General features: G+C 63.5%; 43 protein-coding genes and 1 tRNA gene (1 of these 44 only partly in view). 31 read left to right on the top strand and 13 right to left on the bottom strand.

Annotated elements, in window-relative coordinates; all coding sequences use genetic code 11:
- Positions 1-184 precede the first annotated feature (184 nt).
- The gene (locus tag C6W88_RS21440; protein ID WP_146164682.1) at positions 185-658 is read left to right on the top strand and encodes a hypothetical protein; all 474 of its coding nucleotides are present in this window, start codon (positions 185-187) and stop codon (positions 656-658) included.
- 458 nt (positions 659-1,116) lie between these two features.
- Here the strand turns inward: C6W88_RS21440 and nfuA are convergent, their stop codons facing one another.
- Complete coding sequence (gene nfuA, locus C6W88_RS17685) at positions 1,117-1,707, bottom strand: Fe-S biogenesis protein NfuA (protein ID WP_045992189.1); 591 nt, start codon at positions 1,705-1,707, stop codon at positions 1,117-1,119.
- A 320-nt stretch (positions 1,708-2,027) separates the two neighbouring features.
- Here nfuA and metH point away from each other — a divergent pair, with 320 nt between their 5' ends.
- The 5 genes from metH (at position 2,028) to C6W88_RS17655 (ending at position 10,866) form a co-directional block, all read left to right on the top strand.
- Positions 2,028-5,729 (top strand): methionine synthase, encoded by a 3,702-nt coding sequence (gene metH, locus C6W88_RS17675; protein ID WP_108133418.1) that lies wholly within the window; start codon positions 2,028-2,030, stop codon positions 5,727-5,729.
- A complete protein-coding gene (locus tag C6W88_RS17670) occupies positions 5,729-7,144 on the top strand; it encodes an MATE family efflux transporter (RefSeq protein WP_181248657.1) in 1,416 nt (471 codons plus the stop codon). The genes metH and C6W88_RS17670 overlap by 1 nt, the downstream gene beginning before the upstream one ends.
- 140 nt (positions 7,145-7,284) lie before the next feature.
- The gene (locus tag C6W88_RS17665; RefSeq protein WP_045992193.1) at positions 7,285-8,937 is read left to right on the top strand and encodes a nitrite/sulfite reductase; all 1,653 of its coding nucleotides are present in this window, start codon (positions 7,285-7,287) and stop codon (positions 8,935-8,937) included.
- The gene (locus C6W88_RS17660; protein ID WP_108133417.1) at positions 8,930-9,472 is read left to right on the top strand and encodes a DUF934 domain-containing protein; all 543 of its coding nucleotides are present in this window, start codon (positions 8,930-8,932) and stop codon (positions 9,470-9,472) included. Before C6W88_RS17665 ends, C6W88_RS17660 begins: the two co-directional genes overlap by 8 nt.
- 404 nt (positions 9,473-9,876) lie before the next feature.
- Positions 9,877-10,866, top strand: a complete 990-nt coding sequence (locus tag C6W88_RS17655; protein WP_108133416.1) for an AraC family transcriptional regulator — start codon at positions 9,877-9,879, stop codon at positions 10,864-10,866.
- Positions 10,867-10,923: 57 nt separating this feature from the next.
- On the opposite strand, the gene C6W88_RS17650 is transcribed toward C6W88_RS17655, so the two are convergent.
- Together C6W88_RS17650 and smrA are read right to left on the bottom strand one after the other, a co-directional pair.
- On the bottom strand, positions 10,924-11,370 hold the full coding sequence (locus C6W88_RS17650; protein WP_146164681.1) for a hypothetical protein: 447 nt from the start codon (positions 11,368-11,370) through the stop codon (positions 10,924-10,926).
- A gap of 245 nt (positions 11,371-11,615) precedes the next feature.
- Positions 11,616-12,233, bottom strand: a complete 618-nt coding sequence (smrA, locus tag C6W88_RS17645) for a DNA endonuclease SmrA (protein ID WP_108133414.1) — start codon at positions 12,231-12,233, stop codon at positions 11,616-11,618.
- A gap of 169 nt (positions 12,234-12,402) precedes the next feature.
- On the opposite strand from smrA, the gene C6W88_RS17640 reads away from it, so the two are divergent.
- The 5 genes from C6W88_RS17640 to C6W88_RS17620 all read left to right on the top strand — a co-directional run bounded on the left by C6W88_RS17640 (position 12,403) and on the right by C6W88_RS17620 (position 14,979).
- Positions 12,403-12,834 (top strand): gamma-glutamylcyclotransferase family protein, encoded by a 432-nt coding sequence (locus tag C6W88_RS17640; RefSeq protein ID WP_108133413.1) that lies wholly within the window; start codon positions 12,403-12,405, stop codon positions 12,832-12,834.
- Positions 12,835-12,915: 81 nt separating this feature from the next.
- Complete coding sequence (locus tag C6W88_RS17635; protein WP_108133412.1) at positions 12,916-13,266, top strand: arsenate reductase family protein; 351 nt, start codon at positions 12,916-12,918, stop codon at positions 13,264-13,266.
- A 71-nt stretch (positions 13,267-13,337) separates the two neighbouring features.
- The gene (gene wrbA, locus C6W88_RS17630) at positions 13,338-13,958 is read left to right on the top strand and encodes an NAD(P)H:quinone oxidoreductase (RefSeq protein WP_108133411.1); all 621 of its coding nucleotides are present in this window, start codon (positions 13,338-13,340) and stop codon (positions 13,956-13,958) included.
- Positions 13,955-14,359, top strand: a complete 405-nt coding sequence (locus C6W88_RS17625) for a DUF2069 domain-containing protein (RefSeq protein WP_045992201.1) — start codon at positions 13,955-13,957, stop codon at positions 14,357-14,359. Before wrbA ends, C6W88_RS17625 begins: the two co-directional genes overlap by 4 nt.
- A gap of 131 nt (positions 14,360-14,490) precedes the next feature.
- Positions 14,491-14,979, top strand: coding sequence for a c-type cytochrome (locus C6W88_RS17620; RefSeq protein ID WP_045992202.1), 489 nt, complete (start codon positions 14,491-14,493; stop codon positions 14,977-14,979).
- Positions 14,980-14,991: 12 nt separating this feature from the next.
- Here C6W88_RS17620 and C6W88_RS17615 read toward each other — a convergent pair whose 3' ends face one another.
- On the bottom strand, positions 14,992-15,819 hold the full coding sequence (locus C6W88_RS17615; RefSeq protein ID WP_108133410.1) for a cytochrome b/b6 domain-containing protein: 828 nt from the start codon (positions 15,817-15,819) through the stop codon (positions 14,992-14,994).
- Positions 15,820-16,083: 264 nt separating this feature from the next.
- Here C6W88_RS17615 and pdxH point away from each other — a divergent pair, with 264 nt between their 5' ends.
- The gene (gene pdxH, locus C6W88_RS17610) at positions 16,084-16,725 is read left to right on the top strand and encodes a pyridoxamine 5'-phosphate oxidase (protein WP_108133409.1); all 642 of its coding nucleotides are present in this window, start codon (positions 16,084-16,086) and stop codon (positions 16,723-16,725) included.
- 78 nt (positions 16,726-16,803) lie between these two features.
- Here the strand turns inward: pdxH and C6W88_RS17605 are convergent, their stop codons facing one another.
- Positions 16,804-19,551, bottom strand: coding sequence for a bifunctional acetate--CoA ligase family protein/GNAT family N-acetyltransferase (locus C6W88_RS17605; RefSeq protein ID WP_108133408.1), 2,748 nt, complete (start codon positions 19,549-19,551; stop codon positions 16,804-16,806).
- Between the two features lie 227 nt (positions 19,552-19,778).
- Between C6W88_RS17605 and C6W88_RS17600 the strand changes: the two genes are divergently transcribed.
- Both C6W88_RS17600 and C6W88_RS17595 read left to right on the top strand, forming a co-directional pair.
- Positions 19,779-20,714, top strand: a complete 936-nt coding sequence (locus C6W88_RS17600; protein WP_108133407.1) for a histone deacetylase family protein — start codon at positions 19,779-19,781, stop codon at positions 20,712-20,714.
- A 295-nt stretch (positions 20,715-21,009) separates the two neighbouring features.
- Positions 21,010-21,642 carry a helix-turn-helix domain-containing protein gene (locus C6W88_RS17595; RefSeq protein ID WP_108133406.1) on the top strand — a complete coding sequence of 211 codons (633 nt, stop codon included), beginning with the start codon at positions 21,010-21,012 and terminating at the stop codon, positions 21,640-21,642.
- 174 nt (positions 21,643-21,816) lie between these two features.
- On the opposite strand, the gene C6W88_RS17590 is transcribed toward C6W88_RS17595, so the two are convergent.
- Positions 21,817-22,674, bottom strand: coding sequence for a formate dehydrogenase accessory sulfurtransferase FdhD (locus tag C6W88_RS17590; protein WP_108133405.1), 858 nt, complete (start codon positions 22,672-22,674; stop codon positions 21,817-21,819).
- Positions 22,675-22,910: 236 nt separating this feature from the next.
- Between C6W88_RS17590 and C6W88_RS17585 the strand changes: the two genes are divergently transcribed.
- From C6W88_RS17585 to C6W88_RS17535, 11 genes are all read left to right on the top strand, one after another.
- Positions 22,911-23,342 carry a DUF3305 domain-containing protein gene (locus C6W88_RS17585; protein ID WP_108133404.1) on the top strand — a complete coding sequence of 144 codons (432 nt, stop codon included), beginning with the start codon at positions 22,911-22,913 and terminating at the stop codon, positions 23,340-23,342.
- 67 nt (positions 23,343-23,409) lie between these two features.
- Positions 23,410-24,216 (top strand): DUF3306 domain-containing protein, encoded by an 807-nt coding sequence (locus C6W88_RS17580; protein ID WP_181248658.1) that lies wholly within the window; start codon positions 23,410-23,412, stop codon positions 24,214-24,216.
- Between the two features lie 119 nt (positions 24,217-24,335).
- Positions 24,336-26,150, top strand: a complete 1,815-nt coding sequence (locus C6W88_RS17575) for a 4Fe-4S binding protein (protein WP_108133402.1) — start codon at positions 24,336-24,338, stop codon at positions 26,148-26,150.
- Positions 26,147-26,806 carry a TorD/DmsD family molecular chaperone gene (locus C6W88_RS17570; RefSeq protein WP_045992211.1) on the top strand — a complete coding sequence of 220 codons (660 nt, stop codon included), beginning with the start codon at positions 26,147-26,149 and terminating at the stop codon, positions 26,804-26,806. The genes C6W88_RS17575 and C6W88_RS17570 overlap by 4 nt, the downstream gene beginning before the upstream one ends.
- 2 nt (positions 26,807-26,808) lie before the next feature.
- Entirely contained in the window at positions 26,809-27,021 is a 213-nt protein-coding gene (locus tag C6W88_RS17565) for a twin-arginine translocation pathway signal (protein ID WP_045992212.1), read from the top strand.
- Positions 27,022-27,039: 18 nt separating this feature from the next.
- Positions 27,040-29,895, top strand: coding sequence for a formate dehydrogenase subunit alpha (locus C6W88_RS17560; RefSeq protein WP_108133401.1), 2,856 nt, complete (start codon positions 27,040-27,042; stop codon positions 29,893-29,895).
- Positions 29,896-29,929: 34 nt separating this feature from the next.
- Positions 29,930-30,553, top strand: coding sequence for a formate dehydrogenase FDH3 subunit beta (fdh3B, locus tag C6W88_RS17555; RefSeq protein WP_045992214.1), 624 nt, complete (start codon positions 29,930-29,932; stop codon positions 30,551-30,553).
- A gap of 9 nt (positions 30,554-30,562) precedes the next feature.
- Entirely contained in the window at positions 30,563-31,606 is a 1,044-nt protein-coding gene (locus tag C6W88_RS17550; RefSeq protein ID WP_108133400.1) for a formate dehydrogenase subunit gamma, read from the top strand.
- 149 nt (positions 31,607-31,755) lie between these two features.
- On the top strand, positions 31,756-32,085 hold the full coding sequence (locus C6W88_RS17545; RefSeq protein WP_108133399.1) for a DUF1244 domain-containing protein: 330 nt from the start codon (positions 31,756-31,758) through the stop codon (positions 32,083-32,085).
- A gap of 20 nt (positions 32,086-32,105) precedes the next feature.
- Entirely contained in the window at positions 32,106-32,618 is a 513-nt protein-coding gene (gene moaB / locus C6W88_RS17540) for a molybdenum cofactor biosynthesis protein B (protein ID WP_108133422.1), read from the top strand.
- Positions 32,608-33,831, top strand: coding sequence for a molybdopterin molybdotransferase MoeA (locus C6W88_RS17535; RefSeq protein WP_108133398.1), 1,224 nt, complete (start codon positions 32,608-32,610; stop codon positions 33,829-33,831). The genes moaB and C6W88_RS17535 overlap by 11 nt, the downstream gene beginning before the upstream one ends.
- A 68-nt stretch (positions 33,832-33,899) precedes the next feature.
- Here the strand turns inward: C6W88_RS17535 and C6W88_RS17530 are convergent, their stop codons facing one another.
- The 6 genes from C6W88_RS17530 to C6W88_RS17505 all read right to left on the bottom strand — a co-directional run bounded on the left by C6W88_RS17530 (position 33,900) and on the right by C6W88_RS17505 (position 36,899).
- Positions 33,900-34,475, bottom strand: coding sequence for an acyl carrier protein phosphodiesterase (locus C6W88_RS17530; RefSeq protein ID WP_108133397.1), 576 nt, complete (start codon positions 34,473-34,475; stop codon positions 33,900-33,902).
- Positions 34,476-34,485: 10 nt separating this feature from the next.
- The gene (locus tag C6W88_RS17525; RefSeq protein ID WP_045991752.1) at positions 34,486-34,839 is read right to left on the bottom strand and encodes a TusE/DsrC/DsvC family sulfur relay protein; all 354 of its coding nucleotides are present in this window, start codon (positions 34,837-34,839) and stop codon (positions 34,486-34,488) included.
- Positions 34,840-34,848: 9 nt separating this feature from the next.
- Positions 34,849-35,139: a sulfurtransferase complex subunit TusB gene (gene tusB, locus C6W88_RS17520; RefSeq protein WP_108133396.1), complete on the bottom strand. Its 291-nt coding sequence runs from the start codon at positions 35,137-35,139 to the stop codon at positions 34,849-34,851.
- Positions 35,140-35,251: 112 nt separating this feature from the next.
- Complete coding sequence (locus C6W88_RS17515) at positions 35,252-35,632, bottom strand: DsrE family protein (protein WP_108133395.1); 381 nt, start codon at positions 35,630-35,632, stop codon at positions 35,252-35,254.
- A gap of 81 nt (positions 35,633-35,713) precedes the next feature.
- Positions 35,714-36,106 (bottom strand): sulfurtransferase complex subunit TusD, encoded by a 393-nt coding sequence (gene tusD / locus C6W88_RS17510; protein ID WP_045991750.1) that lies wholly within the window; start codon positions 36,104-36,106, stop codon positions 35,714-35,716.
- Between the two features lie 121 nt (positions 36,107-36,227).
- Positions 36,228-36,899, bottom strand: a complete 672-nt coding sequence (locus C6W88_RS17505; RefSeq protein WP_045991749.1) for a Bax inhibitor-1/YccA family protein — start codon at positions 36,897-36,899, stop codon at positions 36,228-36,230.
- Between the two features lie 319 nt (positions 36,900-37,218).
- On the opposite strand from C6W88_RS17505, the gene C6W88_RS17500 reads away from it, so the two are divergent.
- The 4 genes from C6W88_RS17500 (at position 37,219) to C6W88_RS21435 (ending at position 41,986) form a co-directional block, all read left to right on the top strand.
- A tRNA-Ser gene (locus C6W88_RS17500) sits at positions 37,219-37,308 on the top strand.
- A 404-nt stretch (positions 37,309-37,712) separates the two neighbouring features.
- Complete coding sequence (locus C6W88_RS17495) at positions 37,713-39,077, top strand: MFS transporter (RefSeq protein WP_108133394.1); 1,365 nt, start codon at positions 37,713-37,715, stop codon at positions 39,075-39,077.
- Between the two features lie 427 nt (positions 39,078-39,504).
- Positions 39,505-41,718, top strand: coding sequence for an arylsulfatase (locus C6W88_RS17490; protein WP_197037141.1), 2,214 nt, complete (start codon positions 39,505-39,507; stop codon positions 41,716-41,718).
- Positions 41,719-41,788: 70 nt separating this feature from the next.
- Positions 41,789-41,986 (top strand): hypothetical protein, encoded by a 198-nt coding sequence (locus tag C6W88_RS21435; protein WP_124804775.1) that lies wholly within the window; start codon positions 41,789-41,791, stop codon positions 41,984-41,986.
- A 221-nt stretch (positions 41,987-42,207) separates the two neighbouring features.
- Here C6W88_RS21435 and C6W88_RS17485 read toward each other — a convergent pair whose 3' ends face one another.
- Positions 42,208-43,005: a M48 family metallopeptidase gene (locus C6W88_RS17485; RefSeq protein WP_045993710.1), complete on the bottom strand. Its 798-nt coding sequence runs from the start codon at positions 43,003-43,005 to the stop codon at positions 42,208-42,210.
- Between the two features lie 215 nt (positions 43,006-43,220).
- On the opposite strand from C6W88_RS17485, the gene gdhA reads away from it, so the two are divergent.
- Entirely contained in the window at positions 43,221-44,573 is a 1,353-nt protein-coding gene (gene gdhA / locus C6W88_RS17480; protein ID WP_045993711.1) for an NADP-specific glutamate dehydrogenase, read from the top strand.
- 231 nt (positions 44,574-44,804) lie between these two features.
- Positions 44,805-45,110, top strand: partial view of a hypothetical protein gene (locus C6W88_RS17475; protein WP_124804776.1) — the 5' portion only. It continues 471 nt past the right edge of the window; only the first 306 of its 777 coding nucleotides appear in the window; it begins with the start codon at positions 44,805-44,807; its stop codon lies off the right edge, out of view.

The following is a 45,110-nucleotide window of genomic DNA, read 5'->3' as shown; positions in this document are numbered from 1 at the left end:
CGGCCAGACCCTGGCCTGGCTGCGCTATGGCTCCGGCCATGTCCACGCCATGACCCTGGACCAGCGCCAGCTGATGGCCTTCGAGCGCGACGACCTGCATCGCGAAGTGCGCCGTCACCAGGGCAGCTCGGCATGGTGCGGTTGATGCATTCAGGCACACAGTACCTACCACAAAAGGAATCCTATGAATAATAACGATGAATTTCATCAGACAGTGTCCGTAATTATTGACTTACCTAGGGTGTACTCCCCTGGTGAGTCAAACAGAATCCTTAAGACCGCCGGAGCAAACTTAAATTATGACACTTATAGTTTTTATCGGAAAGAGAAAGCCCCTGCGTGGCAATCTGAAACAATCATACAGCTAAAGCTTTTTCTTTCCGGAAAACTTGTGGACGCACAAGATCCGATCGACAAAATTGAACTTGAATACCCACTGGCAACATTAGACTCTAAATATATAGGACAACTTGGTGCTCTAGTCGATGAAATCTCTAGCATATTTGGTGGTGCTTCAACTTTGTGTGGGAATAAAGTTTCTGGAAAAGATGTAATAGCACATTGCGACAAATTATCTTCAGAGCTAATGGAGTCATGGGGAGAAGAACCTGGAAGCAAACATCTTAGAATAATGATTGAATCCATGTATTCAGGGTAAGTGGCTTTCTCAAACTCTTGGATGCAGAAAACATCCGGCTCTTCGATGCTGGATGTGGAGTTCGCCATATAAAGTTTCGGGAGGTCACGCCCCTACCAACCAGCACTATCGACTCTTCACAACGACAAGCGGCAAGGGCGAGCCGACCGAACGCCGTGCCCCCATGGTCCAGCTCTTATTATTTATATTCGAGCTACCACTACGACCGCCTGCTGCGGCTCTCGGCGCTAACCAACCAGAACAGCGACCGCCGGCAGTTCCGCTATGACTTCCGTGGATGGCTGATCGCAGACACCGGCTCGACAGGGGGGGGTGCCTGTCGCTCCCCAACCAGTCTCGCGCGCCCCTACCCCTAATGGTTTACCCAAACACCACAACGCCGCTCCATGGAGCGGCGTTGTTGATTCACCTTTGATCCTGAGGGCGGAACCTCAGTGCGCCAGTCGGCCGGTTGAACGTCAACGGTAGTAGGCGTTGGTGGTGTCGGTGTGGTCGGTGACGTCGCGGATGCCGGCGAGTTCCGGGATGCGCTCCATCAGCGTCTTCTCGACGCCTTCCTTGAGGGTCAGGTCCACCGCGGCGCAGCCCTGACAGCCGCCGCCGAAGGCCAGCACCGCCACCTGGTCGTCGGTCAGCTGCATCAGCTTGATCTCGCCACCGTGGGCCGCCAGGCCCGGGTTGATCTCGCTGTAGAGGATGTAGTTGATGCGATCCTCGAGCGGGCTGTCGGCGTTGACCTTGGGCATCTTGGCGTTGGGCGCCTTGATGGTCAGCTGGCCGCCCATGCGGTCGGCGTTGAAGTCGACCACCGCCTCTTCCAGGAACGGAATGCTGTTGGCGTCGAGATAGACGGCGATCTTGGAAAGCTCCAGGCGCTCGTCGCTGGGCTCTTCCTCGCCCGGCCGGCAGTACGCCAGGCAGGTCTCGGCGTAGGGCGTGCCCGGCTGGGTGATGAAGATCCGCACCGCGATACCTTCGACGTTCTGCTTCTCGAGCAGCTCCGCCAGGTAGTCCTGTGCGCTGTCGGTGATCTGGATATTCTCGCTCATGGGTCTCTCGCTAGTTCGCCCCGCCTGACAGCGGGCGCTGTGGCCCCGCGGGTTTGGTCAGGACCATGGTAAGCGACACCTGCGTCAGACTCAATCCCGAGTATTTTACTCGGATTTTGGTTTCCGCCTTCGCAGGTACGCTGCCCCTGCCGCCAGGCCCGGTGCTTTGGTACCATATGGCCCCTTCGACCGACTCCCGAGACATCGCCGTGTATTCCGGCATGCACATGGGGGTCCTGCCGCGTGGACACAAGCGCTGGCCCATAAAAATTTTATCGTTCGTCGACCTGACAAGCGTCTAGCTGGAGACACACCCGCCCATGGCCGTAGCAGCACCGACCCCTCAGACAGCCCGCCTCATCGATAGCCTGAAAGACCGCATTCTGATGCTGGATGGCGGCATGGGCACGATGTTGCAGAATGCGGCCTTGAGCGAGGAAGACTTCCGCGGCGAGCGCTTCAAGGACTGGCCGTCGGATCTCAAGGGCAACAACGATCTGCTGGCCCTGACCTGCCCGGACCTGGTGGCGCGCATCCATCGCGACTATCTGCTGGCCGGTGCCGACATCCTCGAGACCAATACCTTCAACTCCACCCGCCTGTCACAGTCGGACTACGGCATGGAGGAGCTGGTCCCGGAGCTCAATCGCGAAGCCGCTCGGCTGGCCCGCCAGGTATGCGACGACGTCGGCGAAGAGACCGGGGTGCCCCGCTACGTGGCCGGGGTGCTTGGCCCTACCTCGCGCACCGCCTCGCTGTCGCCGGACGTCAATGACCCGGCCAAGCGCAACGTGACCTTCGATGCCCTGCGTGACAACTACCGCGAGGCAGCCCTGGCACTGATCGAAGGCGGCTCCGATCTGATCATGATCGAGACCATCTTCGACACCCTGAACGCCAAGGCGGCGATCTACGCCCTCGAAGAGATCTTCGACGAGACCGGCGAGCGCCTGCCGGTAATGATCTCGGGCACCATTACCGACGCCTCCGGGCGCACCCTGTCGGGCCAGACCACCGAGGCCTTCTGGAATTCGGTGCGCCACGCCCAGCCGCTGACCGTGGGCCTCAACTGTGCCCTCGGCGCAGAGGAGCTGCGCCCCTACGTCGAGGAGCTGTCGACCAAGGCCGACACCTTCGTCTCGGCTCACCCCAACGCGGGCCTGCCCAACGAGTTCGGCGAGTACGACCAGACCCCCGAGGAGATGGCCGAGATCGTCGCCGAATTCGCGCGCAGTGGCCTGGTCAACATCATCGGTGGCTGCTGTGGCTCCACACCCGAGCATATCGCCGCCATCCACCGCGCGATCAAGGATCTGCCCCCGCGCCAGATTCCGGACCGCAGCAGAGCCTGCCGTCTGTCCGGCCTTGAGCCGTTCAACATCGAGCACGATTCGCTGTTCGTCAACGTCGGTGAGCGTACCAACGTCACAGGCTCTGCTCGCTTCAAGCGACTGATCAAGGAAGAGGACTACACCACCGCCCTGGAGGTGGCGCTCGAGCAGGTCGAGAACGGCGCCCAGGTGATCGACATCAACATGGACGAGGGGATGCTCGAGTCCCAGGAAGCCATGGTGCGCTTTCTCAATCTGATCGCCGGTGAGCCGGACATCGCTCGGGTGCCGATCATGGTCGACTCCTCCAAGTGGGAGATCATCGAGGCCGGCCTCAAGTGCATCCAGGGCAAGGCGGTGGTCAACTCGATCTCGCTCAAGGAAGGCGAAGAGGCCTTCCGCCACCAGGCCACCGAGTGCCGCCGTCATGGCGCTGCCGTGGTGGTGATGGCGTTCGACGAGTCCGGCCAGGCGGACACCTTCGCGCGCAAGACCGAAATCTGCCAGCGCGCCTACCGGGTGCTGGTGGACGATATCGGCTTCCCCGCCGAAGACATCATCTTCGACCCCAACATCTTTGCCATCGCCACCGGCATCGACGAGCACAACAACTACGCGGTGGACTTCATCGAGGCCACCCGCTGGATTCGCGAACACCTGCCCCACGCCATGGTGTCGGGTGGCGTCTCCAACGTGTCCTTCTCGTTTCGCGGCAACAATCCAGTGCGCGAGGCGATCCACTCGGTATTTCTCTACCACGCGATTCGCGCAGGGCTCACCATGGGCATCGTCAACGCCGGCCAGCTGGCGGTCTATGACGACCTGCCGGAAGAGCTGCGCGAAGCCGTCGAGGATGTGGTGCTCAATCGCCGTGATGACAGCACCGAGCGGCTGCTCGATATCGCCGACAAGTACAAGGGCGACGGCTCCGGCGGTGAGAAGAAGGAGGACCTCGAGTGGCGTAGCTGGGAGGTCGAGAAGCGCATCGAGCATGCTCTGGTCAAGGGCATCACCGCCTACATCGAGGATGACACCGAACTGGCCCGCCAGCGCGCGACCCGCCCCATCGAGGTGATCGAGGGGCCGCTGATGGATGGCATGAACGTGGTCGGCGACCTGTTCGGTGCCGGCAAGATGTTCCTGCCCCAGGTGGTCAAGTCGGCGCGGGTGATGAAGCAGGCGGTGGCCTACCTGATCCCCTACATCGAGGCGGAAAAGAGCGAAGACACCCAGGCCAAGGGCAAGATCGTCATGGCCACGGTCAAGGGAGACGTCCACGACATCGGCAAGAACATCGTCGGCGTGGTGCTCCAGTGCAACAACTACGAGGTGATCGACCTCGGCGTGATGGTGCCCGCCGACAAGATCCTCAAGACCGCCCGGGAAGAGAACGCCGACATCATCGGCCTGTCGGGACTGATCACCCCCTCGCTTGACGAGATGGTCCACGTGGCCAAGGAGATGCAGCGCCAGGGCTTCGAGCTGCCGCTGCTGATCGGCGGCGCCACCACCTCCAAGGCGCACACCGCGGTCAAGATCGAACCCCAGTACGAGCAGCCGGTGATCTATGTGACCGACGCCTCACGTGCCGTGGGCGTGGCCGGCAAGCTGCTGTCACCGGGGCTGAAAGAGGCCTACGTCAACGAGATCCGGGAAGAGTACGTCAAGGTCCGCGAGCGCAACGCCAAGCGCCGCCCCAAGGCCGCTGACCTGTCCTACGCCGATGCCCGGGCGCGCAAGCCGGCGCTGGACTGGCAGGGCTATACCCCGCCGGCGCCGACCTTTACCGGTCTCAAGGTGTTCGAGGACTACGACCTCAACGAACTGGTCGATCGTATCGACTGGACGCCCTTCTTCATGAGCTGGGAGCTGGTCGGCAAGTATCCGAAGATCCTCGACGACAAGGTGGTCGGCGAAGCCGCACGCCAACTGTTCGACGAGGCCCAGGTGATGCTGCGCAAGTTGATCGACGAACGCCTGATCCAGGCGCGCGGGGTCATCGGCCTGTGGCCCGCCAACAGCGTCGATGATGACGTCATCGAAGTCTATTCAGACGAGACCCGCGGCGAGGTGATCGAGCGTCTGCACCATATTCGCCAGCAGACCACCAAGAACCGAGAGGGAGTCTGCTACAGCCTGGCCGACTTCATTGCCCCGAAGGACAGCGGCAAGCCGGACTGGATCGGTGGCTTCGCGGTCACCGCCGGTCACGGCGTCGAGGAGCTGTCTGCGGCCTACAAGGCCAAGGGCGACGACTACAACGCCATCATGGTGCAGGCGCTGGCCGATCGCCTGGCCGAGGCCTTCGCCGAACTGATCCATGAGCGGGTGCGCAAGGAGTTCTGGGCCTACGTACCCGAGGAACAGCTCGACAACGAGGCGTTGATTGCCGAGAAGTACCAGGGCATCCGCCCTGCCCCCGGCTACCCCGCCTGCCCTGACCACACCGAGAAGGCGACGCTGTTCCGCATGCTCGACGCCGAGGCCAGCACCGGACTCGAACTGACCGAGAGCTTTGCCATGTGGCCGGCGGCGGCGGTGTCCGGCTGGTACTTCTCCCACCCGCAGTCGAAGTACTTTGCCACCGGCAAGATTACCCGGGATCAGGTCGAGGCCCTGGCCAGTCGCAAGGGCATGGAGCTGGACGTCATGGAACGCTGGCTGTCGCCGGTACTGTCCTACGACGCCTGATGCGTTCCCTGCAACAACAGGCCCTGCTGCCCGACCTGACGCGCTGGCGTCTGATCCTGCGCCTGGCGCTGCCGATCATGGCCGGCATGTTGAGCCAGAGCCTGATGAACCTGGTCGATGCCGCCCTGGTGGGCCGGCTCGGCGAGACCGAGCTGGCCGCCGCCGGCATCGGCGGCTACGCCATGTTCATGGTCACCGCCTGCCTGTTCGGGCTGTCGTCGGGGGTTCAGGCCCAGGTAGCGCGGCGCCATGGCGAACGCCATCAGACGCCCGTTGCCTCGGCGGCCGCCGACCTTGGCGTTGAGCTGCGCCACGATCCACGCGGGGAGCCGCTGGCGGCGGGACTTACCCTGGCCGTCATGATCGGCCTGCCGTTGATGGTTCTGTGTCTGTGGCAGGCCGGTCCGATCATGGCCTGGCTCAACGACGATCCGCGGGTGACGTCGATGGCGGTGGACTACTTTCGCTGGCGTCTGATCGCGCTGCTGCCGGTGGCGATGATCTTCTGCTACCGAGGCTACTGGAACGGCATCCAGCAGACCGGCCTGTACCTGCGGATCATGCTGGTAATGCATCTGGTCAACCTGCTGGCCAGCATCGGCCTGATCTTCGGCTACTGGGGCCTGCCCGCCATGGGCGTCAGCGGTGCCGGGCTCGGCAGCAGCCTGTCGCTGTTTGCCGGTGTCGCCATCTGGGCCTGGTTGAGCCATACGCCTGGCCATCGCGGCCCTCGTCACAGGCCGTGTCATTCGCCTTGGCGACTCGGCGGCAGCACCATGGCCACCACCCTGAAGCTGGCCACGCCGCACTCCTTTCAGCAGCTCTGGTTCGCCGCCGGCTACGCCGTGCTGTTCTGGATCCTCGGTCAGGTCGACACCGCCAGCGTGGCGGTGGGCCATGTGCTGGTCAACTTATCGCTGTTGCTGATTCTGCCCGGCGTGGGCCTGGGCATGGCGGCGATGAGCCTGGTCGGCGAGGCGCTGGGGCGCGAGTCGCCGGAAAGGGCCCACCGCTGGGGCTGGGAGGTGGTGCACATGGCCTGGTTGCTGCTCGCTGCCCTGTCCCTGCCCATGGCGTTGATGCCGGAAGCCGTGCTGGGCCTGTTTCTACATGACCCCGAACTGATCGCCCTGGGCGTCGATCCGCTGCGCCTGACCGCGCTGATGATCGTGCTCGACGCCGCCGCCCTGGTGTTCACCCAGGCATTGCTCGGCGCCGGCGCCAACCGTACGGTGATGCAGCTGACCTTGACCGGTCAGTGGCTGGTCTTCCTGCCGCTGGCCTGGTGGTTCGGCGTGCATGAAGGCTTCGGCCTGGCCGGCATCTGGTGGTGTCAGCTAGGCTACCGCGCGCTCAACTCACTGTGCTTTGCGGTGATCTGGCAACGCCGCCGCTGGCAGAGTCTGAAGGTGTAGCGCCCCGCACGACGCCTATCAACACCTTTTAATTACCTTTTGCACCCAAACTATGACTATTTATTCTTTTATAGCATAATGGCGTGCAGGTAGAGTAACCCGCAACGTCCCGTCATTCCCTGGCTGCAGGAAAGCGCTGAATGTATCGCTACGACAACCATGATCAGACCCTGGTCGACGAACGCGTCGCACAGTTCCGCGACCAGATGCGTCGCTACCTCGAAGGCAAGATCAGCGAGGAAGAATTCCTCCCGATCCGGGTGCAGAACGGTCTGTACGTACAGCGTTACGCGCCCATGCTTCGCATCGCCATCCCCTATGGCATGCTGGCCTCCTACCAGCTGCGCAAGCTCGGTGAGCTGGCCGCCCGCTATGACCGCGGCTACGGCCACTTCACCACCCGTACCAATCTTCAGCTGAACTGGCCGAAGCTCGAGGACGTGCCCGAAATGCTGGCACAGCTCGCCAGCGTGCAGATGCACTCGATCCAGACCAGCGGCAACGATATCCGCAACACCACCACCGACCAGTTCGCCGGCATCGCCGCCGATGAAGAAGTGGATCCGCGTCCCTGGTGTGAGCTGATTCGTCAGTGGTCGACCTTCCACCCGGAGTTCTACTACCTGCCGCGCAAGTTCAAGATCGCCGTGACCGGCGCCGCCGAGGATCGTGCCGCCATTCAGGTCCACGACATCGGTCTGCGTCTGTGGCGCAACGACGCCGGCGACGTCCGCGTGAAGGTGCTGGTCGGTGGTGGTCTCGGCCGTACTCCGATGATCGGCGAGACCATCTGCGAGGACCTGCCCTGGCAGCATCTGCTGACTTACCTCGAGGCAGTGCTGCGGGTCTACAACCAGTTCGGTCGCCGCGACAACAAGTTCAAGGCGCGCATCAAGATCCTGACCAAGGCACTCGGCATCGACGAGATGCGTCGGCGCGTCGAGGAAGAATGGGCCCACCTCAAGGACGGCGCCCAGACCCTCAATCAGCAGGCCATCGACGACATGGCGGCGCACTTCGTCGATCCGCCCCGTCGCAAGGTGGATGACGCCGCCATCGAGGCCTTCGAGGCGTTGCGTCGTGACAACCGGGCCTTCGCCCGCTTCGTCACCAACAACGTCACCGACCACAAGGTACCGGGCTACAAGGCCGTTACCCTGTCGCTCAAGCGCAGCGGTCATTCACCGGGTGACGTTACCTCCGAACAGATGGCTCAGATCGCCGACCTGGCCGACGAGTACAGCTTCGGCGAGCTGCGGGTGACCCACGAACAGAATCTGGTGCTGTCCGACGTGGCCGTCGACCGTATCGAGGAACTGTGGCACAAGCTCGAGGAGCTGCGCCTGGCCAACCCCACCGTGGGCACCCTGGCGGACCTGATCTGCTGCCCTGGCGGCGACTACTGCGCCCTGGCCAACGCCAAGTCCATTCCGGTGGCCCAGGCGATCCAGGAGCGCTTCGACAGCCTCGACTTCCTCTACGACCTTGGCCCGCTGGATCTCAACATTTCCGGCTGCATGAACGCCTGCGGTCATCACCACGTCGGCCACATCGGCATTCTCGGCGTGGACAAGAAAGGCGAGGAGTATTACCAGATCTCCCTCGGCGGCAGTCAGGGCAACGAATCCTCGCTGGGCAAGATCCTCGGCCCCTCCTTCTTCCGCGAAGATGTGCCGGAGGTCATCGACAAGGTGCTGCAGGTGTATGTTGGCGCCCGCGAAGCCGACGAAACCTTCATCGACACCTATCGCCGCATCGGTCTGAAACCCTTCAAGGAGCACGTTTATGCCTGAGCAGACGCCGCAACGCCCGCTTATCAAGGAACGCCGCCTGGTGGAAGACGCCTGGGTGCTCCAGTCTGACGTCGATGACGAGGGTGCAAACCCCGTCAAGCCCATGACTATCGTCCGCCTGGACGTCTGGCTGGCCGCCGAGCGTCGCGACGACCTGGCGCCCTGGCTGCCCAGCGACACCCAGCTCGATGAGGACACCGTCGCCGCACTCAGAGACGCGCCGCTGATCGCCATCGACTTTCCCAAATTTACCGACGGCCGCGGCTATTCGCTGGCCCGGGTACTCAGGGAGCGTCACGGTTTCAAGGGCGAGATCCGTGCCGTGGGCGACGTGCTGATCGACCAGTTGTCCTATATGGCGCGCTGTGGCTTCGACGCCTTTTCGCTGCGCGAAGACCAGGTCGTGGAAGACGCCCTGGCTTCGCTCACGGTGTTCTCGCGCCACTACCAGGTGTCCGTCGACAACCCGGAGCCGATGTTCCTGCGCCGTCAGCGCGAGGCGCGTGAACGCCAGCGGGAAACTGCCGTCGCCTGACCCTATCCGGGTTGGACAGCTTGCCTGGTTCGACCGACCTCCTGCCAGGCAAGCAGGAAGCATCACCATCAACAATGCCGCGATCTCCGGCGCCATCGCCCCAGTGGTGACAGGCTGGCGCCAGCAGGAATCGCGGCATTGTCGTGTCTGGTGGAAGGGGCACCAGCAGATGGGATATCGATGTGCCGCGCTTTATACCCGTTCATGCCCATCCATGCTTATTCATGCACAATATGTAAGCCATAGATCCTGAAAGACGAGCCAATCTCATCTTTTTCTCAGGCATTGGAGGTAGCTCGCCACTGGCCGCCGAACCAGTTGGCGTAGTGATCTATGCTGAACAAGCGCTGCTCGAACGCGCAACAGATGATGATCACGCACCCCAGACCTTGTTCAGGCTCCTTATGTCCAGCGAAGCGCCATCCCCCCTGGCGGCCTTTCAGCGTCACTCGACGATGGTGGTTGCACCAGAGTTACGCTTTGACTACTGGCGCAGTCTGCATCCCTCCATAGCGCTCGACCTTCCCCAGGGCCGCCATGCCGGCGACTATCGTGCCAACCTGATCAACGCTTCAAGCACCGAGGGCACGGTCCTTGGCTGGTGCACCAACGATGACACCAGCGCCCACTTCGCCCAGGACAACACCGACTTTGTGCTGGTCAGCCTGACGCTCGCGGGGGAAGCACGCCTACAGCAAGCCGACGGCCAGCGACATCGTGTCACCAGCCAGAGTGGTCTGGTGGTGCTGGATAGCTGCCAGCCACTTTCCAGCCTCGCCATGCAGCACTCGATGCTGTACCTGATGATTCCCCGACCCCAGGTCAAGGCCAGGGCGCCTGATGCGCTGACGCGGGCCGAGTCGAGCCCCTTCAGCCTTCCCGACAACGCCATGACCCGGTTGCTCACGACCCATCTGCTTGGCGTCATCAAGGAGCAAGAGGCCCTCGCCGGCGAGGACTTGGCCTGCGCACTGGATACCGCTCGCGACATGAGCCTGGTAGCGCTGGCGCAGTTGAAAGGGCCGCTGTCGCTCGAGTGGGAGGCGACCCAGCGCCAAAGCCTGCTGAAGGCCGCCTGCCGCTATATCGAACTGCATGCCAGTGAACCGGGCCTGGACGTCGCTCGCATCGCTCACGCTCTTGGCTGCTCCCGTGCCGGGCTCTACCGCGCCTTTGCGGCCCATCCAGAGAGCGTGGCCGAGACCCTCAGGCGAACCCGGCTGGAACAGGCAAGGGCCAGGCTCAAGACCCGCCATCCGCCCAGCATCGATCAGCTGTCGTACCACTGTGGCTACCTGAACGCCGCCAGCTTCACCCGTGCCTTCAAGCGTCAATACGGTGCCAGCCCCCAGGACTGGCACCGAGAGTGGTGCGAGCGTCAGTTGCTGCTCTGATGTCTGGCGACATCAACGTCCTTGTCTGTCGTCTCCGCCCCCGATGCCAGAGGTCGACTAGCCAAGCTCTTCGAGCAGATGGGCCCGGGCATCCTCCAGAGGCTCGATGACGTGAAGCGTATAGAAAGACAGCAGCAAGGCCCGCTCTTGCTCGTCAAGCGGTCGAGAGCTCCCCTGGTCGCCCAGCGCCAGTCGCTGCTGACACCTTGTCGCCGTTTCACTCGCCTGCTCGACAAGTGCCATGGCGCGATTACGCAGATGATCCAGCTTTTGCTGGTCATGGTCGGTGAATACCGGGCCGAAGTCCTGAATCCGCCGGTTCGCCCGGTCTAGCCGGCGCAGCAATGGCATCAGCTCATCACAGTGCCAGTAGCGGTGCCCCAAGGTAGGTATCGAGTGATGCTTGAACCACTGCCAGTGATCGTGAAGTTCCGCGATGATCATGTAGCCCCCTGCCAACTGAATGACGTCATAAGGCCACTGCACCGACAGTGGATGACTCATCAAGTCGCTCCCCACCTTGCCGTGACCCTGCCAGCGCATTGCTTGCCACTATCGCGCTATAGGAACCCTAGTCGCGGCAGCCAGTGCAGACTGTTCCAACTTGATGCCGATTGTCTCGATGGCGTCCTTGGCGAGGCCACGCAAGCGACCCGGCGCCATCTGCAGGATGGCGCCGGGTGGAAAGGAAGTAACAAGAGGATCGATGCAGGAAAGCGGCCGGGAAGCCGCAACAGGCTTCGCCAGGTCTATCCGCGACGCTTCTGCTGGCGTTCACGGTTCGCCGCGCGGGCACGCTCGCTCTTTCTGAGCATCACCCAGGTGGCGCCGAGTCCACCGTCAGCCTCCTGAGCAGACACGAACGCCTGGACCTCGTCGAGGGCGGGTAGCCACTTGGCCAGACAGGAGCGCAGCACATTGGCGGCGCCATCGATCTCGCGGCTGCGTCCATGGACGATCAACACCGAGCGCAGATCCGCCGCGTAGGCGTCGCGGATGAACTGGGGCAGACTCCCCCGGCATTCATGCAACGGGCGCCGCAGCAGGTGAAGACTGGCCTGCACCGGATACCCGCCCTGCCGCAGGCGCTCGACCACCCCGGTCTGAATGCCATCGCGGCGGTATTCCAGCGGATCGAAGGGAGGCACCAGGTCGACGAAGTCGTCACTGAGACCATCAAGCCCGTCGTCTCCACTCAGGGCATGACGACGCCTGGCCAGCTGTGATTCGGTTGGCGCGCCTCGGCGACGGCCGGCATCGGCACGATTGTTGGCCTGACGCAGTGGTTGGACGTCCCCCATCATGGCCTTGAAGTCCACATCATCATGGGCACCATCAAAAGACTCGGCGCGGAGAAATTCGCTCATGGGGCACCTCCTCGTCTTGGCGGGAATCTTTATCCTAGCAAGGCCGGGACCGCCGCCGATAGAGGGGAACCTCGGTTCGACAAGCCGGCCGCCTGGTGAGAGGCTAGTCAAGCGAGACACGCCGCCTTTCGATTTCCTGCACACACCGCTCATTTGTCATTGGTCCCCCATGAACACCCTGACGCTCTGGCTTGCCCGCCTGCTCTGTCTTGTTGGCGCACTGATCATCGGCCTTTACGGCTGGTTCTGGTACACCTACCAGAGCCCTTATGGCTATACGTCTCCGGCCGCCATGGAGCAGTCCACTGACGGCCCCCACCGAGTCTTTGTCTACGGCACCCTGCGCTCCCCCTGGGTGCGCTGGCTGGTGACCGGACAAAGACTCGAGTCGACGCCCGCACTGCTCCCGGGGTATCGCCGAGAGGGGCTCGACCTGGAGGTCGATCGTGATGACCAGGTGGCCGGACAGCTACTGGCGGTGGATAGCGAGACCCTGGCCGAACTGGACCGCTACGAGCGTCTGGGCGTGCGCTATGAACGCGTCAGGCTAACCCTCGCTCGCGGCGATGAGGTCTGGGCCTATCGCCTTCTCGAGCAATGACCTGCCTTGGCGGCGCGTCGTTGTGGCCGGTCGCGCCGGCGATCTACAATAGCTGCCGATTCCCACTCGACCGGAGCTGTCATGGCCGCACTCACGCTATTGCATAATCCTCGCTGTTCGAAGTCCCGCGAAGCCCTTGCCCTGCTGGAGCAGGCCGGCGCCGAGGTCCAGGTCCGCCGCTACCTCGACGATCCCCTGGACGGTGAGGAATTGCGTGGCCTGATCGCCCGGCTGGACGGCAAGCTCAGCGACCTGGTGCGCGCCAACGAGACCGAATGGAAGAGTCTGGGCGCCGACCGTGAAGATGAATCCCAGGTGGTGGCTGCCATCCTGGCCCATCCTCGAATCCTCCAGCGCCCGATTCTCGACAACGGCGAGCGAGCGGTAATCGGCCGCCCGCCCGAGGCCATCACGTCACTGCTGGAGAGTTGAGGCCAGCCAGCCTCTTCGCCCGTTGCCTCGGGCTTTCGTCAACCCATAGGCTCTTGCCATAAGGAAAGTGCATGTCGGATCTGCCCTACGTTCTGGTCCTTTACTACTCCGGCCAGGGCGCCACCCGGGCGCTGGCCGAGCGCATCGCCGCCGGTGTCGAGTCTGTCGCCGGCGTCGATGCTCGCCTGCGTACCGTGGCTCCGGTGTCACCGACCTGTGAAGCGGTGGACCCGGAAATTCCCGCCGAAGGCGCTATCTACGCTGACCTCGACGATCTTCGCAACGCCAGTGGCCTGGCGCTCGGCAGCCCCACACGCTTCGGCAACATGGCGGCTCCTCTCAAGCACTTTCTCGACGGCACCAGCGAGCTGTGGCTGTCAGGAGCGCTGATCGACAAGCCCGCCACCGCCTTCACCTCCACCTCGAGCCTGCACGGCGGCCAGGAGACGACGCTGGTAACGATGCTGATGCCGCTGCTCCACCATGGCATGGTCTACGCCGGGCTGCCCTACAGCGAGACGGCCCTGACCCGCACCCAGGGCGGAGGCACCCCCTACGGCGTCAGCCACCTGGCTGGCGTTCGCAGCGATCGCCCGCTGGACGAACACGAGCGTGAGCTGGCCTTCGCCCAGGGCGCGCGCCTGGCGCGGCTGACGCTCGCTCTGGCTGACGCCCGCAAGGGGGCCTCATGAGAGCCTGGCTTGAGGGGGTAGAACAGCGGCGCGGGCTTGACCGCCTGACCCGACAGTCGCGCCAGCTGGTGCTGGTCGGCTTTGGCCTGCTGCTGGCAATGATGGTGTACCGCGGTATCGCGGTGGAAGCCGACGGCAATCGTTTCGGTCCGATGATCGCCTTCGTGCTGCCTCTTGTGCTGTTTCTGCCATCCATCCTGACCCGCCGTCCACGGGGCCATGCCTGGCTGGCCTTCGTCAGTCTGCTCTACTTCGCCCAGGGGGTGATGATCGCCACCCTGCCGGGACTCGGTCTGCGTGGCGTCGCTGAGGCACTGGTGGCGCTGGTGCTGTTTACCGGCTGCATGGGCTACGCACGCTTTCGCTCTCGTCAGATGCGACAGCACCAGGGCAATTCATAGCTCTTGTTCAGGCCGACCGTCATGCCCTTCTGGCGGCAGCCGCTCTCCTTGCTATCTTGAGGATGTCGTTGCATTCGCGACGCCATCCTCGACAACGCCCGGCCCATGTCGCCAGGCAAGGAGTAAGGACAATGACCGTGACCCCGTTGCATGCCCTCGTGACCGGACTTGGACTAACGTTGGCCAGCGCCTGTGCACTCGCCGAGGAACTCCCCGATGCCAGCGTCGAGATCGAAGACGCCATCGAATACCGTCAGGATGCGCTGGGCGTGATGGCCTGGCAGATCGGCCCGCTGGGCGCGATGGCCCAGGGCAAGCGCGACTTCGACGCCGAACTGTTTCTCGAGAAGGCGCGTCGCCTCGCCGCCGTGGCACCGCTACCCTGGGAAGGTTTCGTCAAGGGCTCACTGCAGGGAGACGACCATGGCGTCGAGACCGATGCCCTGGCGGACATCGCCGATGACTACGAAGACTTCGACCAGCGCTACCACACCCTGATCGAGGAAACCGCAAAACTCGCCGAGATGGCCGACGGTGGTGACCAGGATGCGCTGTTCAAGCAGGTGGCCACCGTCGGCAATACCTGCAAGGGGTGTCACGACAACTTCCGCGCCGAGTGACCCTCCGCCGCTTCACAAGCGCCCCCACAGCCACATCACACACCCCGTACTGAACAGGGCCAGCAGCGCCGCTCGTACCATCAGGGCCGAGCGGCCAGGCTCTACCCCTTTGCCGCTGCTTCCACGTTGCCCCTGCTGCTGATCTGACGTCCGATCTAGCTCTTGATCTGACTGTTGCTCTGGTTGTTGGTGGGTCTCTGTGTCCGTCTCGGCCCAGTGCGCACCCCGCGGCAGCGTCTTGCGGCCGCTGAACATGGCGCCTACCAGTCGCTCGCCGAGGCAGCGATGGGCTAGCAGAGCCCCCAGGTGAAGCACGATCAGCGCCAGCAGCACATTCGCGTTGAGGTGATGAATCCACAGAGCCGTGTCGCTGACTGCTGCTGGCACCAGGGTATGCAGCGGCGCCTCGAAGAAGATGTCATCGGTGACAAAGAGCCCCGTCAGCGCCTGAATCGTCAGGCTCGTCAGCATCGCCAGCACCGCCCAGCCCCCCAGCGGATTGTGACCGGCAAAGATATCGGCACGTCGCTTCATCAGGTCTCTGGCATAGGACAGCGTTACCGAAGGAGAGCGCAGCCAGGAGCCGATGCGTGCGTGGTGATCGCCGACCAGCGCCCACCCCCAGCGAAACAGCAAAAGCCCAAGCGCTATCAGCCCAGCCCTGGCGTGCACGTTCTGCGGAAAGTCGAACAGGTCGGTCTCCACCTTCATGGTCAGAAATGAGAGTACAACGCAGGCCACCAGCCCCCAGTGGAATAGCCGGATGGCCAGGCTCCAGACACGCCGGCTACGCCCTGACGGCCTGTGCTCGGCGGCTGACGTTGACTCGACAGATGGCATGGTCGCTCCCCTTCGCTGATAAAGGCACAACGCCTGGCGCCAGTGACGATATACTCAAGATAGCCACTCCCTGTGGTGGCGCCTTGCCAAAGCGGTACTTGCTAAAGCTGTAGCAGCTGACATTCATCATGACTCGCGACGATGAAGGTGGTGTTCCCGGCGACGCGGGGCGACATCTCGGACACAAGGTGCGATGATTTATCAATTGGACGACGGTACCCCTAGTGGCCGTCCTTTTTTTGTCTGATTCCACCGGAGATACCGATGACCCGTGATATTGCGGACATTCGACGTGACTATGAAGGCGGCAGCCTGGACGAAGGCCAGGTACCCAAGGATCCCTTCACCATGTTCGATGAGTGGTTCGCCCTGGCCCTGGATACCGATCCCCAGGATGCCAATGCCATGACCCTGTCGACCGTGGACAGCCAGGGCCTGCCCCACGCGCGGGTGGTGCTGCTCAAGGGGTTCGATCAAAACGGGATGGTCTTCTACACCAACTATCACAGCCACAAGGGTAGCGAACTGGCCAACGTCCCCCATGCGGCCCTGACCTTCTGGTGGCCCAAGCTGGCGCGCCAGGTGCGCATCGAAGGACGCACCGAGCAGGTCGCAGAGCAGGAGTCGGACGAGTATTTTGCAAGCCGTCCCCGCGGCAGCCAGCTCGGGGCCTGGATCGCCACCCAGAGCGTGGTCATCCCCGATCGCGACTGGATCGAGCAGCGCCAGCGGCGCTTCGAGAAGGCCTACGAAGGCCAGGATATCCCGCGCCCGGTGCACTGGGGCGGCTACCGCGTCGTCCCCGAAATGATCGAGTTCTGGCAAGGACAGCCCAGTCGCCTGCATGACCGGGTTCGCTACGGCCGCCGCGATGGCCACTGGGAAGTGGTGCGGCTGGCACCCTGAACGAATCATCCGACCGGCTCCCGCCTTGCAAGCACAGGCGGGAGGCCAGGCCGGCGGTCCTGGAATCGAACCGACCTGCTACTCCATCGGCCGTTCCAAGCGGTGGCGCTGCCAATCGTTGCCCGGCTCGTTGAGGCGCAGCACTGCGTCCACCACCTGCTCCTCCATGTTGAAGCTTTGTCGGAACCCGAGGTGCTTCATCAGTGCGCGCATGGGGTGATTGTCGATCATGATCTTGCCGACCATCTCCAGGGTGCCGACCCCCTTGCAGTAGCGGATCATCTTTTCCATCAGACGACTGCCGATACCGAGCCCCTGAAGGTCATCGCGGATGATGATCGAAAACTCGGTTCGGATATTGTCGGGATCGTTCCAGACCCGAACCACCCCCAGCATCTCCTTGCTGCCGTCTTCGCAAAGGCGCTCGGCGATAAACGCCATCTGTCGGTCGTAGTTGATATGGGCCAGGCGCGACAGATCGCCCTGGCTTAAATCGGTCTTGTTGTGGAAGTAGCGAAAGCGGATGCTCTCCTCGGACAACTGCCCGTGGAAGTCGGTAATCAGCGGGGCATCTTCAGCCCGAATGGGCCTGAACTCGACGTCCCAGCCGTTTCTGAGCTTGACCCACTCCCTCAGTTCTTCGGGATAGGGCATGATCGCGAAGCGCGCCGGAGAACCGAGGTCCATGGCGAAGTCCACCGCCACCATGCCGTCGCGATTGAGCAGCAGCGGGTTGATCTCGAGACCACGCAGCCGAGGCAGGTCGGTAGCCATCTGCGACAGGGTGACCAGTAGTTGGCACAGCCTTTGTTCATCGCGCTGTGGATCACTCGAGTGCTCACGAATCAGCCGCGCGGCGTGGGTACGAGACACCATGTCCGCGGCCAGCGTCATGTTCAAGGGCGGCAGGGAGACCTGTCGATCCGCCAGAATATTGACCTTGTAGCCGCCGATGCCGAATAGAATCAGTGGTCCGAAGACCGGGTCCCGGGAGATGCCTGCGCACAGCTGCATCGAATGCTTGCCCCGTTGCATGGGCTGGAGACAGAACTCTCGCACGCGAAAGCCGGGAAATTTCTCGGAGACCTTCTCGCTGAGGCGATCCACCGCCTCGGCCACGTCGCCGGGTCTGGCCAGATCCTGGACCAGCCCCGCCGACAGCTTGTGAGGATGTCGCCGGTAACGAAATGGCCGACTGTTGCCGTCGTGCACGATCTTGATCGCGAAGGGGCCCGTCAGCTCCCGGGCGGCCTCCTCGGCGGCCTGGGCACCGTCGGGATAGCGACTCTCCGCCACTGGCAGGCCGTAGGCCTTGAGCACCTGGGCGGTCTCGCTATGGGTCAGGCTCTCGCGACCATCGGCGAGCACCTCGTCGATCAGCCGGTGGCAGCGCTCTCGCACCTCGGACGAGGTCGAAAACGGCAGGCTCGGGGGCGTCTGCTGCAATAACGACTGGACCCGCTGATAGTCGACCATGTGCATGAAGGCCTTCACCGCCTTCTCCGGCGACAGATAGGTGGGTACACCCGCTTCGTGACACAGGTGACGAGCGCCGATCGCCTGTTCGAAGCCCATCCAGCTGGTCAACAAGTTACGCCGAAAGCGCTTGCGTTCACGGATCAGCGCCTCGGCGGTCGCCTTGGAAGGCGCCAGACGCGTCGGAGCATGGACCACCAGTACGGCGTCCACATTGGGGTCGGCGGCGACGATCTCCAACGCCGCCACGAAGCGTTCCGGGGTGGCGTAGCCCCCGAGATCCACCGGGTTTTCGCCGGGCTTGCTGATATCGAGGTCTCGCTCACGCAGCGATGTCTGGGTAGCCTCCTCGAATTCGGCCAGACGACCTCCGGCGTTGATCAACTTGTCGATGGCCAGCATGGCCGGCCCCAGCCCGTTGGATACGATCGCCAGACGGTCACCCTTGAGTGGGCGCATCCGTGACAGTGTCTCCAGGGCGTCATACAGCTCGTCGGAATCGTTGACCCTTACCACGCCCGCACGCGCGAAGGCCGCATCGAAGACCCGATCACGATGGGTGACGCCTGGCGTCGGTGGCAGGCCGCTGAGGTCGGCTTGGCTGGTCCTGCCACTCTTGATCGCCAGTACCAGCCGATTGCGCGACGCATCACGCACGGCGGTCATGAAGTGCTGGGCGTCGTGGACCCGTTCAAGGTGCAACAGGATCGCCTGGGTGGGCGAATTCTGGTTGATGTAGTCGATCAGGTCGGGAAGCATGACATCGACGCTTTCCCCCAACGTCAGCAGGTGAGAAAAGCCGATCCCGCGCCCGGCCGCCCAGTCGATCATGGCGTTGGCCAGCATGCCCGACTGCCCCAGATACGCCACCTTGCCCCTGGGCACCGTATGACTGGAGTAGGACGCATTGAGCCGTCGTCCCGGCACGATCAAGCCCATGCACTCCGGCCCCAGTATTCGAATGCCGGAGGACCGGGCCGCATCGAGCATGCGCTGGCGGATCGACGACTTGCCGCCTTCGTCCTGTTCCAGCTGACTGCCACCGGACAGCACCAGGGCCGCTCGCACCCCGCGTTCACCCAGCCGGCTCAACAGTTTCGGCAGGGTCGAGACCGGCGAACACAGGATCGCCAGGTCCACCACCTCGGGAAGTTGAGAGGTGCGAGCGACACACTCGACCCCGTGGACGCTGGCGTACCCCTTGGGGTTGACCGCCCACAGCTTGCCGCCGTAGCCGCCGTCAAGCAGATTGCGAATGACCTGCCCACCCGTGGACTCTGGCTTCTCGGAGGCACCCACCACGGCGATCGAGGCGGGATCGAAAAAGCGACGAAGAAACTGGGTGCTCACAGGTGGTCTCCTCAGGCGACGGGTAGCCGACACCCTGGCGGCGAATTGTGCGCACTTGCGCACTTGAACGTTTGGAAATAGTGCCGGAGTGTGGCGCCACCCCACAACCACGTCCAGCGCTAGCTTGACCAGGAACAAGGCATCCTTGGCATCACGCTTCGACCATTTGCCACTGTCTCGGGGTTCGTATTACTCCTAAGGTGGCGCCAGACCAGTCGGAGATATCGATGATCACAGCCTTTCTCAGTCACCCGTACTGCCAGCGTCATGACATGGGGCCGGATCATCCCGAGAGTCCCTTGAGACTCGATGCCATCAGGGCGCAACTGATGCGCTCTGGCGTGCTGCAACACGCGATGCAGGCAGACGCTCGGGAGGCCACTGAAGAGCAGTTGCAGCGCGTGCATCCCGAGGCGCACCTCGCTCGGCTGGAGCAGACTTCGCCCCAGGAGGGGCACGCCTCGATCGACGCCGATACCCTGATGAACAGCGACAGCCTGCAGGCCGCACGTCTGGCCGCCGGCGCCGTGGTCAAGGGGGTCGATCAGGTGTTCCGCGGTCAGGCCGACAATGTCTTCTGTGCGGTCAGGCCTCCCGGTCACCACGCCGAGGCCCAGGAGGCCATGGGCTTCTGCTTCTACAACAATGTTGCCGTCGGCGCGGCACACGCCCGCGCCGTCCACGGAGCGCGGCGCATCGCCATCCTCGACTTCGATGTCCACCAGTGCAACGGCACCATCGACATCTTCAAGAATGACCCTGAGGTGATGGTCTGCACCAGCTTCCAGTATCCCTTCTACCCCTGGCGCTATCTGGATACCCCTTACCCCAACGTGGTCCACACGCCGCTGCCCGCCGGCACCGAAAGCGCTGGTTTTCGCGCGGCCATCGAGCGTGACTGGTGGCCCGCTCTTGAAGACTTCCGCCCGGAACTGATACTGGTCTCGGCGGGCTTCGACGCCCACCGCGACGACCCCATGGCAGAGTTGTGTCTCGCCGACGAGGACTACCACTGGATCACCCAGGGTATCCTCGATATTGCCCGGCGACATGCCGAGGGCCGCGTCGTCTCGGTGCTGGAAGGGGGCTATGACCTGGCGGCGCTGGGACGTTCGGTGGAAGCCCATCTGCGGGCCCTGCTGGGGTTGGCCTACCAGCCCTGACGACGGCGACTGGAGCCGTCATGGCGAATCGTCTTTCACCTGGTGGCTTGGCTTACCCCTTGCGCTTGCTTTGCCCCTGCCATCGGCCTGTGTTTCCCGATGCCGGGAAACATGTCCGGGAGATATCGACGCGCCGAACTGCCTCATGGTGGACTCGGCTGCCAGGCCTCCAATAGCAGGCCGGGGCAGATAGCTCAGATAGAAAACCCGGGTCGAAGGCCCGCTGAGACACAGGCAGGGAGTGGCGACGCTGTGGTAGCCTAGAGGAAACCTGGTTTCCTATTGTGAACACGACATGGCGCAACACACCGATCAGGAGGCGGCACTCAAGATCGCCTCCGGCCGCAAGGCCTTCGTCGAACCCCTTCGTCTGGGGGAGCGACTCAAGGAGATTCGTCTGGCCAACCAGTGGACCCTGGAGGACGTCAGCCAGAAGACCGGTCTCGCGCGCTCGACCCTGTCGAAGATCGAGAACGATCAGATCTCGCCGACCTTTACCGCCGTGCAGAAGCTGATCGGCGGCCTCGACATCGACCTGCCCCAACTGCTGTCACCGCCCAGGCAGCAGACCCGCACCATGGGCAGGCGAGACATGACGCGCCGCGGCGAAGGCCAGCGCCACCCTACCCCAACCTACGAACACGAGCTGCTCAGCTGTGAGCTGGCGCAAAAGCGCATGATCCCGTTCAAGACCATCGTGCGCGCCAGACACTTCGAGGAATTTTCCGAGTGGGTGCGCCATGATGGCGAGGAATTCCTGATGGTGCTGGACGGCGAGATTCTGCTGTACTCGGAATTCTACGAGCCGCTGCGCCTGATTGCGGGCGACAGCATCTACTTCGACAGCGACATGGGTCACGCGCTGGTTTCGGTGAGTGAAGAGGACGCCACCGTACTGTCGGTCTGTACCCGTCGCGAGAACACCTGAGCGAAAACGTCTGGAAAGCCTCCGATCACGCCTGGGGCTTGTCTGAAAAGTGCCTGCGCTCGGTAATACGGCGTAAAAAATCGGATCAAAATGCTCATTTACACCCCGTAAACTGCGCTTTCTCACCGATTTTTGCCTTGTCTAACCTTCGCTCGTCGACTTTTCGAACAGCGCCTAGTCTTTCGTCTGCCGGCGCTTGATATCTCCGGGACGCCGGGTCGGCTGTGCGTCGAAGTCGAAGCGCTCGCGCCCATGGACAATCTGGAGCCTGCGCCCCTTGGCCCGAGCGATCAGCAGCACGCCGAAGCGCCGGGCCAGCTCCACGCCCTTCTGGGTAACGCCTGAGCGCGACACCAGCACCGAGATACCCATCTGGGCCACCTTGAGCACCATCTCAGACGTCAGCCGTCCGGTGGTATAGAAGATGTCCGCCTGGCCGAGTGGCAGGTCGTCGAGCCACTCTCGGCCAGCCAGGGTGTCCACCGCATTATGCCGGCCCACGTCTTCGACAAAGTCGAGCACCTCGGTCTGACGACATAACGCACAGCCATGGACCGCCCCCGCGCTGCGGTAGGTCTCGTTGTAGTCTCCCAGGTTGTCGAGCAGCCGATAGATCACCGACTGACTCACCCTGGCCTGGGACAGCCGGGTCTGTGGCACCGCATCGAGCAGGCGGCCGAATACCGTGCCCTGACCGCAGCCGGTGGTAACGGTGCGCTGGCCTAGCCGTTGCTCCAGATCCTCCGGCGAATGGCGAGTGACCACCGCCGCAGCCTCGACTTCCCAGTCGACCATCACCGCCTCGAGGTCTTCGCGCTGCGTAATCAACCCCTGATTGCGCAAATAGCCCACCACCAACGCCTCCGGGTCCGCTCCCAGCGACATCAGGGTGACGATCTCCCGCCGGTTGAGGTAGACCGTCAGCGAGCGCTCCGCGGCGATAGCCTGACGGTGCGATTCGCCGAACTCATCGACGACGTCGATCTCGATGGTGGGCGGCAACAGGGCGTGACTACGTTGTATGGTCGACATCTCGATCCCCGATAAACGTTCCCGATAAACATTCCCGACAAACCTTTCCGATAGACCTTCCCATCGGACAATAAGCGCTGAGGTGGCCGGATAACGTCGAATTGACGGCGTGATGCGGAAACTGCTTTGCTAATACTGCTTGCTGACACGAGTCGGCCGATAAAAGCAGTCGGAACCACGGATCAGGTTCGACGGCATGACTGACCGCATCCTGCCATTGCCAAGGACATTACGCCATGACGAGGCTAGCCAATCGCCGGCCACTCAGTGTGACGATCACGCCACAGGACAAGGTGATCAAGGGCTTTCGCCAGCGTAGCTGGGCAGTCGAGCGTCTGGAGCCTGGCGATCAGGGGCCCAGCGTCGTGACGCTGGTGCTCAGCCTGACCGAGCGGGCGGCTTATCGGTTCAACCTTCAGGCCGCTGCCCCACGTCTGTTTATCCGCGCCGGACACAGCGACGGAGAGCCCCATATCGATGCCGTCACCGCCAGCCAGGACGTCGCGGCCAATTGGATGGACGGAGAACACCGCGTGCTCGCCACAGAGATGCCACTGGCGATCCAGGCCTGGATAGAGGCCTATCTGGTGGCCCATGGCGAGGCGCCGATCGAGGGGCGCAAGAAAAAGCGCAAGGGTGCCGGACGTGCCCGGGAGAACACCCCATGAGTCGCCTGTCACAGTGGTCCCGCAAGAAAAGACGCAAGGGCGCTGGTCCAGCTTGGGAGAACACCCCATGAGTCGCCTGTCACAGTGGTCCCGCAGAAAGCTCAAGGACCCGTCGGTTGTCGACGGCACACCCCCTGACGCCACCGCCGCCAGTGATGCTGCTGTCGACACGCAGCGAGCCCCCGCCGCCCCAATTGCCAGCAGCGATGCCGAACCGTGCCACTCCGAGGTCGATACCGCTGCCGCGCCCGAGCACGATGCGCACGACGGCGCACCACCCGCGGACGCGACCTCTGATGCGGACGTCGAGCTACCGCCTCCCGAGTCGCTGGCGCCCGGCAGCGATATTCGGGCATACCTCGCCTCGGGCGTGGACCGGGCGCTCAAGAAACGCGCCCTGCGCCAGCTGTTTCGCGGTGAACGCTACAACCTGCGCGACGGGCTGGATGACTATGATGATGACTTTCGCGCCAAGCTGACCCCCTTGCCCAGCGAGACCGCCCAGCGCCTGCGCCGGTGGTGGGATAACGTCGATGACGAGGATGCCGCGGAAGATAGCGTCGCCGACTCAGCCGGCGAAACGCCAGACGCTCTTTCAGACACCCCGCCAGACGCCCTGCCAGACACCCCGCCAGGGCACAGCGATCAGGAAGACGGCGCTAGCGACGAGGACGTCGCCGATACCACCACGACGCCATCACCGTCACAGTCGCAAGCCAACGCCACAACGTCGGAGGCCATGACACAAGCTGGCGAACGAGGTGTCAGCCACACCTCCGCATCCGCCAAGGCAGGCCGTGCAGCGCCAGCCGCTGGCCGGGCGCTGGCTGCCAGCGAGGAAGATCCCGAGGGGCCTGGTCCCACCTCGTCATAGCGGTGCTTACCGCCTTCGACCAAGGAGTGTTGGCGCATTTGATGTACAGCGCTCACACTTGGGGATGACACATAAGAAAAAAATCATAACGAACACAAAGTTTTCGACCGTGAGTCAGCATGAACCAGAAAATCGCAACCGTGCCGGTGGACACCGAGGTCAACCGGCAGGCCCGTGAGCGAGCCCTAGGCGCCGTCTCCTGGCCGCTCAATCTCGTCGCAGCAACGGTGGGTTACCAAAGCCATGGCCATCTACTGGCGATTGGCGACAGCGCGTCCCTGCTGGAAGTGCTGGAGCGTGCACGAGGGCTTGAACAAGGGCTTGAACAAGGGCTTGCCAGTATCACGCTGGTGGTGACCGATGTGCCGGATGATGCTCTGTTGCAGCGTGCCGAGGCTGCCGATGTGCAGCTCCAGCCGCTACTCGCCTCCCAACTCGGACGGCTGCACCTGGAAGGCTACCTTGGCCACTTCAGCGCCTGGCTCGACGGCCATGAGGGCCCCATCGAGCTTGCCCGGGCGCTGCTGGGCCGAGAACACCATGACCTGGTGCTGGATCTGACACCGACACCGCGCCTGCCCCTGGAACTCCCGCCTCCCGGCTATTTTCATGCCCCGGTCGCCGGTGAAGCGCGCACGACGCTGATCGACGGCCTCGGCGACTATATCGGTGAATTCGAAAAGCCCCGCTACTTCGAGGTCCACGCCGATCGCTGCGCCCACTCCACTCGTGGCTTCGGTGGCTGTACCCGCTGTCTGGAAGTGTGTCCCGCCGACGCCATCAAGAGCGTCCCCGGACGCATCGATGCCCGCATCGAGATCGATCCCTACCTGTGTCAGGGGGTCGGTAGCTGTACCAGCGCCTGCCCCACCGGGGCCATCGAATTCCGCCAACCGCATAGCCTGCGTCAGCAGGACACCCTGCTCGCCTGGCTCGACCACTACCACGCCGCCGGCGGCCAGTCGGCGGTGCTGCGCTTCGTTCAGGCCGATCACGCCCAGCACCTGCAACCCGACGCGGCCGGCCACGTCATCGATGTGGCGCTGGAAGATCTGGGTTCTGCCGGCGTCGACCATTGGCTGTCGGCCATTGCCGCCGGCGCCTGCGAAGTGCGCATCCAGGCCTACTCCGACATGCCGGACAGGCTGGTCGCTCACCTGGAGGATCAGCTGACCCAGGGCAGAGCGATCCTCGAGGCGCTGGGGCAGGATCCCGGCCGACTGCAGTGGTTCAGCGACGAGGAGCAGGAAAGCTCGCTCGCCCTGCCTCGCCATGCGGGTCTGACGCCCCGGCTGCGCTCCCTGGAACAGGCTCAAGCGTTCGGGAGCGACAAGGACACCCCGTCGGCCACGGTACAAATGGCCGGCGGGCGAACCGGCAATACAGGGGCAACAGATGGCGCAGAAGCGCCGGGCAAGCGCGAGCGTCTCAACCTGGTACTGGACCATCTGGCCACCACTGGCCATGTCGACGGCGAGCGGCACCCGATGCCTCCGGGCAGCCCATTCGGGGGCATCGAGGTCAATGCCGATGCCTGCACTCTGTGCATGGGCTGTGTTGCCAGCTGCCCGACCGGCGCGCTCGGCGCCGGAGGTGACACCCCGCGCCTCGACTTTCGCGAAGCAGACTGCGTCCAGTGCGGCCTGTGCAGCAAGAGCTGTCCAGAATCCGCCATCCGCCTGTCTCCCGGCTTCCTCGCCAGCGCGGAACGCAGCCAGTGGCGAGTGTGCCACGAAGACGCACCCTTTCACTGCATCGTCTGTGGCAGCGCCTTCGCCAACGCCCGCACCATCGCCGCCATCCAGCAGAAACTGGCCAACCATGCGTACTTCAGTGGTGACCAGGCACGTCGGCTGGAAATGTGTCAGGACTGCCGGGTCAAGGACGTATGGCACGAGATGGCGACCAATCCGGAGGCCCAGCTCAAGCTATGACCACGCACGACATTCCTGACTCCCGCACCGAAGAAGCCGATCTGAGGGCCGACATCTACGCCCTGCTGGCGGCACTGCTGCGCGAGCCCCCCAGCGAAGCCCTTCGCCAGTGGCTTGCCGGCCTCGAGGGAGAGCCGGACGACATTCGTCTGAGCCAGGCCTGGAGCCGGCTGGCCGCCGCTGCTGCCGACAGCGACGTCGAACGCCTGGAGCGTGCCCACTTTCGTCATCTGATCGGGGTCATCCAGGGCGACGTGCTGCCCTACGCCTCCTACTACCGCGAAGGCGGCCTGATGGAAGCATCACTGGTCGCACTGCGCCGGGACCTCAAGACGCTGGGCATCCAGCGCTCTGCCGACGTCTCGGAGCCGGAAGATCATCTGGCGGCAATGTGCGAGGTCATGGCGATGCTGATCGGCCAGAACGATCAGCGAGCCGGCAGCTTCTTCCATCGCCACCTGGCACCCTGGGCCAACCGCTGCATGCACGATCTTGCCCGGGTCGACACCCCCTTCTATGCGGCGCTGGGTGAACTGGCGACGCTGTTTTTCCAGCGCGAGAGCGCCATCCTGATCGACAACACTACCCTTGGAACCCCTGTGCCCGGCACCAGCGTCCACGAGGACCGAGGCCAGGCCCTTGGAGCAGGAGAATGAGCATGAGCACAACGCCCAACACTCAACGCCGTCGTCTTCTCAAGGCCCTGGGGGGCGGCACCGTGGCCGCCGGTGCCGCGGTGGTGGTCGGCCAGGCCTCGGTTGCTGTGGCGCGCGATGACAGCGCCACGACCGCCACCGAGAAAGCCGATGACAGCGCCGGTTACCGCGAGACAGAACACGTACGTGCCTTCTACGCATCCCTGCGCGACTGACAACAAGGAGAGCCTGCCATGCGACTGACACGTACCTCCACCACACCCAAGGTCTCCGGTCTCGGCATTTCCCGGCGCCAGTTCCTCAAGCGCAGTGGCGCAGCGACCAGCGGTGTCGCCGGTCTTGGACTGTTCGGCTCACCGATGATGCAACGCGCCGAGGCGGTCGAGAAGACGCCCTACAGCGATGCTCCGGTGGAAACCCGCCGCACCATCTGCTCCCACTGTTCGGTGGGCTGTGGCGTCTACGCCGAGGTCCAGGAAGGGATCTGGACCCACCAGGAACCGGCCTTCGATCACCCGATCAATCGCGGTGCCCACTGCGCCAAGGGCGCTTCACTACGCCAGCACGGTCACTCCACCCGCCGCCTCAAGTACCCGATGAAGCTGGTCGGGGGCGAGTGGCAACGTCTGTCCTGGGACCAGGCCATCGACGAAATCGGTGCCAAGGTGCTGGAACTGACCGAGCAGCATGGCCCGGACAGCGTCTACTGGCTCGGCTCGGCCAAGTTCAGCAACGAACAGGCCTACCTGATGCGCAAGTTCGCGGCGCTGGCCGGCACCAACAATACCGACCACCAGGCGCGCATCTGCCACTCCACCACCGTGGCGGGCGTCGCCAATACCTGGGGCTACGGAGCGATGACCAACTCGCTCAACGACCTCCAGAACAGCCGCTCGATCATGTTCATCGGCTCCAACCCCAGCGAAGCGCACCCGGTGGCCATGCAGCACATCCTGCTGGCCAAGGAGCGCAGCCAGGCCGAAATCATCGTCGTCGATCCGCGCTTCACCCGCACGGCGGCCAAGGCCGACCACTACGTGCGGATCCGGCCGGGTTCCGACGTGGCCTTCATCTGGGGCCTGCTCTGGCACATCTTCGAGAACGGCTGGGAAGACCAGCAGTACATCGACCAGCGCGTCTACGCCATGGACGAGGTCCGCAACGAGGTCGCCAACTTCCCGCCGAGTGAAGTGGAGCGCATCACCGGGGTGCCGGAAGCCGCCATGTACGATACCGCCAGGCGGCTGGCGGAAAACCGTCCCGGCTGCATCGTCTGGTGCATGGGTGGCACCCAGCACACCACCGGCAACAACAACACCCGTGCCTACTGCATCCTCGAACTGGCGCTGGGCAATATCGGCAAGTCAGGCGGCGGCGCCAACATCTTCCGGGGGCACGACAATGTCCAGGGGGCGACCGATCTCGGCCTGATGTCGCATTCGCTACCCGGCTATTACGGTCTGTCGGAAGCCGCCTGGAAGCACTGGGCGCAGATCTGGGACCTCGATTACGAATGGCTCAAGAGCCGCTTCGATCAGACCGAGTACGCCGACGGCTACCCCATGCACTCCAGCGGCATCACGGTATCGCGCTGGATCGATGGCGTCCTCGAGGAAGACCAGGACATCTCCCAGCGCACCAGCCTGAAGGCGATGTTCTACTGGGGTCACGCGGTCAACTCCCAGACCCGCGGCACCGAAATGCAGAAAGCCATGCAGAAGCTCGAGATGATGGTCATCGTCGACCCCTATCCTACCGTCGCCGGGGTCATGCACGATCGCAGCGATGGCGTCTATCTTCTGCCGGCGGCCACCCAGTTCGAGACCTACGGCAGCGTCACCGCCACCAACCGCTCTCTGCAGTGGCGTGACCGGGTGGTGGAACCCGCCTTCGAGGCCAAGCCCGACCACACCATCATGTACCTGCTGAGCCAGCGCCTCGGCTTCGCCGACGAGCTGTTCAAGAACATTCAGATCAACGGCGAGGAGCCGCTGATCGAGGACATTACCCGGGAGTTCAACCGCGGCATGTGGACCGTAGGTTACACCGGGCAGAGCCCCGAGCGGCTCAAGACCCACCAGCAGAACTGGCATACCTTCAGCTTCCGCGATCTGCGTGCCGAAGGCGGCCCGGCCGACGGCGATTACTACGGCCTGCCATGGCCCTGCTGGGGTACCGCAGAGCTCAATCACCCCGGCACCCCCATTCTGTACGACACCAGCAAACCGGTGTCCCAGGGCGGCCTGACCTTCCGTGCGCGTTTTGGCATCGAGCACGAAGGCACCCCGATTCTCGCCGACAACTCGTTCAGCGCCGGTTCCGACCTCGAGGACGGCTACCCCGAGTTCAGCGCCCAGATGCTCAAGGACCTGGGCTGGTGGGATGAGCTGACCGACGAAGAAAAGGCCGCAGCGGAAGGCAAGAACTGGAAGACCGACCTGTCCGGCGGCATCCAGCGCGTTGCCATCGCCCATGAATGCTCACCTTTCGGCAACGCCAAGGCGCGCTGCAACGTCTGGACCTTCCCCGACCCGATTCCGAAGCACCGCGAGCCGCTCTATACCTCACGCCGGGATCTGGTCGAGGACTACCCCACCTGGGATGACGTCGCCTCGCACTACCGCCTGCCGACGCTGTACCAGAGCATTCAGCAGAATGATGCCAGCAAGAAGTACCCGATCATCATGACTTCTGGCCGCCTGGTCGAGTACGAAGGCGGCGGCGAGGAAACGCGCTCCATGTCCTGGCTGGCCGAGCTGCAGCAGGAGATGTTCGTCGAGATCAACCCTGCCCTGGCCAACGACCTGGGGGTCAAGGACGGCAACATGGTGTGGGTGGAAGGCGCCGAAGGCGGCCGTATCAAGGTCAAGGCCATGGTGACGCCTCGGGTAGCGCGGGAAGTGGTGTTCATGCCCTTCCACTTCGGCGGCATGTTCCAGGGCGAAAGCCTGGCCGATCGCTATCCGGATGGCACCACGCCTTACGTGATCGGTGAGGCGGTCAACACCGCCACCACCTACGGCTACGACTCGGTGACCCAGATGCAGGAAACCAAGTGCACCCTGTGTCGCATCGAACTCGCCAGCTAGACACCGACGTCACCGAACCAACAGGAGTTTCGACATGGCCCAGATGAAATTCATGTGTGACGCCGAGCGCTGCATCGAGTGCAATGGTTGCGTCACCGCCTGCAAGAACGCCAACGAGGTCGAGTGGGGCATCCAGCGCCGCCGGGTGGTCACCCTGAACGATGGCGAGCCGTCCGAGGTGTCCATCTCGGTGGCCTGCATGCACTGCGATGACGCACCCTGCATGGCGGTCTGCCCCACCGACTGCTTCTACAAGACCGACGACGGCATCGTGCTGCACGACAAGGATCTGTGCATCGGCTGCGGTTACTGCCTGTACGCCTGCCCCTTCGGCGCGCCGCAGTTTCCCCAGCAGGACGCCTTCGGCGAGCGCGGCAAGATGGACAAGTGCACCTTCTGCGCCGGCGGCCCCGCCGACAGCCCCGAAGAAGAGTACGAGAAATACGGCGCCAACCGCATCGCCGAGGGCAAGCTGCCGCTGTGCGCCGAAATGTGCTCGACCAAGGCGCTGCTGGCAGGCGATGCCCAGACCGTTGCTGACATCTTCCGCGAGCGGGTGGTGCGCCGTGGTCACAAGGATGGCGCCTGGTCGGATATCGGCAATGGCTCGCCCTCGGCGATCGACGCCATGGCCTACGACGCCACACGTAACCAGTGAGGAGGCCCCATGAACCTTCGTGATGCCTTGCCTCGACCGGGTGGAGCCCTGGGGCTGGTGCTGCCGGCACTGCTGCTGTTGTTGCTGGCCTGCGCCGCTCCCGCCATGGGTGCCGACCCCAATGCCGAGATCGCCACCGCCGTACCCAGCGCCGACGCCGACACCTGGCGCCAGGTGAAGGATGGCGAGTCCTTTATCGATACTCGCCATGATTCGACCTACAGCCTGATCAACCAGAGCGGCGAGAGCTGGCGCCAATGGCGCAACAAGTGGGTCTCGCCCTTCGGGCTGATCGCCGTGGGCGGCATGCTGGCGATGATCACCATCTTCTATCTGATCGTCGGCCGCAGCCGCCTCGATGAGCCACGCACCGGGCGTAAGCTGTTGCGCTGGTCGGTACTCAGCCGGGCGCTGCACTGGACCCTGGCGACGCTGTTCATCATCCTGGCGCTGACGGGCCTCAACATTCTCTACGGCAAGTTCGTGTTCAAGCCAGTGTTTGGCGACGCCTTCTGGGCTGCGATGATCAGCGGCACAAAGTTCCTGCACAACTACATCGGTCCGTTCTTCGGTCTGCTGCTGATCTTCGTGCTGTTGCGCTTTCTCAAGCACAACTGGATCAAGGCCCACGATATCGAGTGGTTCAAGCAAGGCGGCGGCATGGTCGGCGACAAGCATCCAGACGCCGGCTTTGCCAACGGTGGCGAGAAGGCCTGGTTCTGGCTGTTGGCCACGGCCGGCATGGTTGTCTTCGTCAGCGGCCTGGTACTGGATTTCCCGAACTTCGACCAGAGCCGGGACACCATGCAGTGGGCCAACATCATCCATGCGGTGGGTGCCCTCGCGCTTACCGCCGTCTCCTTCGGTCACATCTATATCGGCACCCTGGGGACCGAGGGTGCGCTCGAGGGCATGACCACCGGCTACGTCGACGAAAGCTGGGCCAAGCAGCACCACAACCTGTGGTACGAAGAGGTCAAGGATCAGGCCGAGGCCCCGGCTGACGTGGAGGCAACCGACGATACCAAACCGGAATCTCCCAGCCCTTCCTGAGCGCAGCCCCACCCACGGTGAGCGCTATCCCTCTCGCCGCCCCGGGCTCACTCGGGGCGGCATTCTTTTGCCGCTGTTCTTGTGACGGTCTTGCGTTACCATCGTGGGACAGTCGCCCGACTGATCGTTTTCTGTTACTGGAGTCCCCCATGCAGCACCTCGATGAGGCCACTCGCACCGAACTCGAGGCGGCCGCCTTCCGCCGCCTGCTTCGCCACCTTGACGACAACAAGGATGTGCAGAACATCGATTTGATGATTCTGGCGGACTTCTGCCGCAACTGCCTGTCCAAGTGGCTGGTCGCCGCCGCCGAAGAGCGCGGTGAGACGCTCGACTACGAAAGCGCCCGTGAACACGTCTACGGCATGCCCTACAGCGAATGGAAGGACATGTATCAGGCCAAGGCCACCCCCGAACAGATGGCGGCCTTCGAGGCTCGCCAGCAGGCCAAGCAGCAGCGTACCGGTGACAAGGAGTGACGCCAGTGAGTCAGGACAGCATGATCGGGTTGAAGGTGGCGGTGCTGACCGTCTCCGACACCCGCACCGAAGACACCGATCGCAGCGGTCAGGCGCTGGTGCAGCGGCTCGAGGCCGCCGGCCACCAGCTCGCCGACAAGCAGATCGTGATCGACGACATCTATCGTATCCGCGCGGTGGTGTCAGGCTGGATCGCCGACCCCGAAGTGCAGGTGATCCTGACCACCGGCGGTACCGGCTTCACCGGACGGGATTCCACCCCGGAGGCGGTATCGGCCCTGCTCGACAAGCGCATCGAGGGCTTCGGCGAGCTGTTCCGCCAGCTGTCCTATCAGGAAATCGGCAGCTCCACCGTGCAAAGCCGCTGCCTGGGAGGCATGGCCAATCACACCGTGGTGTTCTGCCTGCCGGGTTCCACCGGCGCTTGCCGCACCGCCTGGGACGGCATCCTTGCCGAGCAGCTCGACAGCCGTCACCGGCCCTGCAACTTCGCCAATCTGGTGATACCGGAGCGGGGGCAGCATGACGTCTAGCCACGCAGCGTCACTGGCGCCCATGGAGGACGCCCTGGCCACCCTGCTCGATGGCGTCGCGCCGCTGCCGGTAGAGCGCCAGCCCTGCGAACAGGCCGAAGGCCGTGTGCTGGCTGCCCCGGTCGTGGCGGCCCTGGATGTACCGCCGTTCGACAATAGCGCCATGGACGGTTACGCCCTGCACCATGAAGACGCCGGACAACGCCTGCCGGTGGCCCTCCGAGTGGCCGCGGGGGCCCCGGGCGAGCGACTGGAGCGCGGCCACTGTGCCCGCATCTTTACCGGTGGCCAGCTGCCCGAAGGCGCCGACTGCGTGGTGATGCAGGAGAAGGTCCAGCGCGTAGGTGATGAGGCCGTCATTCCCGCCGACATCCCGGCGGGCGACAACGTGCGCCGGCGCGGCCGCGACGTACGCGCAGGCGCCCCGCTGCTGGACGCCGGCACTCGGCTGGACGCCGCCGCACTTGGCCACCTGGCAGGCCAGGGTATCGTCGAAGTGGACGTCCACCGCCGACCCAGGGTGGCCTTGCTGTCCACCGGCGACGAGATCATCGATCCGGGCAAGCCCCTGGCAGCTGGCCAGATCTACAACTCCAACCGCCCCATGCTCAAGAGCCTGCTGGAGCGCTTCGGCGCCGAAGTAGTGCTCACGCGCAGCGTACCGGATAGCCCGGAGGGTACCCGCGACTGTCTGAAGGAGGCCGCCGAGGTAGCGGACCTGGTGGTCTCCACCGGCGGCGTCAGCGTCGGTGAGGAAGATCACGTCAAGGCGGCGCTGGAGACACTGGGCACGCTGAACCTGTGGCGCCTGGCCATTCGTCCCGGCAAGCCGCTGGCCCTGGGCCAGATGGAAGGTCCTGGCGGCACGCCGGTGCGGTTTGTCGGCTTGCCCGGCAATCCCGTGTCCAGCTATGTCGGTGCCTGGCTATTCTTGCGCCCGCTGCTGGGTGCCCTACAGGGCTGTGAGTCCATGGCGGAGCTACCGCGGCTATGGGCCCGCAGCGACTTTGCCACCTCCACCGGTCCGCGCCAGCACTACATGCGGGTGCGCCTCGCCTTCGCCCCACAGGGCGTCAGCGCCCTGGCGTTTTCCGACCAGAACTCCGGGGTACTGTCATCCTGCATTGATGCCGACGCCCTGGCGGTGATCCCGCCCCATTGCGAGATAGCGCCGGGCGACAAGGTGGAATGCCTGTGGCTGCGGACCTGGTAGCGGTCCGCTGAAGCAGCGCGGTAGTCGCTAGGCGCGGTCCGAAAAGTCGACGAGCGAAGGTTAGAGCCCTAGGAACCCGAGGTCTCGAGTTCCGCGCGGGTATCGCGCCACAGGGTCGCAAAGTCGTCGTCCAATTGACGATAGTCATCGCGCAGATGCGGCACCAGTTCGGCCAGTCGGTTGGGCCCGGACAGGCGTGAGCCAATGCCGGCGATGGCACGGCAGGTGAAGGCGAGGCTGGCGTAGCGACGCAGCCAGTCCTCACGCACCAGTACCGGCACCATGGTGGCCAGCCGCTGCGGTGCGCCGTGGTACTCAAACAGTCGATAGCATCGCTCGATCACGACCTCGCGCTCGTGCGGGTCGCTGGTAGCCAGATCCCGAGCGAGAAAGTGGTCCCACATCAGATCCAGGGCGATACCGGCCACACGACGACTCGCCGCAGGTGCCCGACGTCGAGCGGCAAGTACCGAGGGATGACGATCGACGAAGGCGTCCACCCGCCGGTGATGTTGTATGCCTGCGGCGACGGCTTCGGGCCACTGGCCGAGATCGCGCCCCTTGACGCCGTCGGCGATCAGGTTGCCGAGCAGAAAGTCGTCGTCACCGGCACGGGCGAGCCACGCGTGGGCGAGAAAGTTCAACGCCGCACGTCTACAGGCAGTTGGTTGGTTTGGGCAGCCCCGCCAAGCGGGCGCCCAGCTTGGGGGGACTGCCGGGGAACAGCTTCATCAGGTACAGCGAGCTCCCCTTGTCCTTGCCCAGCGCCTGGCCCACCGCCTTGACCAGCGGGCGCATGGCCGGTGCCTGCTCGAAGCGCGCATAGAAGTCTCGCAGGACGTCGATCACCTGCCAGTGTTCGTCGCCGAGGGTGATGCCCTCTTCCGCAGCCAGCGCCTCGGCGACGGCGGGACTCCAGTCATCGAGATTGACCAGATAGCCTTCCGGGTCCAGGGGGACTGAGGCCTGGCCGAGATCCAGGGTTCGTGCAGTTTCAGTGCTTGCCATCGTGTTACCTCAGTACCAGCTGACCACTTTATCGGCCTCTTCGGTGAGCCTGACAAAACCGTCCACGTCGATGACTTCGATGCCGGTGGCACAGTGTTCGCTCAAGCCGCGCGCCTCGAGATCTTCGGCCAGCGCCAGTAGACGACCGGGCAGAGACGACCACAGCGCCTGCTGGGCCGGCAGAGCGCCAAGCACGCCGTCTTCGATCAATAACAGCTTGTCGTCTTCTGCCAACGCCCGTAGCGCCTGCCGATAGACCGTCGACTCCAGCGGTGAACGATTGAGGGTGTGCAGTATCATCCCGATTCCTGGTAGTGGTCGTGGGTGAGTCCAGTGGCTGACGTCGATGGGTGAAACCTGGTGGGAGCGAGCCCCGACAGAGACGCGGTCTCGAGTCGTCTGTGACGCTGATTCAGAAGGTCAGCACCAATGCGTGCTCCGCCATCAGGGCGGCAATGGCGTCACCCTCGATGACAGTGGCATCCGGCGTCAGCGTCTCGGGCGCCACGCCCAACTCGGCAAGCCCTGCCCCATCCACGAACAGCCGGTCGATGTCGTACATCTCGAGCATGGCCAGCGTCGGCTGGGTGCCCTTCTGCCCCAGCGGGCCGGCGCCCTGCCCCGGCACCAGTGCCGCCACGCCACTGGCCAGGAACAACAGGGATACCCGGCGTCCGAAGGCGGCGGCCACCAGCGCCGTGTCGAGACCTTCTTTCAGGTAGCTGGTGCCATGGGGGCCATGACGAAGAATCACCAGCAGATCCCCCGAATCGTCGTTGGGTTCCTCAATCATCGACCTTTCACTCTTCTCGGTTCAGCGTTGCCCTGCTCGGGACCCATTGCCTGGCGGCAGTCGGCAGCAGCTCGGTGTTGTTCAGGCACCAAAGGTTACCAGCCTGTCACACTCGAGGCCCAGGTCCACCAGCTGGCCGAGGCCGGTCAGCTCGAACGGCGCCTGGACGCTGTGGCCTTGCTTGCCGTGCCTGGCCGCCTCGTCGGCGTCGACGATGCCTCGGCGCAGTGCGGCGGCGATGCACACCTCGAGACGCACGCCATGCTCCTGGTTCAGCGTGGTCCAGCCGTCGACCAGATGAGGCTCGTCCTGGGGCGGCGATGCCAGGCGCGCGGCGTTGTGAACGCCATCGCGATAGAAGAAGACGGCCTCCAGGTGGTGACCGCGGGCGATCACCGCACGGGCGAAGCGCAGCGCGCTGTGTGCGGCCTGATGGCTGTAGGGGGCACCCAGCAGCAGGATGGCATAACGCATGGTATTCCCTTGGCTCCCGCCAACGTCGGGAGTTGAACAAAGCGGGTCATCAAAAACACGTCGGCCCCGCCAAGGCGGGGCCGACAGTGTACGACAGTTGTGCCAGAACGTCTTGCGACGATCAGTCCTGGCTTACCACGCCCAGCAGCGACAGCAGGCTGATGAACAGGTTGTAGATCGACACATAGAGAGTGATGGTGGCGAGGATGTAGTTGGTCTCGCCGGCACGGTGCACGATCTCGCTGGTCTGGTACAGGATCGCCGCGGAGGAGAACAGCACGAAGCCAGCCGATACCATCAGCGACAGCGACGGAATGTTGAAGATCAACGCCGCCACCATGGCCAGGATCAGCACGATGGCGCCAGCCATCATGAAGTTCGCCAGGAAGCTGAAGTCCTTGCGAGTGATCAACGCCACCGCCGACAGACCAAAGAAGGTCAGGCCGGTCATGCCCAGTGCGGTCATGATCAGCTCGGGACCGTTGGACAGCGTCAGATAGGCGCTCAGGATCGGGCCGAGGGTGAAGCCCATGAAGCCAGTGAAGGCAAAGGTCGCCAGCAGGCCGAGGGCCGAGTTGGCGGTCTTGTGGACCAGGAACATCAGGCCGTAGGCGCCGATGAAGAACACCAGAATGTTCATCTGCTGTACACCGAGGGCCACGGCGGCCCCTGCGGTGATGGCAGAGAACAGTAGTGTCATCGCCAGCAAGCCGTAGGTGTTGCGCAGAACCTTGTTCGTCGCAGCGACCTGCGTCTGGGTCTGACGATTCACCTGTGACTCTTGATAAGCCATGTATCCAGAGCTCCCTGTTGGTTGACATGCATTCGACACAGCATGCCCCCAGCAAGTTCCCGACGCAAGCCGCCTGGCGACGGGGTTTCAACGCCGTTCAAGCGATCAGACTGGCCCATGGGCCCGCCATGGGCGGCGCGAACACTGTTTCCTATCGGCGACAAAAAATTGCTTAGCTGCACAATTTTTGCGCAGTCACCCTATTGCAACAGCTCCCTTGAAGGCATCAGGGAGGGGTGTCGCTCTCTCGCGTAAGACATTGATCGCACAGAAGTGTTGACGTGAGGAGAAAAGCTGGTAAAGTACACCGCCGTGAGCCGGAGGGATGGCAGAGCGGTTGAATGCACCGGTCTTGAAAACCGGCAAGGGTTAACGCCCTTCCAGGGTTCGAATCCCTGTCCCTCCGCCACCTCGAATCCAGAATGGGATCAGTCGACAGACTGATCCCCTTCTTCGTTTCTTCCCTCTTCCCTCTTCCCTCTTCCCTCTTCGTTCAACAGCTCCCTGCCTGTCGGCACGCCAGTCCTTCGACGGTCTCGAGGCGCTGCCCCGCCATGGTTCTTCACACCAGGGACTGCACACCAGCTACTGCACACCTGGTTCTGTACACCAGCCCCCCCAGCAGCAAGGTTTGTTCACCGGTTGTCGTGAAAAGGTCACCGATTGTCGTTGATGGATTGGCGACAACGCCGCCAATCGTGCACCCTGCTTACATCTGTTGCTCCAGGCAGCACGACAGGGACGAACCAGACACGATGCATCAAGGCGCCAGAGCACTTCAGGTGGCGCAACGTGCATGTCGGAGGAGCTAGCATGAGGTCTCTTTCCAGCACCGGTTTTGCGATTTTCGGCGCGGCCCTGGTCGCCATCAGCTACGGACTCGCCCGTTTTGCCTTCGGCCTGTTTGTCCCCCAGATTCGCGATGAGCTGTCGCTGACGCCTGATGCCATCGGCATCATCGGCGCCCTTCCTCTCATCAGCTTCCTGCTGTCCACGGCGGTGGCGCCTTACGCCACCGATCGTCTTGGCGCCCGCTACGCAGCGGTACTGTCCGGGCTTTTCGGTATCGTCGGCCTGGCACTGATCAGCCGAGCGGCCGATGCGACCATGCTCAGCATCGGGGTTTTCGCCTGCGGCATCTGTACCGGCCTGATGATGCCCGCACTCACCGCCGGGATGCAGGCGCTGGTGAGACGCTCACTGCATGCTCGTGTCAGTTCGGTCATGAATGCGGGAACCAGTATCGGCGTGATCGTCGCCGTACCAACGGTACTGTTCATGGCGGACGCCTGGCGACTGGCCTATCTGTCCTTCGCCCTGCTGACGGTCATCGGCGTGTGCGCTACCTGGCTGTACCTACCCTCGGTGTCGCGCATCACGCCTTCCAACGCCGCTGACCCACCTGCATTGCGTGAACTGCCGTGGTCACGGCTCGTGAGGCTCACCCTGTTTTCCTACGCGATGGGCTTCATCTCGGCCGCCTACTGGATCTTTGCTCCGGACCTGGTGGTGACGCTTGGCGGTCTGTCGCCAAGCGCCACGGGGTGGCTGTGGCTCGCCGTCGGCATCGCCGGTCTCGGCGGTGCGGTGGTGGCGGATCTGGCCGACCGCAACAATCCGCCCATCACCCAGGCCTTGATGCTGACCATGCTGGCGGCAAGCCTGGCATTGCTTGCCGCCAGCCCCGCCCAACCCGTGCTGGCGGCATTCTCCGCTCTGGTCTTTGGCCTCGCCTACATGAGCTTGACGGGTCTTTACCTGATGACCGGCATTCGCCTGCTGCCCGGACGCCTGGCGATGGGGCCGGTGCTGCCTTTCATGGCCGTGTCGCTTGGCCAGGCCACCGGCTCGCCGGTCATCGGCGCTCTGCTCAATGTCTTCAGCTATGCCGAGGGGTTCGCCATTTTCGCGTCAATCGGCATCCTGGTTGCCCTGCTGTCGCCCTTGTACCCAGGCCATATTCATCAGGTAGGCGATGAAGAGGTGGAGGATCCTCCAGGCCTCCAGTCCGCCTACGATCTACAGCTTCAGAACGAAGCGGGCGAGCCACTGGAGGACCCTGAATACTTGCCCGGGGAAGACCCACGAGATGAGCCGACCGCCGGTCTTGAACACAGCCATAAAGAAGAACGGGCTGACCCAAGACGCAGCAGCAACATAGCGGTATGCCCGGCATAAGCCATGCCCCTGCCAGGACCATGCGGCAATCCTGACCGGGGTCAATCACCCCAGATAACGTCGCGTCATCTCCCCTCGGTGTTATCGCCGCCGATAGCTCGGGCTGCTGTGATAGGCGCTCAACGATTTCTGAACGAGTCGCTACCGAAACACAGCAACGATTGTCGCCAGGGACACGCCCGTCGAGCCAGCGTTTCCATGCGCAGCAATCCGCTATCGAGGAAGGTGTGTCATGCAGAGGTCCGTGCAAAGGTCCATGCAAGTCATGGTCGGCGTCCTCGCCGGCCTGGTTCTGCTTTCTCCCGTATCGGGCCCGGTTGGGGCAAGCCAGTCCGAGACCGGTCGGCCCGAGACGGACGGAGCGTTATTACCCTTCGCCCCCGCCCCCATGCCGAGCGATGTACCACCTCGCCTCCAGGACGCCACCATGCAGTGGCCGGACGAGCCGTCCCACCTGCCGGAGGACGCCCCCAATGTTCTGATCGTCATGCTGGACGATGTGGGCTTCGGGGTGTCCGAGGTCTTCGGTGGCGAGGTCAGGATGCCAGCGCTGTCGCGCCTGGCCGATGAAGGCATCGAGTACACCGGCTTTCATACCACGTCCATCTGTTCTCCCACGCGGGCGTCCTTGCTGACCGGTCGCAATCATACCCGGGTGGGCTCCGGTACCATTGCCGAACGGGCGGTGGCCTTCGACGGCTATACCGGCGTGATTCCGAAGAATGCCGCCACCATGGCCGAGGTGCTCAAGCAGTACGGCTACCACACCGCCGCCTTCGGCAAGTGGCACAACACCCCGGCGGTCGAGACGACAGCGATCGGCCCCAAGGATCGCTGGCCCACCGGCTATGGTTTCGAGCACTTCTACGGCTTTCTGGGGGGCGAGACGTCTCAGTGGGAGCCACGCCTGACCGTGGACACCCTGCATGTCGAGCCCCCCGAAGACGATCCCGACTACCACCTGACCGAGGACCTGACCGACCAGGCGCTCGCGTGGCTCGCCGACTACCGGGCCTTCGATCCGGACAAGCCGTTTTTCATGTACTGGGCGCCGGGTGGGGCCCACGGCCCCCATCACGTTGCACCGCAATGGGCCGATCGCTACGACGGCCAGTTCGACGATGGCTGGGATGCCTACCGCGTGCGCACCCACCAGCGACAGCTCGAGATGGGCATCATTCCGCCGGGCACAGCACTCACGCCACGCGACGACAGCCTGCAAGGGTGGGACGAGATTCCCGAGAGCCAGCGCGACTTCCAGACTCGCCTGATGGAAATCTACGCCGGCTTCGTGGAGCACACCGACAGCCAGGTCGAGCGACTGCTCGAGGGCATGGCGGAAATGGGGCTCAGAGACAATACCCTGGTCATCTACATCGTCGGGGACAATGGCTCCAGTGCCGAAGGCCAGCACGGCTCGATCAGCGAACTGCTGGCCCAGAACAATATCGGCAGCAGTGTCGCCCAGCAGCTGGAGGTACTGGATCGCATGGGCGGCCTCGATGTTCTCGGCAGCCCCCAGACCGAAAACATGTACCACGCCGGCTGGGCCTGGGCGGGCAGCACTCCCTTCAAGGGCACCAAGCTGCTCGGTGCCTATTTCGGCGGGCCCCGCAACCCCATGGTCATCTCCTGGCCCGGCCATATCGCACCGGATGAGCAGGTACGTCACCAGTTCCACCACGTGGTGGATATTGCCCCGACCCTCTACGACATTCTGGACATCCCGCTGCCGGACGTCGTCAACGGCTACCCGCAGATGCCGATGGACGGTATCAGCCTGGCCTACACCTTCGACGACGCCGATGCCCCCGGACGCAAGCACCACCAGTTCTTCGACAATAACGGCAGTCGAGGGCTCTACCTGGATGGCTACTTTGCCGGTACCTTTGGCCCGCTGGTTCCCTGGGATACCTCGAGCGCGGCACAGCGGATCGCCGACTGGGATTCCGCCGAAGATGTGTGGGAACTCTACGACCTGCGAAGCGATTTTTCCCAGGCCAGAGATCTGGCCCACGCTCAGCCTGAGCGACTGGCCATGATGAAACAACGCTTCATGGATATCGCCGAGGACAACAAGGCCTTCCCCACCGGTGCGGGCAACTGGCTTCGCGTCCACCCCGAGGACCGGGTCAAGACGCGCTACGATCACTGGACCTTTACCCAGACAACTCAACGCATGCCGGAATTTTCGGCCCCCGGCGTTGGTCGCCAGAGTACCCGGGCCAGCCTGCGTATCGACACTGGCCAGGGCGATGCCGAGGGCGTGCTGTATGCCATCGGAGGTGCCGGCGGCGGGCTCAGCGTCTATCTTGATCAGGGCAGGCTGACCTACGAGTACAATATGCTGCTGATGGAGAATACCCGCATTCACACAGCCGCCCTGGCCCCGGGCAGCCACGACATCGTCATCACCACCCGGATCCCGGTGCCCGGTAAAACGGCGCAGGTGACGATCGAGGTGGATGGGCAGACCGCGGCGGAAGGTCAGGTGCCCTCGACGGTTCCCCTGGCCTTCAGCGCCAGCGAGACCTTCGACGTGGGCCGCGATCTGGGCTCCCCCGTCTCACGCCACTACGCAGAGCGACGCCCTTTCGCCTTTGGCGGCAAGATAGAAGCCTTTACGATCGAGCTGCTCTAATTGGTGAGGCTTTCGAACTTTACATCGGCAATCAGGGTCATACCCGTGAACTATGCCGAGATGGATGGACATGAAGCATTATCGTGTGGAGAGTTATCAGACAAGAACGATGAAGCGCACTCGCTGGGCGGTGGTGGCATTTTCGGATTCCTCTCCCAACGCCTCACGGCGGGTGGTCTCTCGCCACGATGGACAGGACGAAGCCAGGGCCGCCGCCGCGGCCCTGGCCTTTGAAGACAAGCTCGGTCGAACGCCTACCAACGTCTGACGCGCCTGTTGATCTGATTTTTAACGCCGTATTACCCAGCGCAGGCGCTTTTCGCACAAGCCCTAGGCGCTGTCCGAAAAGTCGACGAGCGAAGGTTAGACAAGGCAAAAATCGGTGAGACAGCGCAGTTTACGGGGTGTAAATGAGCATTTTGACCGGGCTGGCGCACCAGCCGATTTTTAAAGCCGTATTACCCAGCGCAGGCACTTTTCAGACAAGCCCTAGCAGCGGCTGGGCGAAACGCCTCTGTAAACCTCCTTGGCCTGCACCATCTCGGCACGCAACCCTTCGATACGTGACTGATGCCCCGGGTGGGTGGACAGGATCTCCGGCGGTTGATCACCGCCAACCGATGCCATGTTGCGCCAGAGGGCGACGCTCTCGCCGGGATCGAATCCGGCGCGCGCCATGATGGCCAGCCCCATCACGTCGGCTTCGGACTCATGGGCACGGCTGAACGGCAAGGCGATACCGAGCTGGCTGCCGATGCCCAGCGCCTGGAGCAAGGGTTCCTGACCCACGTCGCCCTCGCTCATCAGTCCTACCACCAGCAGCACGGCCTTGATGCCCAACTGCTGGGTCAATCGCTCGTTGCCGTGGTCGGCGAGCACATGGGCGATCTCGTGACCGACCACCGCGGCCAGCTGGGCGGGCGTCTGAGCGACCTGCAACAGCCCCGAGTGCACGCCAATGCGCCCTCCCGGCAAGGCAAAGGCATTTGGCGAGGGATTGTCGAACACGACCACCTGCCAGTCGTCAGGCATCTCGACCTTGGGGTAGACAAGCCGCGCCGACTTGATCAAGGCGTCGCTGACACATTGAACCTCGGCCTTGATGGCGGCATCGGTGGAAAGCGGTAGCTGGCTTCGCATCTGCTCAAAGGCGTCACCCCCCATGTCGCTCATCACGAAGCCAGGCACCAAGGCAAGTTGGCTACGCCCGGTGGGTGTCTCGTCGCAGCCCCCCAGCCCGACGGCCAGCAATAGCGTCAGTACCACGGGAAAATAGGATCGTTTCATCGAGCCTGACCTTTTCATGAAAAGCTGCTGGGCGACCATCGCCCTATCGTCTGAATGATGCCGTTTGTCACGGTGTTTGACTACGGCCGACGTCAGACGCATCTGGAATTCGCCATAAAGCGCATCCTGCTGTCTGACAAGCCGCCCCACTCCTATAGTGAACGAGCCAGCGACGGCACAACGCCGAAGGAAGCCTCAAGAAAGGAGACGCGGCCGTGGATTACCTGCACAACACTCTGGAAGGGCTGAAAGCCACCAGTCCCGCCCAGGCGGAGTTCTATGCCGCTGCAGAGAAGATCCTGGCTTCCCTGAGGCCCCTGCTCGAGTCAGACGCCCGCTACCTCGAGCACGCCATCATCGAGCGACTGGTGGAGCCCGAGCGCCAGCTGATGTTTCGCGTCTGCTGGACCGACGACAACGGCAAGATCCAGGTCAACAAGGGGTATCGTGTCCAGTTCAACTCGGCTCTCGGCCCCTACAAGGGGGGCCTTCGCTTTCACCCCAGCGTCAACGCCAGCATCATCAAGTTTCTCGGGTTCGAGCAGATCTTCAAGAACGCTCTGACTGGACTCGCGCTCGGTGGCGCCAAGGGCGGCGCCAACTTCGACCCGCGCGGACGCTCCGACGGGGAAATCATGCGCTTCTGCCAGGCGTTCATGACCCAACTGGTGGATCATCTTGGGCCCACCGTGGATGTCCCTGCGGGCGATATCGGCGTCGGCGCCAGAGAGATCGGCTACCTCTATGGCCAGTACAAGCGACTGACGCGACGTCACGAAGGGGTGATTACCGGCAAGGGGCTGGACTGGGGCGGATCGCTGGGCCGCAAGGAGGCCACCGGCTACGGCGCCGCCTACTTTGCCCAGCACATGCTGGCAGCCCGGGGTGAAGAACTGCGCGGCAAGACCTGCCTGGTCTCCGGCGCAGGCAATGTTGCCATCTATACCATCGAGAAGCTTCATCAGCTGGATGCCCTGCCGGTCACTTGCAGCGATTCCGGTGGCTGCCTCCACGACCCGGACGGCATCGATCTGGAGGCTCTCAAGCGCTTGAAGGAGGTCGAGCGCGTCTCGCTTGAAGGCTACCTGAAGGATCACCCCCGGGCCCGCTTCATTGCGCTGGACGACTACCCCGCCGACGGCCACGCCGTCTGGCGCATCCCTGGCCAGGTCGCCTTTCCCTGCGCGACCCAGGGCGAGGTCACCCTGGCCGACGCCGAGGCGATGCTCGCCAATGGGCTCGAGTGTCTATGCGAGGGGGCCAACCTGCCGACCCTGCCGTTGGCGGTGGACCGTCTGCTGGAGGCCCGCATCGCCTACGCCCCCGGCAAGGCGGCCAACGCCGGCGGCGTCTCCACCAGTCAACTGGAAATGGCGCAGAACGCCAGCATGCAGATCTGGCCGCTGGAGAAGGTCGATGCCCACCTCCAGGCGATCATGGCCAATATCCATCGCTGCTGTGCGTCCACCGCAGAGGAATTCGGCGAGCCCCACAACCTGGTGCTGGGCGCCAACATTGCGGGATTCAGGCGCGTCGCCAATGCCATGATCGACCAGGGGGCCTGGTAAATCCTGGGACAGGTTTGTCCGGGGGACGGTTGGCAACAAGGCCCCTGCCGATCTAACCGCCGGCAGATAAGCACAAAAGCGCATATTACATGCAAGACCGACTACACTATGCCGAAATAGCAATCGAGCCCGCGTTGCAGGGGCTCTCTCATCGGCTGGGGGAATGTCGGGATGCATCAGGGAAGAGTCAGGATTCGGGGCGGCGAGCTCTGCGAACAGAATGGCCTGAGGGTGAACGTTCCGTTAGCCAGCAGATCCGTTGGTGCCGCGCTGCTGATCGGCACACTGGCGATCAGCCCCGGCGTCCTGGCCGAGCAGGAACTCGGACAGGCCGCCTCCGACCCCACTGCGCCACTGATGAACTTCCAGCTACAGAATTCCTGGAGCCCGGAAGTCCACGGCACCAATGATTCACAGAACATCGTCCAGTTCAGAACGGCGCTGCCCTACCGGCTGGCGGGCCACCAGCACATCTTTCGCCTGACGGTGCCCTCACTGACCGAGGATCCCGGCGGTTCCACCGGCCTTAGCGATTCT

This window comes from Halomonas litopenaei, assembly GCF_003045775.1.
Taxonomy (GTDB): Bacteria; Pseudomonadota; Gammaproteobacteria; order Pseudomonadales; family Halomonadaceae; genus Halomonas; species Halomonas litopenaei.
This window is presented reverse-complemented; position numbering and strand designations above follow the sequence as displayed.

Bases quoted from the DNA above. Each gene is read 5' to 3' on its own strand.
- C6W88_RS17640 (WP_108133413.1), top strand. From the start codon at position 12,403: ATGAACACCCTGACGCTCTGGCTTGCCCGCCTGCTCTGTCTTGTTGGC.
- fdh3B (WP_045992214.1), top strand. From the start codon at position 29,930: ATGGCCCAGATGAAATTCATGTGTGACGCCGAGCGCTGCATCGAGTGC.
- C6W88_RS17495 (WP_108133394.1), top strand. From the start codon at position 37,713: ATGAGGTCTCTTTCCAGCACCGGTTTTGCGATTTTCGGCGCGGCCCTG.
- C6W88_RS17525 (WP_045991752.1), bottom strand. From the start codon at position 34,839: ATGGCAAGCACTGAAACTGCACGAACCCTGGATCTCGGCCAGGCCTCA.
- tusD (WP_045991750.1), bottom strand. From the start codon at position 36,106: ATGCGTTATGCCATCCTGCTGCTGGGTGCCCCCTACAGCCATCAGGCC.
- C6W88_RS17595 (WP_108133406.1), top strand. From the start codon at position 21,010: ATGGCGCAACACACCGATCAGGAGGCGGCACTCAAGATCGCCTCCGGC.
- C6W88_RS17575 (WP_108133402.1), top strand. From the start codon at position 24,336: ATGAACCAGAAAATCGCAACCGTGCCGGTGGACACCGAGGTCAACCGG.
- C6W88_RS17615 (WP_108133410.1), bottom strand. From the start codon at position 15,819: ATGCCATCTGTCGAGTCAACGTCAGCCGCCGAGCACAGGCCGTCAGGG.
- metH (WP_108133418.1), top strand. From the start codon at position 2,028: ATGGCCGTAGCAGCACCGACCCCTCAGACAGCCCGCCTCATCGATAGC.
- C6W88_RS21435 (WP_124804775.1), top strand. From the start codon at position 41,789: ATGAAGCATTATCGTGTGGAGAGTTATCAGACAAGAACGATGAAGCGC.
- C6W88_RS17670 (WP_181248657.1), top strand. From the start codon at position 5,729: ATGCGTTCCCTGCAACAACAGGCCCTGCTGCCCGACCTGACGCGCTGG.
- C6W88_RS17665 (WP_045992193.1), top strand. From the start codon at position 7,285: ATGTATCGCTACGACAACCATGATCAGACCCTGGTCGACGAACGCGTC.
- C6W88_RS17560 (WP_108133401.1), top strand. From the start codon at position 27,040: ATGCGACTGACACGTACCTCCACCACACCCAAGGTCTCCGGTCTCGGC.
- C6W88_RS17505 (WP_045991749.1), bottom strand. From the start codon at position 36,899: ATGGCTTATCAAGAGTCACAGGTGAATCGTCAGACCCAGACGCAGGTC.
- C6W88_RS17485 (WP_045993710.1), bottom strand. From the start codon at position 43,005: ATGAAACGATCCTATTTTCCCGTGGTACTGACGCTATTGCTGGCCGTC.
- C6W88_RS17625 (WP_045992201.1), top strand. From the start codon at position 13,955: ATGAGAGCCTGGCTTGAGGGGGTAGAACAGCGGCGCGGGCTTGACCGC.
- wrbA (WP_108133411.1), top strand. From the start codon at position 13,338: ATGTCGGATCTGCCCTACGTTCTGGTCCTTTACTACTCCGGCCAGGGC.
- C6W88_RS17580 (WP_181248658.1), top strand. From the start codon at position 23,410: ATGAGTCGCCTGTCACAGTGGTCCCGCAGAAAGCTCAAGGACCCGTCG.
- nfuA (WP_045992189.1), bottom strand. From the start codon at position 1,707: ATGAGCGAGAATATCCAGATCACCGACAGCGCACAGGACTACCTGGCG.
- C6W88_RS17570 (WP_045992211.1), top strand. From the start codon at position 26,147: ATGACCACGCACGACATTCCTGACTCCCGCACCGAAGAAGCCGATCTG.
- C6W88_RS17635 (WP_108133412.1), top strand. From the start codon at position 12,916: ATGGCCGCACTCACGCTATTGCATAATCCTCGCTGTTCGAAGTCCCGC.
- C6W88_RS17585 (WP_108133404.1), top strand. From the start codon at position 22,911: ATGACGAGGCTAGCCAATCGCCGGCCACTCAGTGTGACGATCACGCCA.
- C6W88_RS17535 (WP_108133398.1), top strand. From the start codon at position 32,608: ATGACGTCTAGCCACGCAGCGTCACTGGCGCCCATGGAGGACGCCCTG.
- C6W88_RS17515 (WP_108133395.1), bottom strand. From the start codon at position 35,632: ATGATTGAGGAACCCAACGACGATTCGGGGGATCTGCTGGTGATTCTT.
- C6W88_RS17655 (WP_108133416.1), top strand. From the start codon at position 9,877: ATGTCCAGCGAAGCGCCATCCCCCCTGGCGGCCTTTCAGCGTCACTCG.
- C6W88_RS17660 (WP_108133417.1), top strand. From the start codon at position 8,930: ATGCCTGAGCAGACGCCGCAACGCCCGCTTATCAAGGAACGCCGCCTG.
- C6W88_RS17620 (WP_045992202.1), top strand. From the start codon at position 14,491: ATGACCGTGACCCCGTTGCATGCCCTCGTGACCGGACTTGGACTAACG.
- moaB (WP_108133422.1), top strand. From the start codon at position 32,106: ATGATCGGGTTGAAGGTGGCGGTGCTGACCGTCTCCGACACCCGCACC.
- C6W88_RS21440 (WP_146164682.1), top strand. From the start codon at position 185: ATGAATAATAACGATGAATTTCATCAGACAGTGTCCGTAATTATTGAC.
- C6W88_RS17550 (WP_108133400.1), top strand. From the start codon at position 30,563: ATGAACCTTCGTGATGCCTTGCCTCGACCGGGTGGAGCCCTGGGGCTG.
- C6W88_RS17565 (WP_045992212.1), top strand. From the start codon at position 26,809: ATGAGCACAACGCCCAACACTCAACGCCGTCGTCTTCTCAAGGCCCTG.
- C6W88_RS17545 (WP_108133399.1), top strand. From the start codon at position 31,756: ATGCAGCACCTCGATGAGGCCACTCGCACCGAACTCGAGGCGGCCGCC.
- C6W88_RS17490 (WP_197037141.1), top strand. From the start codon at position 39,505: ATGCAGTGGCCGGACGAGCCGTCCCACCTGCCGGAGGACGCCCCCAAT.
- tusB (WP_108133396.1), bottom strand. From the start codon at position 35,139: ATGATACTGCACACCCTCAATCGTTCACCGCTGGAGTCGACGGTCTAT.
- C6W88_RS17590 (WP_108133405.1), bottom strand. From the start codon at position 22,674: ATGTCGACCATACAACGTAGTCACGCCCTGTTGCCGCCCACCATCGAG.
- pdxH (WP_108133409.1), top strand. From the start codon at position 16,084: ATGACCCGTGATATTGCGGACATTCGACGTGACTATGAAGGCGGCAGC.
- C6W88_RS17650 (WP_146164681.1), bottom strand. From the start codon at position 11,370: ATGAGTCATCCACTGTCGGTGCAGTGGCCTTATGACGTCATTCAGTTG.
- smrA (WP_108133414.1), bottom strand. From the start codon at position 12,233: ATGAGCGAATTTCTCCGCGCCGAGTCTTTTGATGGTGCCCATGATGAT.
- C6W88_RS17600 (WP_108133407.1), top strand. From the start codon at position 19,779: ATGATCACAGCCTTTCTCAGTCACCCGTACTGCCAGCGTCATGACATG.